A 56,240-nucleotide genomic window follows, 5' to 3' on the forward strand; every position below is an offset into this window, starting at 1 on the left:
TTGCGCGAGGAGCCGGAGCGCGAGGCGGCGCTGATCACCTTCCTGGTGACCGCCTCCGGACTCACTTTGGGCGGGATCGGGGCCTCGTTCTGGGGCTTGCTGGCCGGTGCGATCACCTTGATCGCCTTGCGGCCGCGCCGACCGCAGCACTGAGACAAGGCACAGGCGCAGCACCATGGACGCTGCGCCTGTGCCGCACGTCACTGCCGCCACGGCATGTGGCTGGCGGTGGTCCTGCAGCTTCAAGCCGCCACGCTTGATGCCGCGAAGACTGCGCGCGTATTCGCCACCGCGTTGCCTCGGGGTGCGCCCGCGCACTGCGCACGATGGCTTAGAGCGGCGGATAACACGTAGCGAGCAGCCGTCAGGTGGGTGCGGACGGCGCGGAGGAACCGGAGTCATGCCGATCCCGAGCACCGGCCGCGCCCGCCTGGTGGCTGCGCAGTCGTTTTGATCGCTGCTCTTATTCCGGATCGCGCAGCTGCAACAACCAGTGCGCGGTCACCCCGCTGGGGCTGGGGAGAGGTTCAAGGTGGAACTGGCGATAGACCGGTGCGCCGTCGCTCACCTGCAACGGCAAGGTGACGTAGGCGGCCCGGCCGTTGCGCAGCGCATCCTGCAACAGTTCCACGTTGGCGCGTGGTGCATCGCTGGCGTACAGCGTCTGCAGGTCACGCCCGATGAGCTCGGCGACGTCGCTGCCACAGACATCGGCAAAGGCGGTGTTGACGAACAGCAGGCGGTGCGCGGCGTTGGCCGTGCCGCGCTCGATGATGGCTACGCCATCGCGCAGGCGTGAGAGCGAGGCTTCCAGCAGGGTGAAGTCCTGCTGGAAGCGCTTGCGCTCCATCAGTTCGATCAGCACGCGCAGGCTGCGGGCCGATTCCAGATGCAGCGGCGACCAGCGCCGCGCACGGCCGCGCACCGTTTGCTGCCACAGATCGAAACTCTTGCGTGGCGACAAGCGCGAGTTGGGAATGTCTTCCAGCTTGGCCAGCTGCGGATTGCCGGCCCATTTGATCTGCTGGATCTGCTCGCGGCGGGTCCATAGCAGGGCGCTGCGCGATTGCGGCATCAGCGGCACGAAGATGAAGCCGGCCGCCAATGGCGCCAGGTCGGCGAGCTCGGGGAAGACCTCGCCGATGGCGTCCACATGCAGCGCGCCGACCGCATCTTCGCGCAGGGCCTCGTGGTGTTCGGACTCGATGTGATCGCGGATGCGCCGCAGCGCCGCCACGTCCGGGGTGGTGCCGTGGCGGCTGATGTCGTTGCCGTGGAAGATCGCCACACCGTCGGCGTCCACCACATCCATCAGGTCCGGGGCCATGTCGTCGAGCAGCGCCACGGTCATGTGCTCGGCATCGTTGAAGTCGGTGATGAGTTTTTCGCGCACGGTGAGTAGCACCGATTCCAGGCGCGCACGGGCCACCGCCTGCAGCGCGCCGATCCGCCCGGCCAAGGTGCGCGCCACCGCATCGGTGACATCGCGCATGGCGTGGTTGGTGAAATGCGGGCTGTAGTGATGGCAGGAGATCAACCCCCACAGCGCATCGTTGACCACGATGGAGGCGACCAGCGTGGCGGTGACGCCCATGTTGGCCAGGTACTCCAGGTGCACCGGCGAGACGCTGCGCAGGCTCACATCGCTCAAATCCACCGGCGTGCCCAACTGCGGGTGCACGGTGGGCTGGATCGGCGACGGCTGGTAGCCGACATCGGCGATCTGGCGAACCCGGTTGCGCAGGTACAGCGCGCGCGCCTGCGCCGGAATGTCGCTGGCGGGGTAATGCAGGCCGAGATAGGCCTCCAGCTCCGGCTTGCGCGCCTCGGCGATGATGTCGCCGTTCCACTCCTCATCGAAGCGGTAGATCATCACGCGGTCGAAGCCGATCAGGCTGCGCAGGCCCTTGGCCACGCGCACCGCGGCCTCGGCGATGCCGGGGTCGCGTTCGACACTGCGCAGCAGCGGCATCGCCTCGCGCAGGGTGACATCGAGCAGGCGTGCATCGCGCGGCTCCATTTCCACCAGCCACTGCTGCGGATACAGATGCCAGGCCGCCACCCAGGCGCTGTCTGGCGGCGTGGTGCGTTGCGGGAACCGCACCTCGGCATGCATCAGGTGCTGCGGCTGGTCATCGACGGCGAACGGCTGTGCTTCGGGCAGCGTCAGCACCTGGGTGTAGGGCATGCCAAGCAGCACGGCCATCGGCACGCCGAGCAGATCGGCGGCGGTGGTGCTGGCCTGCACGATGCGGCCGTCGGCGGGGTCGATCACCAGCAACACGCCGTAGGGCTGGATCAGGCCGGGAATATGGATGGGTTCGCGCGCGCAGACGTCCAGGTCCAACGGGTTGGTTGCAGTGCTCAAGGACGTGCCTCCGCTGCCAGGCAGGTGTGGAAATGGGCAAACATGGCCTGCGCGCCGGCGATGGCGTCAGCACGCGCCGCGGCGCTCTGCAGGCGTTGCTCGAGCACCGCCTGAAAGCGCCGCCAGCCGGCCGGGTCTTCGTCGGCCAGTTCGAAATAGTGCAATGCGTGCGCCAGGCCCGGCTGATGTTTGCGCAGCATGCGTGCGATTACCCGGCCGCCCAGCTGAGAGCCTTCGATGACATACAGCATGCCCCAGCGCACCGCCTCGCTGCTGGCCGGCGGCGGCGGCACGGCGGCATCGACGGGTTGGCCGAGCACGCGCAGATCCTCGCGCAAGGCCGGCACCCGGCGGCGGTACTGCCAGCCGCTGCCCACCAGGGTCACCAGCCAGTCGCTCAGCTGTTCTTCGAAGCCGGCCAGCAGCCGGTGATGCCGGCGCAGCACCTGCGCGTAGGTATCGGCATCGATGTGGCCCTGCCCCAGCGCCTGCATCAGCGGCACCGCCTCAACCCGGGTGTGCGCCTCCTGCGTGGCATGCCGCAGCGCGAGCGCAGCCGAAAGCGGGGCAACCGGGGTGTCAGAACGCATGCGTAGGAAGACAGTCAAAAGCCAAGCTGCTCAGCCTAGCAGGGCATGCGAGCCAGGCAAAAAGCGGGCGCGTCCGCTGCATGAACCGGTTGGTTTCAGCCCTGCGCCAGTGCCGGGCTGCGCCCTGCCCGCTTCCAGGCCATGAACCAGCCCGCGGCCAGCAGCAGGCCGGCCAGCAACCAGGGGGCGCCGGGCAGGTGCAGCGGCGCGCCACTGCCGATGAACCAGGCAAAGACATTGGCGAACAACAGCGGGCCGGCGATGCCGCCCAGGCTGACCAGGCTGGTGAGCGCGCCCTGCACGCGGCCCTGGGCGTCGGCACCGACTTCGCGGGTAATCAAGGCTTGCGCAGCCGGGGCGGCAACCGCCCAGAAGGCACTGATCGGCACGCCCAGCAGAAAGGTGCGGCCGCTGTCGGCCAGGCCGTAGATCACAAAGCCGATCACGCCGCAGCCCAGCCCGAGCAACAGCGCGCGCCGCTCACCCAGCCAGCGCACGATGCGGCCGACCAGCACGGCGTTGACGATGATGCTGCACACCCCGACACCGGCCAGCACCCAGCTCACCTCGCGCGGGCCCCAGTGGTACTGGTAGCTGGCAAACAGCACGAAGATGCTGGGGTAGACGTAATGGGCCAGGTTGGCCAGGAACACCACCGAGGCCAGGCCGAACACCTGCGGGTAGCGGCGCAGCAGCTTCAACGCACCGAACGGATTGGCATGCGACCAGTCCAGCCGCGCGGTGCGGCGCTCCGACGGCAGCGACTCGGGCAGCACGAACCAGCCGTACAGCACGTTCAACAGCGCCAGGCCGGCGGCGAACCAGAACGGCCAGCGCAGGCCGATGCTGCCCAGCCAGCCACCGATCAACGGGCCGGCGACAAAGCCAATGCCGAATGCGGCGCCGAGCATGCCGAACGCGCCGGCGCGCTTGTCGGCCGGGGTGACATCGGCGATGTAGGCATTGGCGGTGGAAAAGCTGGCCGAACACACGCCTGAAATCACCCGCGCCAGCAGCAGCATCGGCAGGGTGTGGGCGAGTGCCATCAGGATGAAATCCAGGCCCAGCCCCAGGCACGACAGCAGGATCACCGGGCGGCGGCCGTAGCGGTCGGACAAAGTGCCCTGCAGCGGCGAGCACACGAACTGGATGGCGGCGAACAGGAACCCGAACCAGCCGATCCAGCCGGCTGCGGCCGCGTAGTCGCCGCCGGTGAATTGCCTGACCAGATCGGGCAGCACCGGGATGATGACGCCGAAGGACAGCACGTCGATCAGCACGGTGATGAAGATGAAGATCAGTGCGGCGCGGCGCCGGCCCGGAGCGGGAGCGGATGCGGAATCAGGAGAGATGGACATCGCGCGGCACGCAGGGGCGAAGCGGCGAGTGTAGCGGTGGAGTGGGTAGTGGGGTCATGGGGATGGGCTGCCGCCTGATACGCCCCGTCCCCTCATCCGCCCCTGCGGTGCACCTTCTCCCGAAGGTAGAAAGGAAGCGCCTGGCCTGTGTCTGGCGCAAGATCAGCGTGATGGAGTTAGAGCCCCTCTCCCGCCGGGAAAGGGGTTGGAGTGAGGGTACGGGGCGAAGCCAGACGTGCACTCAAACTTCACCAGGCTTCGCACGTCCCCTCATCCGCCCTTCGCGCACCTTCTCCCGATGGGAGAAGGGAAGCGCCTGGCCTGTGTCTGGCGCAAGATCAGCGTGATGGAGTTAGAGCGCCTCTCCCGCCGGGAGAGGGGTTGGGGTGAGGGTACGGGGCGAAGCCACAGGTGCACTCAACTTCACCAGGCTTCGCACGTCCCCTCATCCGCCCCTGCGGTGCACCTTCTCCCGATGGGAGAAGGGAGTCGTTGCTGCCTCGTTACTGTCTTGGGAAGCAGCGCGGGTTGTGAGAGTGGCTTAGAACCTGTTCACGATCTTTCCTGATCAGTGCAGACTATGCGGATGCGCCAAAAAACCTATCCGAGCGACATGAGCCGGGAGCAGTTCGAACACGTGCTGCCGATCCTTGAACAAGCGCGTAAGCGCACCAAGCCACGCCGTGTGGATGTGTATGAGGTGTGGTGCGCAGTGTTGTACGTGCTGCGAACCGGTTGCCAATGGCGAGCGCTCCCCAGCGACTTTCCGAAGTGGCGGACCGTGCACTCGTACTTTGCCAAGTGGAGCGAGTGCAACGATGAGGGAGTGAGCCTGCTGGAGCAGGCACTTAAAAAATCAGGTTGGCGTGGCCCGCGCCAGACAGGAGCGCAACGCCTGCACCAGGTTCTTGATCGTGGACGCGCAGAGCGTAAAGAACACGGACACAGCAGGGCAAAAGGGATATGACGCGGGCAAGAAGGTGTCGGGCATCAAGCGGCATGTCGCTGTTGATACTCAGGGATTGCCCCATGCAATCGCGGTGACGACGGCGGAGGTGACCGACCGCAAAGGTGCGCTGCAGGCGTTGGAGCGCTGCCAGTCAAACTTGACGCATGTACGAAGCTTACTGTGCGACAGCGGTTACACCGGAGTACGGTTCGCCGACGGCGTGCGAGAGATTTTAGGCGAGCAGCTCACGGTGCAGATTGCCAAGCGCAGCGAACTGCACACCTTCAAGGTCATGCCCAAGCGATGGATCGTCGAACGTAGTTTTGCTTGGCTGGAGAAGAACCGAAGGCTATGGAAGAACTGCGAGCGCAAACTCAACACCAGCCTGCAGTTCATCCATTTGGCCTTCTTGGCCCTATTACTCAGAAGATCGTGAACAGGTTCTTAGGCAATTCTTGCGGTTATTCCACGCTGATGGTCTGGCCCAGCGTGTGGCTGGCGCCGGGCGCCAGTTCGATCACGTCCGGGCCGGCGTTGGCGGCTTCCAGGCAGACGTAGTCGCGCCAGCCGGTGCCGACGTCGGCCATCTTGCTGGCGGCGTCTTCGCCCGGATTCCAGGCCACCAGCGAGCGGCTGCCTTCGGTGCGGATGTCGATGCGGCGGCCCAGCACCGGGTCGGTCAGGGTGTAGTGGCCGCCGGCGTTGGTGTAGATGCGGTCGCTGCGGCCAGGGTCGCGCGGATCGCGCAGGCTCCAGTCGCCCTGCTGGCGGTGCGCGGTGGCGTAGTTCTCGTACTTGTCGAGATAGTCCAGCCCTTCCAGGCCCTGCACGCTCACCTTGAGCGCGTCGCCGACGCGGAAATAGTTGTGCAGGGCCTGGGTGAAGCGCACCGGCGCCTTGCTGACGTTTTCGGTGACCAGGCGTTGTTCGAGCGTGCGGCCGATGCGCAGGGTCATGTGCAGGCGCAGCGCCAGGTCATCGAAGGTCGGCGGCGTGAGCGTGAGCACTAAAGTGCCGTCGTCTTCGCGGCGGCTCTCGGTGAGCTGCCACGGCACCGTGCGGACAAAGCCGTGCGCCGGCACGTCACCAGTCTGATCCTGGCGACCGAAGTACGGCCAGCACACCGGTGCGCCGCCGCGGATGGGCGTGGGCGGCTGCTTGGCGGTGGGCGACAGCCACATCACGTCCTGCCCGCCCTTGGGCACGAACGACAGCAGCTGGCCGCCGAACAGGCTGATCGCCGCGGTGGAATACGGGGTGTCGATCAGCAGCGAGGGAAAACCGTGGAAGTCGCCTGTGCGCAGGCCGGTGACGTCGGACATGGGGGATGCCTTCTGGACGATGGGAGATTGGACGAATGTGGGATAGGCGGCCGGCAGCGTGAACGCGGTGCCGCGAACGGCGGCGCCGGTGACCGGCGGGGCGGTGCGCAAGGCGGTGAGGATGCGTTGGCCGGCGCGGCCATCGGCCGGCTGCAGGCCCAGGCGGGTCTGCTCGACCTGGATGGCGCGGCGGGTGGCGGTGCCGACCATGCCATCGGCTTCGCCGATCTGGTGGCCGCGGGCCAGCAGCAGTTGCTGCAGTTGCCGGCGTTCGGGCCGGCCCAGGCCGGGATCGTCGGTGGGCCAGGCGGCGACCAGGCCGGAGCCACCGCGCAGGCGATCGGCCAGCAGCGCGATCGAGAGCGCGTAGCTTTCGGCGGCGTTGTAGGCGTAGATCGCGTCGTAGTTGCGAAACACCAGGAACGCGGGACCGGTGGGGCCGGCCGGCAACAACAGGGCGGCGGCGGTCTCGGCCGGCAGCCCGGTCGGGGCGAGCGGCTTGCCATCGGTGCCGAGCAGGCCGGCGGCCTGCCAGGCCTGCAGCGGTTGGCGGCGGGTGCGGCCGGCCTTGTTGGCGTCGAAGCCGGCCGGCAGGCGCACTTCCATGCCCCAGGGGCGGGCGCGTTCCCAGCCGGCCTTGACCAGATAGTTGGCGGTGGAGGCCAGCGCGTCGGGAATGCTGGCGACCAGGTTGCGGCGGCCATCACCATCGCCGTCGACGGCGATGCGCGCATAGGTGGACGGCATGAACTGGGTCTGCCCGAACGCACCGGCCCAGGAGCCGGTCAACCCCTCGGGCGCCAGGTCGCCCTGCTGCAACAAGCCGAGCAGGGCCACGAATTCGTCGCGGAAGAACGGCTGGCGGCGGCCGGCGCACGACAGCGTGGCCAGCGACACCAGCAGCGGGCGCTTGCCGGTGATGCGGCCGTAATCGCTCTCCACGCCCCACACCGCCACGATGGTGGCCGGGTCCACGCCGGTTTGTTCGGACAGGCGGGTGAGCAGCTCGCGGTGGGTCACCAACATGGCCTGGCCATCGCTCACGCGCTGGCTATCGACCAGGCTGGCCAGGTAGTCCCAGATCGGGGTGGTGAATTCCGGTTGCGCGTCCAGCAGCGGCAACACGCTGGGGTCGGCGGCCAGACCGGCGGTGAAGCGCTGGAAGCTGGCGGCATCCACACCCTTGGCGGCGGCCTGGGTCTGCAACCCGGCCAGGCAACGGTCGAATGCGGGGTCGGCCCAGGCGGCGAACGGCACCAGGCCCAGCAGCAGCGGCAACGCACGCCGCAGCGGCGTCATGGGCTCAGGGCCGGCAGAAAAACGAACGGCATGCGATGAAGGCTCCTGTGCGGCGGGTCGAGCCGGGGAGCATAGCCAACCTGACGGCCGGGGCGCGTGCAGGGGGCGCAGGAATCAGGCGGGCGTCTGGCGTATTGCTGGGGCCGTGATGCTGGCTGCGCCGCCGTGATGGTGCGACGGCGCTGGTTTAGCTGCCGTCGCCAGTGATGCCCGACAGCAGCGACAGGGCTGGGGTGGCGCTGGTGGCGCCGGTGGCGTCGCCACTGTGGCGGACGCTGCGTGGCAGGCGCGGGGTGTCGTGACGGGGGCCGAACCAGATCATCGCCGCGGCTACCAGCGTCGGCAGCACGATCGCGAACACCACCAGTGCCAGCAGCAGCCAGTGCCAGAGATTGAAGGTTGCCATGATCCCGTCCCGCCCCGCGGCGCAGTCCGCCGGCGCGGCAAGCTTCCGGGATCGGCTGCGAACGTGGCGTCGACAAACCGGGCGGGATGGCGCCGTTCGTCGGGCGGTTGGGGCTGGCTGGCGCGGCACGTGGGCGCGACTGCCAGAATGACCGGCGACCCGGCAGACCGAGTGGCGCGCCGGCCTTGCACCGTGATCGCCGGTGCGGCGTTGGGCGATGACGTCGGTGCGTCAGCGCGACCTTACCGGGCGTCGAGGTAATACCAGTGGCCGTCCTCGCGCACGAACCGGCTGTGTTCGGTCATGCGTACCGCACTGCCACCGCCGATGCGGTAACGGGCCAGGAACACCACCTCGGCGGTGTCCACGCCGGTGGTGATGGCGCGCTGCACGTTCAAGCCCAGCCAGGTGGTGCGGCCGCCTTCGTCCAGCGCCAGCTCGGCCGGCCGCGTGGACGGATGCCAGCTCGCCAGCAGGTAATCGACGTTGCGGCGGACATAAGCGCTGTAGCGCGCGCGCATCAGCGTTTCCGCATCGGGCGCCGCAGCGCCGGCATGGTACTGGCCGCAGCACTGGGCGTAGCCGGCGGCACGGCCGCAGGGACAGGGATCGGTGGGTGTGGACGGTGACATGGTGGGATTGTGGGGGCTGCGGTTGGGAATTGGGAATTGGGACTTGGGGTGGGAATTGGGGATTGGGAATTGGGAATTGGGAATTGGGGATTGGGGATTGGGGATTAGGGATTAGGGATTGGGCATTGGATGCGGGCTTCTACTTGGTAGTTGACGTGTGCGGGAGCGTGAGTGGGCACTGATACGCACGTTGTAGTGATGCTCCTTGCGCGCGCGTCTTCGGTCACTTCGTACGCGCAAGGTTGCGTAGTGGCGTTCTTGGCAGTAGCTCGTAGCTTTGTGCGTGGCAATCAGCGAGGCTGCGCGCATTACTCTCACGCCTACCTCTCTTCCGCAGGCGGGCTTCAGTAAAACCACCGCTTACGTCTTAATCCGGGCCGCGCTTGCTGCACAGCTGCGCAGGCGCGCAACAACAAAGCGCTGGTCGGCGTGCGCCCCTTGTCGACGGCACCGACGGCGCCGATGCCAACAGCAACGCGCGCTTCGAGATCACTCGCGTGAAGGCCGATGGCTAGCCGCAGCAGGCCAAGGGGCTCAAGGCTGCCCTGGTGCGCGAACACCGCGACTACTGGAACTGCATCGACGACCATTGGGATGAAGACGCAGGCTTGTGCCGAGTACGCCTTGGCCGGCTTAGAGCAGCTATCAAAATGACTGCGCAGCCGTCAGGCGGGCGCGGCCGGTGCTCGGAATCGGCATGTACCCACGTACATTCCGGTTCCTCCGCGCCGTCCGCACCCACCTGACGACTGCTCGCTACGTTTTGTTAGCCGCTCTTACAGCGCGCGTGCGCGCCGCCGCATTCTTGCGGTGGACAGCGGCCTGCGCCGTAATCGCTCCGCGGCAACCTCGCACGGCTTTTTGAACCGCGACGGGGAGTCGCCAGCGTAGATCGCCGAGCACGGGCGTACGCAGCTGCGCGCCTTGCTTGTTGCCACGCAGAACAGCGGCGTTGTTGTCCTTGTGATTGCCGCGACCGGTGCGCGGAGAACATCGCGACACGCATGCGAGCAACTCGGCGTGGAGCGCCGTCAGTGCGGCGGCTATGCTGTCGCCCCCGTCGTGCGGAGCGCCGCCTTGCTGGAACTGGTTCCCACCGAGTTGCCGTGGCTGCTGTGCATCGCCTTCGTGGCCGGGCTGGTGGATGCGGCGGTGGGCGGCGGCGGGTTGATCCAGTTACCGGGGCTGTTTGCCACGCTGCCGCAGCAGGCGCCGTCACTGATCCTGGGCACCAACAAATTCAGTGCGATGTTCGGCACCGGTGCATCGGCGTGGCGCTATGCGCGCAATGTGCGGTTTCCGTGGCGGCCGGTGCTCTACGCCACTGCGGCGGCGTTTACGTTTTCGTTTCTGGGTGCGACGGCGGTGAGCCTGCTGCCCAAGCAGGCGGTGCGGCCGCTGATTCTGGTGTTGCTGATCGCAATGCTGGGCTACACGCTGATCAAGAAGGACTTCGGCGCCCTGCACCGCCCGCGCGCCATCGGCCGCCGCGAGTTGGTCACCGCCTTGGCGATGGGCGCGGCGATCGGCTTCTACGATGGCTTCTTCGGCCCGGGCACGGGCAGCTTTCTGATCTTCCTGTTCATCCGCTTCTTCGGGCTGGATTTTTTGCGCGCCTCGGCTGCGGCCAAGGTGGTGAACCTGGCGACCAACCTAGCGGCACTGTCGTTCTTCCTGCCCACCGGCCAGGTGATGCTGGCGATTGGCGTGCCGATGGCCGCGGCCAACGTGGCCGGCGCGGTGGCCGGCACGCGGTTGGCATTGCGGGGCGGCACGCCGTTGATCCGGCAGTTGTTCCTGGTGCTGGTAGTGGTATTGATCGGGAAGATGGGCTGGGACCTGCTGCACTGAGACGCACGCCGCGGCAGCGTGGCGCCGTTCGCCAATGCGATGCCTAGAACTCCATGCTCAGCGTTGCCGACAGCGTGCGGGGCGCGCCGGGGTAGTTGGTGGTTTGCGTCACCGGTTGTTCGATGTAGAAGCGGTTGCCGAGGTTGCGCAGCAGCAGCGCCAGTTGGTAGCGGCCGCCGAAGCGATACGCCGCCGACGCATCGAAGCGCGTGTACCCGGGGATGAGGTAGCTGTTGGCGAGATCGCCTTCGCGCTCGCCCACATGCACGGCGCCCGCGCCTAGCGTCAGCCCGTACAGCGGGCCGCTGGCGACGTGGTAGGTGCTCCACAGGCTGGCACTGACGCGTGGCACGCCACGCAGGCGGTTGCCGGTGGCGATGACGGTGTCGCGGGTGACCTGCGCGTCCAGATAACCGGCGCCCAGGATCAGGCGCCAGTTCGGGGTGAGTTCGCCGGTGACATCCAGCTCCAGTCCGCGCACGCGCTGCTGGCCGGTGACGAGCACGAAGCCATCGTTGTTCGGGTCGGCGGTGGCGACATTGTCCTTGGTGATCTGGAACGCGGCGACGGTGGCGAGCACGCGGTTGTCGAGCAGCGCACTCTTCATGCCGAGCTCGTACTGGCGGCCGGTTTCCGGCGGCGCGCTGCCACCGGCAAACACGCTGGCGCTGCGTGGGCGAAACGAGGTGGAAGTATTGGCATACAGCGACAACTGCGGTGCGGCCTTCCACACCACGCCCAGGCGCGGCGAGGCGCGCCGGCCGTCTTCGCGCGTACGCGCACCGTTGTCGACAGTGGTCTGTTGCACATCGTCCCAGCGCACGCCGGCCAGCACAGCCCAGCGCTCGCCCAGGCTGATCTGGTCCTGCACGTACAGCGCAGCGTAGCGCGCATCGACGGCGATCTCGCGCGCCGGCACATAGGTGCCCGGCAAGGCGCCCTGCACCGGAGCGCGCACGCTGATGCGCGCCAGTGGCGCACGGGCCTCGTCGGTGTGGCGATGCGCATCGACATATTCGGCACCGGCCAGGACCTGATGGCGCAACGGGCCGGTGTCGAAACGCGCCAGCGCTTCGGTCTGCGAGGTGGTGGCGCGCACCTGCTGGTCCTGGCGCACGGCGCGGCGCTGCAGGAACGCGCGGTCGGCACTGAAGCCGGTGAAGTCGGCCACGTCGCGGCCGCTGTCGCCGTCCTGGTGATTGACGATCTGGCGCAGCGTGAGCCAATCGGTGGCGTCGACTTCGATACGCCCGCGGGCCGTGCGCGAGGTGCCGCGATTGCGCGACCACGGCTCGCCGAAGCTGCGCTGCGACGGGCCACGCACCACTCCGTCGATGGCCACCAGACCACGGTCGCCCGGGCTGGTCTGGCGGGTGTATTCGATATCCAGATCCGCGCGCATGCGCTCATTCGGCCGCCACGCCAGCGACGGCGACACAAATACGCGGTCGCCATCGGCCTGGGCGTCACGGAAACTGCCGGTCTGCTGCGCCGCCGCGCTCAGACGCGCCGACAGCGTGGGGCTCAGCGGCCCGGTGATGCTGGACTGCACGCGGCGCAGGCCGTGCTCGGCCACCTGCACCGAGGCGTTGCCGCCGAACGTATCGTCCGGCCGCAGCGTGACCAGGTTGATCACCCCGCCCGGTTCGCCACGCCCATACAGCACTGCCGCCGGGCCTTTGAGCACTTCCACCTGCGCGACATTGGCCAGATCGCGCACGGTTTCGGTGAAGTTCTGCGCCGGATTGAGCAGGATGCCGTCGACCGCGTACGAAGACGCTTCGAAGCCACGGATCACGAAGGTCTCCGAGCGATTGCCCTGCGTGCCGCCGGGCTGCACGTTGGAGACATTGGCCACCACATCGACCAGCCGGGTGAGCTGCTGCTCGTCGATCACTGAACGCGGTACCACCTGGATGGCCTGCGGAATGCGCTCCACCGGCGTCTGGGTACGGGTGGCGCCAGCGGCTTTTTCGGGCCGATACAGGCCGCGCTTTTCGCTGACCACGATGGCGTCGAGCAGGCTGGCCTCCTGGGCGGCGGCCGGGAATGCGGCCACCAGGGACACGAACAACAGGTGGCGACGCGTAGGGAGTGGGGTCATCGGGCTCTTCTGCTGGGGCGATACGCCGCAGAGCGGACACATCCAGCCATCAATGATAACGATTCTTATCCGCGCGTGTCGGGATGTAGGTGCGCCTGCCGGTGGCGGTTGGCTTGATGGGTACGCTGAGGTCTTCCGCGTGAGGCCTGACGTGCGTGCGTGTCTGCAGCCTTCAGGACAGCCTGCAGGTGTCGCTGCGGGCGTGGCCTGCCTGGAGCGGCGGCGTATCCGTGGGCCGGCTCTCGCTTGAAGCCGGGGCGGCACACGACGTGCGACACAGGCGTGCCATCCAGTCAGCGGGCGTCATTGGCAACGCTGCAACGCCCGCGTGCGCGCGTCCATCCCTGTCGCCGTTGCAGGCGCGGCGCGACTGCAGGTGTGCGGCCGCATCGCGTAGACACCGCGCCCCCGCGACCGCCCCGGTGGCGCGTCGCGGGGCCCGCGCTCAGCGTTTGCTGCGCGCCTTGGGAGCAGAGCCGCGTGTGGACGCAGCGCGGCTCGTGGCGGAAGCCGCCGTCGCGGGCTTGGCCGTGGGCTTGGATTTCGATACCGGTTTGGCCACCTTCTGAGCTGATGCTGGCTTGCTCACGCGTTTCGGCGCCTTGCCCGTGCGCTTGGCCGCAACGGCCGGCGTGGCGTTGGAGGCCTTCGGCACGGCCGCGGCTTTCGCGGTGGTTGTGCGCTTGGCAGCGGGCTTGCCGGAGGACCCAGACCGCGTGCTCGCCGGCTTGGTTGGCTTCGGCGGCGTGACAGGCGTTGCAGCCTGTTTGCGCTGCCCGTTCGACGCGTCCGCCGTGCGCGTGGCTGGCGCGGCCGGCGCTGGTGTTGCAGCTGCAGCCGTGCTGCGCTTGCCAGCGGGCGCAGGCACTGGCGCCGCCATCGATGCGGTGGCCGCCGCGCGTGTGCGCGTGTTGCCGCGCGAGTGTCCGTCCGTGGCTGCATCGCCCTGCGCAGACTCTGCCGTGCTCTCCGCTACGTGCACGCTTGCCGCGTCGCCAGACTCCACAGCGATCACCGGAGCACGTTCTGCGCGCTCGCCTGGTGCCACAGCGCCACCCTGTTCGGCCGGCACCGCCGCTTCTTCCCCACGCGAGCGCTCTGGCAGTTTCAAGCGCTGCGCCTGTTCGTCGTACTCGATCAACAACACGCCGGAATTGTGGCGGCCGCTGATTTCCACGAAGCACGCACCGCCGATGAAGGGCTCCAGCGTCATCACCGACTTCAGCGGCGTGGCCACCACCATCTGGAAGCCGAAATTCTCGAAGATGTTCATCGCCAGCGCGGTGAATTCGTTGTCGGCCTTGTCGAAGGCTTCGTCCAGCACCACGGCGCAATAGCGCGGCAATTCGCCGTCTTCGCCGCCCAGCTGATACCGCAGCGCGGCCGCCAGGCAGGTGGTGGCCAGCTTCTGGCGCTGGCCGCCGGACTTGCCGGCGCCGCTGCGGTAGATCTCCACCTGCGCGCGGCTCTGTGCATCCAGTTCCACGCCGATGAATTCCACATGCAGGCGCACATCCAGTACCTGCTCGCGCCAGCGCCGCGCCTCCGGCTCCTGCGCGCCAAGCCGCGCCACCAGCGTGCGCAAGGTGGCGAACTGCGCTTCGGCCAACGCGCGATCTTCGGTCTGCTGATGCGACAACACGGCGCGTAGCTGCTGCTGGAATTCCTGCACCTCGGCCAGGCGACGGTCGCTCACCTCGATGGTCAGGATGGTGTCGCGATTGAACGGCACCTGCTCCAGGCTGGCGTTGACCTCGTCCATGCGCTGCTTGATGCCCTTGTGGGCTTCGGCGGTGTGGCGCTGCAAGGCAAGCAGATTGTTCTTGCTCTGGGTCTGCAGCAGGTCGAAGAAGCGGTGCTCGTGACGCGGCAAGCCATCGCTTTCCAGCCGGTCCAGCCGCGCGAGGAAATCGTCGGCGCTGGCCAGGCTCACGGTGAAGTCGCCGCTGTCTTCCGGCCACTGCTGGCAATACCGGCGGAAGCATTCGAGCAGCTGCGCGCTGAGCCGGCTGTCGCGGCCCTGGCTTTCGGCCAGTTGCTCGGCCAGCCCACGTTCGACCACACGGAAATGCGCTTCCAGATTGTCCAGCGACAGCGGGGCCAACGCAGCCAGGCGCTCCTGCAAGCCCTGCAACTGCGTGGGTGTAAGCGCAGCGGTGCCGGCACGGCCGGCGCAGGCGGCCTGCTGCTGTTCCAGCCGCACGCGCTCGCGTGCCAGCTGCGCGCGCTCAAGCCGTACGTCTTCATACGTGCGCTTGGCCTGATCGCGCAGCGTGCGCGCGGTGTCGATCGCCTGGCCCAGTGCACGCAGGCCGCTATCGCCTTCGCGCAGCTGTTGCAGTTGTTCGTCGATATCGCTCAGGCGTTGCAGCTTGGGGCCGACGTCGATCTCGTCCCAGTCGCGCTCCACCAGGGTGTGCGCGGCCAGCTGTTTTTCCTGGTCCTGCTCGCGTTGCTTGCGCAGCGCGGCCACGTCGGCGTCGCAACTGGCAATGCGCTGGGCCAGGGCCTGCGCTTCGCGCTCGAAGACCTTGAGCTTGTCGCGGTTGTCGTGACCGAGCAGCCAGCGCTTGCGGTCGTTGACGGCGTGGCGGTCGTCCTTTTCGTAGCGGTCGCCGGGATGCTTGACCTGCCCTTCGCGGGTGATGGCGCGGTCGGCATTGCGCAGCGCTGCGGCGTTGTCCACGCAGGCGTAATCGAAGCGACGGGTGAGCTCGTTGCGCAGCCACTCGGTGAAGGCATGCTCGCGCAGTTGCAGCTTGCCGGGCAGTGCGTTGGGATCGACACGGCGCGAATGCAGCTCGTCATTGCGGCGCACGCGGAAGTACACCAGCCGCGTGCCGATGTGGGTGCGGTTGACCCATTCGCTGACCTGCGCGTAATGCCGCTCGTCCACCAGCAGCGACTGCGCAAAGCCGTGCAGCACGCGCTCGATCGCGCCACGCCAGGCCACCTGGTCCTCGCGCACTTGCAACAGCTCGCCGACAAAAGGCAGCGCCGATTCGGCAATGCCGGTGTCGTCGCACAGCCGCGCGCGCAGCGCCTGCATCGGTGCGGGCATGCTCGACGGCGCTTTCTTCAACACGTCCAGCTCGGCGCGGATCTCGGCAAAGCGGCGCTCGTCGTCGCGGCGTTCGCCCATGCGCTCGGCGATGGCCTCGTCCAGTGCGCTGGCGTGCTGCTTGCCGCCATCGAGCACGCCCTGCGCATGCGCCACCTGGGCGGCGAACCCACTGGCGCCGGCGGCCAAGGCGGTGCCGAGCTGGCGGCAGGCCTGCTCGATCTGCGCACGGCGACGCAGGCGCTCATCGCGCTCGCGTTCCACCCGCACGCGCTCGCGTTCGAGTTCTTCGATCTGCTCACCGCCGGCGGCGCGCTGTTCGCGCTCCAGCCCGGCCAGTTTCTGTTCGTGGTTGTCCAACGACTCACGGCGCTGGCCTTCTTCGCCGGCCAGGCCGCGGTCCTGGCTGTCGACCTCCTGCAGGCGCGCCTCCAGCAAGGCCAGCCGTTGTTGCTCGCGGTAGCTGTCCACGCCCAGCTGCAATTCACGCAAATCGCCAACGCTGCGGCGCAAGGCCATCAGCGCGGCATGGTGCTCGCGCGCCGGGCTGAGCGTCTCCACCTGCCGTCGCGCGGTGACCACTGCATGGTGCGCACCATCGAGCTCGGCGAAGTCTTCGACCAGCCGGTCTGCCGCTTCGAAGGTGCGCGGCTCATCGAGCATGAAGCCACGCAGGAAGGCGTTGAGATCGCCGAGGTTCTTCGCTGACTGGGTCTTGTGCAGCAGCCGCAGTGCCATGTCGTTGCCGATGCCCAACGCATGCCGGAAGCGCTCGGCATAGCCGGCGAACCCGTCGAAATGCGCCACGTCCTCGCCCAGCCGCGCCTTGAGCTTGCGCAGATCCAGATCGAAACCCTCCAGTTCGCTGGCCACATCGAACGCGCGCGGCACCACCATGTAATGCCGGCGCACATCCGCCGCGGCATTGCCGCTGCCGGCGATCCAGAACAGCCGCACCAGGCTCACCGCCTCGCCTTGCGCGTTGCGATACTCCAATACCAACGCCGTCCAGGTCGCGCCCTTGCGCAGGTACTGCGTGGCGATCTCACCGGACGCGCTGTCCTGCTGATCAGCCCAGGCACCGCGCACATACGACACCAGGCTACGGTCGCGCCCACTGCGCTCGGCCTCGCGCGCGGCGGCGTTGAAGTCCACGATGCTCGGCGGCGTCAACAATGCCGACATCGCATCCAGCAACGTCGACTTGCCAGACCCGGACCGCCCCACGAACAGGAAGCCCTTCTCCGCGATCGGCACCTCGGTCAACCCGTTGAACGTCCCCCAGTTGTGCACCTGCAACCGCCGCATACGAAACTGCTGCGCACGCTGCTCAGCCAGCGTCTCGGCAAACAAGGAAGCACCCGGCGACGCCGGCGACAGGTTGGACTGGGAATTCATTGCTCACTCACCAAAAACGGAACGACAGAGACACCAGGGACAGGTCAATACGAACGGTGACGCATTTCTTGTGGTGCGGTGTTGCGTGTTGCGTGTTGCGTGTTGCGTGTTGCGGGACGAGCGTGGCAGAACGACGGATGGGGTGCGTGGACGGCTTCGCGACCAAGGTCGCTCCTACAAGAGCGGGTGCCCTGGGCCGTTGAGGCGACGGCCGTAAGACACGCGGCAGCAGGTTTGTTCTTCGAACGTCTGCACCATCAACACGCTTGGCATGAACCGACCACCACTGCTCCTTCTCGCCCACTGCACCGTCTTTCGTTACTACATCGCTATTTTTCGTTACTACATCGCTCTTTGCGACTGCATCGACGTCTGCTGCGAACGCCACTGCGTTTCTTACAAAACCTCACGTGTTCTTTTTCTCGCCGCTGTTGCTGTTGTTGGTGTCCTTGCCGCTACTGCTACTGCCGTTGCCGTTGTTTTTGCCATGCCATTGCCATGCCATTGCCATCGCTTTTGCTGCCGCTGTTGCTGTTGCTGTTGCTGTTGCTGTTGCCTTGCCGTTGCCGTTGCCGTTGCCGTTGCCGTTGCCGTTGCTTGCGCAGTTTGCTTTCCGGGCCCCCATACCGCAGCGGCAAGGCCGGCAGATACAACCCGCAGGGCGGCGCGCAGGGATGCGCGACGTTTTTGTAAGGGACAGGGATGTCCCTTACAAAAATTTCTGCCGGCCTTGCGCACCTGGAGCGCGCAGCGCGGAAGGCGCGAGGACGGGGTGTGTTTCTTTGGTTACTTTATTTGCACAAGCAAAGAAAGTGACTCGCGCCCGCAAGGGCGTGAAAGCCTTGCTTCGCTCTACTCCACCCAACCTCAAGCAAACCCACAACCCACAGCCCACAACAAACCAACCATCGCCCAACGCCGTACCCTCATCCGCCCTACGGGCACCTTCTCCCGATGGGAAAAGGGAGATGCCGTCCCAGGCACAGACGACATCACTCCGCCGCAACCTCCCCCTCGCGCAACTCCCGATACGCCTCCACCAACGCCTGCACATCCTCGGCCGAGAACAACAACTTCAACACCGGCGACACCTCGTAACGCTCCTCGCTGCCGCGCAACCGCGACAGCAACTGGTTCTCGCGCATCTTGCCGATGGCCGTCATCACCCGCCGCGTAAACCCGGCCCTGTCGGTGGACACGTTCTTTTCGTACACCGACAACGCCTCCACCAACTGCGCCTCGTCCACCACCGCGCGCTCGCCGCGCGTATCGGCCTCGGCCAGTTGCTGACGCAGGAACAGCAGCAGCACCGACTCGATGAAGGTCAGCGGCGCGCTGCGCAGCAAGGTGGGCGATTCCAGCTCGGCGGTGTCGGCCTGGCGGGTGAACGCCACTCCGCCTTCGCGGTCCAGCACCAGCTCCAGAAACAGTTCGCACAGCACCTGGCGCACTGCCACCTCGTTGCGTAGCAGCGCAGGCCACAAACCGCCGTGCCGCTGCGCGTCGATGCTGGGGCCGGCCAACAGCTGGCACAGCGCGCGGCGCGCATCGAAGGGCAGCGTACCGGTGTCGCCGAGGAACAACGCGCCACCCTGCGCGGCGCTGGCGGCATCGCTGGCCGGCAGCCTCAGCGCGTTGGCGTGTGCGTCGGCGTCATCGTCGTTGTGCGTGTCCAGCGCTGCCTGCTCAGACCAGTTCATTGCGTTTCTCCCGGGTAAACCACACCAAGGGAATGCGCGCGCGCCGCAACGTGCCGTCGCCGCCTTCCCATTGCACCGTTTCCATGTGGCCATCGATCACCAGGCCGTGGCGCGTGCCCAGCGACAGATAGCCGATCACACTGCCCAGCCCCTGCACCGCCGGCCGCTGCTGCAGCGCATCGCCGATGGTGAGCCGCGGGCGCTCGCCCAGCAGCGCGTGCAGATCGCGGCGCAGGCTGCGCACGTCGATCTCCGATTGCGCGACCAAATCGCCCACGCTGTCCAGCGAGATCTCTGCCGCGTCGGCCGCGTACACGCGGCCATCGACCTGGGTGAGGCGCGGGTCGTGCAGGCGCCACTGCGACAACGAGCGCAGGCGGCTGCCGCTCAATGCCTGCGTGTAGCCGGTGGCGGTGGTGGCGTGCAGGCTCTCGCGCAGGTGCAAGGCTTCGCCCTGTGCCTGCTTGAGCAATTGGTTGAGCCGGCGCTGTTCCAGATACCCGCGGCTCTGCACGAACCCGCGCAGGCTGCGCGCGAAGTGCTGCATCACCGTGTGCACCTCGCCGCCGCGCTCCAGCAAGGTACCGGTGAGCCCGCGCAGGAAGGCGCGTTCGCGGCGGTCAAGCTTGCGTGCGAAGCCGCGTGCCAGCAATACGTCCAGCGCCTGGTCCAGCTGGCTGCTCTGCTGGGTGTCGTTGAGCAGGCTCCAGAACGCCTCGAACGTGCGTCCGGCCTCGCTGTCGGCAATCACGTCCACGCCGTTGAACAACTGCTCCAGCACATCGCCGCGCGCGCCTTCGTCGTCGATGATGCGTTCGCGAAATTGCCGGTTGAGTTGTTCGAAGTCATCGCGCACGCGATGGAAATCTTCGGCCAGTTCATCGGAGAGATGGATCAGGTCGCGCGTGCGTTCCAGCGCGCGCTTGCCGTCCAGCGCGCCGACGCGGCCGGCGGCCACCCGCTCGATCTCGGCATCGATGCGCTCGCGCTCTGCGCGTAGCGCGGCCAGGCGCGCGTCCGGGTCGGCTTCGGTCTGGCCGGCCAGTTGCACCAGCTGCTGGATCACCAGCGACAGCCGGCTTTCGGTGGCGCTGCTGCCGCTCTCGCGCAGGCCGGCGATGAAACGGATGGCCTGGGTGGCGGCACGCGAGAGTTCGTATTCTTCTTCGGCCGCGCCTTCGGGCAGGCGGCGTTCCAGCCAGCCCTGCGCCAGCCAGTGCGCCAGGTAGGCCTGCGCCGTGCGCGGCAGCTCGCGGGAAAGTTCGTCGCCGCGCAAGGCATCCAGCTGGCGCTGCAGGCGCGCATGCAGCACCGCCGATGGCAGCCGGCGTTCGCCGTCCATCAACAGGGTCTGCAGCAGGCCGATCAGCTCTGGTGCGTGATCGGCGGCGAGCAATTTCCACGCCGGCTGGTCGCGCAAGTGGCGGTAGCCGGCAATCCGTGCCTGATGCTTCATGACGCCTGCCGGAGCTGCCTCAACGCTTGCCGCCCACTTCGATGAACTGCAGGAATTCGGCGCGGGTGCGCGCGTCCTCGCGGAAGCTGCCGAGCATCTTGGAGGTCACCATGCTGACGCCGCGCTTGTGGATGCCGCGGGTGGTCATGCATTCGTGCGCGCCTTCCACCACAACGCCCACGCCGCGCGGTTGCAGCACGTCCTGGATGCACTGGGCGATCTGTGCGGTCATCTTTTCCTGCACCTGGAAGCGGCGCGCGTAGCTTTCCACCACGCGGGCCAGCTTGCTGATGCCCACCACCTTGCCGCGCGGCAGGTAGCCCACGTGCACCTTGCCGATGATCGGCGCCATGTGGTGCTCGCAATGGCTTTCGTAGGAGATGTCGCGCAGCACGATCAATTCGTCGTAGCCGGCCACTTCTTCGAAGGTGCGTTCCAGGTATTCGCGCGGTTCTTCGCGGTAGCCGCTGAACCAGTCGCCATAGGCTTCGGCCACCCGGCGCGGGGTGTCCAGCAGGCCTTCGCGGGCAGGATCCTCACCGGCCCAGCGCAGCAGGGTGCGCACGGCCTCTTCGGCCTGGGCCTGGGTAACGGATGAATCGGGCTGGTCGGACTGGCTCATGCGCATGCACCCAAAGGGGGCGTGCATGGTACCCGAGGACGGGGCGGCGGCCCCAGCAGTGGCCCGCGCTGCCTGCAGGAGGTTTAGTTGACAGTTGATTCATTGTTGAATTGATAGCATCCTATCTATTGTGATGACTACCTATCTTCCTCCCCGCGCCCAGCTCAGTGCCGGCCTGCTGGTTGCCAGCCGCCAATGGCAGCGCCTGGCCGACCAGGCATTTGGCGAGTTCGGCCTGTCCAGCGCCTGCACCGGGCCGTTGCTGATGATTGGCCGCTCCGGTGGCGGCATCCGCCAGGTGGCCCTGGCCCAGCAGCTGGGCATGGAAGGCCCTTCGCTGGTACGGCTGCTGGACAAGCTGTGCGCGCAGGCGCTGGTGCGCCGCGAAGCCGACAGCAGCGACCGCCGTGCCAACCAGTTGTGGCTGACCGAGGCCGGCCAGGCGTTGGTCGGGCATATCGAGGCGCGCCTGGTGGCGCTGCGGGCCGAGGTGTTCGGCGCGCTCAGCGATGCCGAGGTGGAAGTGGTGTTGAAGCTGTGGGGCCTGATCGCCGAGGCGAACGCGCGCCTGCCCTAGTTGTGCCGACGACCCGCCGTGGTTGCCGCGTGGCCTGGCCGCGCCGGGCGTCGTTGTTCCCCTTCCCCAGGATATGTGGCCGATGTACGGAGAATTCAGTCTCTACGGTGTGTTCGTTCCCACCTTGCTGGCGTTGATGACGCTGGCCTACCTGCTCAACAGCGCGGTTGGCGCGCTGCTGACGCGGGCCGGGGCGTATCGCCACATCTGGCACCCGGCCCTGTTCAACCTGGCGCTGTATATCGCCCTGCTGGGCGGCCTGTTTTCCCTCATGCGTTGGATGCAATCGTGAAGAAGCTGATCAAGACGGCCGGGCCGGCGCTGCTGACCCTGGCAATGGTGGTGGTGGCTGCAGTGGTGCTGCAGCACCTGTGGCGGTACTACATGGATGCACCGTGGACGCGCGATGCGCATGTGGGCGCCGATGTGGTGCAGGTGGCGCCGGATGTGTCCGGGCTGGTGGAGCAGGTGGCGGTGGCCGACAACCAGGCGGTCACGCGCGGGCAGTTGCTGTTCGTGGTGGACCGCGCGCGTTATGCGATTGCGCTGGAACAGGCCCGCGCCGCGCTGGCCGAACGCCAGGCCACACTGACCCAGCTCCGCCGCGAGATCGCACGCGACCGCAGCCTGCAGGACCTGGTGGCCGCCGAAGACGCCGAAGTGCGCCGCTCCAACGTGCAGAAGGCGCAGGCCGCCGTGGCCACCGCGCAATCGGCGGTGGATTTGGCCCAGCTCAACCTGGACCGTACCGAAGTGCGCAGCCCGGCCGACGGCCATATCAGCGACCGCACCGTGCGCGTGGGCGACTACGTCAGCGCCGGGCGCCCGGTGGTGGCGGTGCTGGACACCGGCTCGTTCCGCGTCGATGGCTATTTCGAGGAAACCCGCCTGCAGGGCGTGCATCCGGGCCAGCGCGTGGACGTGCACCTGATGGGCGAGCCGGTGACGCTGCACGGCCACGTGCAGAGCATCGCCGCCGGCATCGAAGACCGCTACCGCACCGGCAGCGCCGGCGCCCTGCCCAACGTCACTCCCGCCTTCGACTGGGTGCGGCTGGCGCAGCGCATCCCGGTGCGCATTGCGCTGGATGCAGTACCGGCGCAGGTGCAATTGATCGCCGGGCGCACCGCCACCGTCACCATCCTGCCGGATGCCGCGCGCCCCGCAGCGGCCAGTGCGCCTGCCCGCGTGCAGGCGAAGGCCGCGCCATGAGCCGCGCCGCGTTGCGTCACCTGGGTTTGGCAGCCGCGTTGACCGCGCTGAGTGCCTGCAGCACCGTCGGCCCCGACTACGCGCTGCCGCGCGAGGCGATCTACAACCGGCCGGCCGCCAATGCACCATTCCTGGACACCGGCAACGCGCAGGTGCGCCCCGGGGCGCCACTCCCGGCACGCTGGTGGGCGCTGTATCAGGACCCTATGCTCGATGGCCTGGTCGAACAGGCGCTGCGCGACAACGTCGAGCTCAAGGTGGCCAGCGCCAACCTGCGCCGCGCCGCGGCCGTGTACGAACAGGCGCTGGACGCTGGCGGGTTCGATTATGAAGTGGAAGCCGGCGTCAGCCGCGCGCAGGTGTCGGCCGAGGCCTTCCTGCAGGAAGAAAAACTGCCCGTGTTCAACCTGGCCGACGGCAAGTTCGGCGTGTCCTACCAGTTCGATCTGTTCGGCAAGCTGCAACGCGGCGCCGAAGCCGCGCACGCCGACACCCAGGCCGCGCAGGCGGCGATCGACCTGGCCCGCGTCAGCGTGGCCGCGCAGGTGGCCGGCAGCTATGTGGAGATCTGCAACGCCAACCACGAGCTGCATGTGGCCGAGCACTCGCTGCAGCTGCAACAGCGCAGCCGCACGGTGACCCAGCGCCTGATCAGCGCCGGCCGTGGCACGCCGCCGGATCTGGCCCGCGCCACCGCGCAGGTGGCGATGCTGGAAGCCGCGTTACCGCCGCTGCGTGCACGCCGCCAGGCCGCCGGCTACGCGTTGGCCGCGTTGCTGGGCAAGACCCCCGGCGAACTGCCGGCCGGGGTGGACAGCTGCGCGCACGCACCGGCGCTGCAACGGCCGATCCCGATCGGCGACGGCCGCACCCTGCTGGCCCGTCGCCCGGACATCCGCCAGGCCGAACGCCGGCTGGCCGCGGCCACTGCGCGCATCGGCGTGGCCACTGCTGAGCTGTATCCGGATATCCGCCTGGGCGGCTCGATCGGCGCCACCGGCCTGCTGGCCGACTTCGGCGAGCCGGCCACACATGCCTGGTCGTTTGGCCCGCTGATTTCGTGGACGCTGCCGTCCAGCGGCGCGCGTGCCCGCATCCGCGCCACCGAAGCCGGCGCGGACGTGGCGCTGGCGCAGTTCGACCACACCGTGCTGCAGGCGCTGCGCGAGGTGCAGACCACGCTGTCGCGCTACGCGCAGGATCTTGACCGCCTGCATCTGCTCGAACAGGCGCAGCAACAGGCCGAACTGGCCTCGTCGCAGAACCGGCGCTTGTATCAGGGCGGACGCACCCCGTATCTGTCCAGCCTGGATGCCGAGCGCACGCTGGCCACCGCCGACATGACGCTGGCCAATGCCCAGGCGCAGGTCTCGCAGGATCAACTGCAGCTGTTCCTAGCGCTGGGCGGCGGTTGGGAAACCACCGCCGGCCACACCGATACGACGGCCGCGCGATGAGTGCGCTGCTGCGCGATCGCCAGGCCTGGCTGTTTTCGGCCAAGACCTTCGCCGCATCGATCGCGGCGTTGTATGTGGGGCTGGCCGGCAATCTCTCGCGGCCGTACTGGGCGATGGCCACGGTCTACATCGTCTCCCAACCGCTGCTCGGCCCCACCCGCGCCAAGGGCGTGTACCGCGTGCTCGGCACCTTGCTGGCCGGCGCAGCGACCCTGGTGATGTTGCCGAATCTGGTGGAGACGCCATTGCTGCTCAGTGCGGCGATGGCGTTGTGGCTATCGGCCTGCCTGTTCCTGGCGCTGCTCAATCGCGGCCCGCGCGGCTATGCGTTCCTGCTGGCCGGCTACACCACCGCGTTCATCGGCTTCCCTGCGGTGACCTCGCCGGAAGGCATCTTCGACACCGTGGTGGCACGCAGCGAAGAGATCATCCTGGGTACGGTGATGGCGGTGCTGTTCGCGTCGCTGGTGTTTCCCGCCTCGGTGCGACCGATGCTCACCGCGCGCATCGGCAACTGGATGCAGGACGCCGCGCAATGGTGCCGGCAGGTGCTGCAGCGCGGCCCGGCACAGGCGCCACGCAACCGGCTGGCCGCCGACCTGGTGCAGTTCGAGGCCTTGATCGCCTTCGTGCGGCATGACGACCCGCGCCACGCCGGGGCCGCCCCCGCGCTGGAACAATTGCGCGCGCGCATGTTGCTGCTGCTGCCGGTGCTGTCCTCGATCGCCGACCGGCTGGATGCCTTGCACGCGGCCTCGCGCGCGCTGCCGGGCGAGCTGATCACGTTGCTGGAGGACATCGGCGCCTGGGTGGAGCGCGCCGGGCCCGGTGCCGCGCAGGTCGCTGCACCGCAGCCCGAAATGATCGCTGCAAATGCCGCCGATGCCGACGCGGCGGTGGCCGGCCTGCGTGCCCGCATCGCTGCACTGCGCCCCGCCGTAGATGACGACCTGCAGCATCTGCTGCTGGCCAGCCTGCTGCTGCGCCTGGAGGAACTGCTGGATCTGTGGCAGGACTGCCGCGCGCTGGAATCCGCCTTGCTGCAGGGCACTGCGTTACCTGCGTTGCCGGCTGCAGCACGTGATCGCGCTGTGCCGGAAGCCGAAGCCGGTAGCGAAGTGCGCCTGCGATCGACCGTGCCGCAACGTATGGGCGAGTCGGGAGGCGAGACATCGCCCGGTGCTCCCGCACACGCGGACACCGCGCCCAGCGCCGCGCCCAGCCAGCCCGCATCCCTGCTACAACGCCTCACCCGCTCTTCCAGCCGCCTTTCCACCGATGCACCGGCCACGGCAGGAGACGCACGGCATATCGACTACGGCATGGCGGCGTTTTCTGCGTTGAGCGCCGGCTTCGCACTGATGGCGTACTGCGTGCTGTGGATCGGCATCGGCTGGGAAGGCGGCGGCAATGGCGCGATGATGGCGGCGGTCACGGCCGCCTTCTTTGCCGCGCAGGACGACCCCGCGCCCAGCATGCTGTCTTTCCTTACCTGGGCGGTGGTCGCCAGCGTGGTGGCAGGCATCTACCTGTTCGGCATCTTCCCGGCCATCCATGATTTCCCGATGCTGGTGCTGGTACTGGCCGCGGTGTTTTTGCCGCTGGGCGCGTTGCTGCATCGGCCCAAGACCATGTTGATCGCGCTGCCGCTGGTGGTGAATCTCACCGCGCTGCTGAGCCTGCAGAACACCTACAACGCCAACATCCAGAGCTTCGTCAACGCTGCGGTGGCGATGGTGCTAGGCATTGGATTTGCCGTGGTGCTGACGCGGCTGTTCCGCTCGGTGGGTGCCGAATGGAGCGCACGCCGGCTGGTGCGGCAGGGCTGGCGCACGCTGGCCGCTGCCGCCGATGGCCGTGGTGCGCAGGATCGCCACCAGTTCGCCGCACGCATGCTCGATTTGCTCGGCCTGCTCGCGCCACGCCTGGCGGTGGCACCGCCCGGTAGCGACCTGGCATCGGTGGACATGCTCACCGAAATCCGCGTGGGCTTGAACATCCTGCAGCTACGCCGCGCCCGGCATGGCTTGCCGCCAGCGAGCATCGCCGCGGTGGACGCGATCCTGGCCGATGTCGCTGCGCATTACCGGCAGCAGGTGGCGCACAAGCGCCCGCTGCCCGGCCCCGACACCTTGCGCACACGCCTGGACGCCTCGCTGGCGCGCGTTGGCCAGGTGCCGGCCGGCACGCACCGCGATGAAGCCCTGCTCGGCTTGATCGGCCTGCGTTCCAGCCTGTTCGTTGACGCAACCGTGCCGGACCACGCGACAGGGCATCCGCAGTTGGCGTGACGCTAGCTTCTTTCAGAGCGATCAAGCAGTGCTTGCATGCCACTGGCGCGCGTTGCCTTGTGTGCCGGTGTTGCGACACGGAGCCGCGTGTGGCGAGTCATGAGTACGCAAGAGACAGCACCGACACGTGCGGTGCAGATCGTCATCAACCACCGCGCGGCTCGTGGCCCAAGACAGCGCGCTCACCACTATCTCAAGACGCCATCTGACGCAGCAGGTGCCTCATCTTCAAAGACGTGTGGCGGCAAGGTAGTCCTCGCCGCCACCTGGCAGTGCGCTGAGCCGCGCCCTCATCCGCCCTTCGGGCACCTTCTCCCGATGGGAGAAGGATCCCAAAGCACGCCAGCGCCTCAGCGCTTGCGCGTGTGCATCGCGTCTTCGTGGTCCAGCCAATTGCTGCCCTTGTTGGTCAGGAAGAAGATGTAGACCACCAACGACACCGCGATCACCGCCGTGGCGTAGATCACGAACTCGCTCACGTGGCCGGTCTTCAACGAGGCCTGGTACAGCAGCGGCGCGGTACCGCCGAAGGCCGAGTTGGCCAACGCATAGCCCAGGCCGACGCCCAGCGCGCGCACATGGGTGGGGAACAGCTCGGCCTTCACCACCGCGTTGATCGAGGTGTAGCCGGTCAGGATCACAAAGCCCACGGTGAGGATCGCAAACGCGGTCAGCCAGTCGGTCTGCTTGGGCAGCTCCATCACCAGGAACCAGGTGTAGAGCACGCCGCCGATGCCGAAGAACACCAACAGGCTCTTGCGGCCCACGATGTCCGACAACCAGCCACCCACCGGCTGCATCAGCATCAGCACCGTCAGCGCAACCAGGTTGATGATGGTGCCGGCCATCACGTCGCCACCGGCGAACGCGGTCTGGATCATCTTCGGGCCGGTCACCGAGTAGGTGTAGAACGCGATCGTGCCGCCGGCGGTGATCAAGAAGCACAACAGCAGCGGGCGCCACTGGTTGACGAACAACTCGCGCATCGAGCCGGACGCCTTGGCCTTGCCGGTGCGCGAATCGGCAATCGATTCGGAGCTCAGCGACTCGTCCATGGTCTGGCGCAGCCAGAACACCACCAACGCGCCGATACCGCCCAGGCCGAACGCCACGCGCCAGCCCCACTCCGACACCTGCGGTGCATCGAAGAAATGCAGCATCACCAACAACGTGGTCTGCGCCAGCACGTGGCCGCCTACCAGGGTGACGTAATGGAACGATGACAAGAATCCGCGCCGGCCGGGAATGGCCGCTTCGGACATGTAGGTGGCGCTGGTGCCGTATTCGCCACCGGTCGCAAAGCCCTGCAACAGGCGCGCCAGCAACAGGATGATCGGTGCGGCAATGCCAATGGTGGACACCGTCGGCGTGATCGCGATGACGAACGAGCACAGCGCCATCATCGACACCGAAATGGTCAGCGCCAACCGGCGGCCATAGCGGTCGGCAAAGCGGCCGAAGTACCACGCGCCGATCGGCCGCATCAGGAAGGTCATCGCGAAGATCGCCCACACGAACATGGTGGCGTTCTTGTCTTCCTTGGAGAAGAACTGCGATTCGAAATAGGTCGCGAACACCGAGTAGACGTAGACGTCATACCACTCGACGAGATTGCCGGCCGATCCCTTGAGCGTGTTGGACACCGAGCGGCGAAGGCTGCCGGGCGCTGCGCCAGAACCGGCGGCAATCGGAGACGAGGGGGGTGCGCTCATGCGGTCAGAACCTCTTGGTGGGACAGCCCCGGAGTATAGGTGCGCGCTTGTGTGACGCATGTAAGCATTTCGGCGCATAGGCAGGCGCCGCGCAAGCGGCTAGTCCGCCGGTGCGTGCGGCTGGAAACCACTACGTTGCAAGCGCGCTGCGTGTGTTCCATCGCCAAATGCAGCTGCGTGAGGCGTGACGCTTCAGCTCGCTTTCGGCGTCGGCGCGCTCAGCGATTTGCTGTACATGCCCGAGCGATCGAAGCAACACGCGCGCCGCTTGCCGGAGCCCAGCATGTCGCAGGCGGTGGCAATGCGCTTGCTCCGCGTCTCGGCCTTTTTCCCCGAGGTGACCCAGAAAATCCAGTCGCGCCGCGCCACCGCAGTGGTGTCGTTCCAGGTCGCCTGCGCGGCGGGATGCGCGGCAAGTGCGGCGTGCAGATCGTCGGGCACCACCGGCTCGGGCTCCACTTCCACCGGTGCGATCTCCAGCGTCACCGTGTCGCCGGCGGCCACCCCGGCGCCGCGCTGCAGCGCGGCGTCCAGCTTCAGCCAATGCCCGCCCTGCCCGTCCGGTTGCAGCGTGGCCTGCAATGGATGCCCGGCCAGGCGGCCGCGCACGCTGACCATGCTGCGCGTCGGCAATGCGCCGCTTGCGTTGGCAGGCAGCACTAGAAACACCCACGCGGCATCGGCCGGCATTGCCGGTTGCAGCAAGGTGGCGGTGCAGCGGATGGCGGCGGTGCCCATGGCGCGGACGATAGCACCGCAAATGGCTGGCATCTGCTGCCTCCGCGGTGCGGTGCTGACGCGTGCGCAGGCATGCAAACAGCCACACGCTCGAGGCCGTATGCGCGCGCTCACGCCTCCTGCGGCAGCAGTTCCTTGAGCGTATCGATCAACGCGCGCAAGCCCGGCGGCACTTGGCGTCGCCCCGGGTAATACAGCACCAGGCCCGGAAACGCCGGGCACCACGCCTCCAACACCTGCACCAGCGTGCCGCGCTGCAGCGCTGCGCGCACCGCGTATTCGGGCACATAGGCAATGCCCAGCCCGCCTTCGGCGGCTTCGCACATCAGCGGGATCTGGTCCAGGGTGAGCCGCCCGGGCACATCGATCACCATGTCCTCGCCACGCCGTTCGAACTCCCAGCGGTACAGCTTGCCGCTGGGCATGCGGTGGCGGATGCAGGCGTGCCGCTGCAGGGCGTCGGGCGTGTCGGGCGTCCCGGCGCGTGCGAGATAGTCCGGTGCGGCAACCGCCACGAAACGCGCCGGCCCACCGAACGGCACCGCCACCATGTCCTGCGGCACCGACTCGCTGAAGCGGATGCCGGCATCGAACCCGGCCGCCACGATATCCACCAGCCGGCCTTCGCTCACCAGATCCACCGACAGCGCCGGGTAGCGCGCCAGCACGTGCGGCACCACCTGCTGCAGCAGCAACTGCACCACCACTTCCGGCGCGTTGATCCGCACGGTGCCGGTGGGCCCGCCGCGGAAATCGTCCAGCTCCAGCAACGCCTGGTCCACGTCCTGCAGCGCCGGGACCAGCTTTGCGTACAGGCGCGCGCCGGCTTCGGTGAGCGACACGCTGCGCGTGGTCCGGTGCAGCAGGCGCACGCCGAGGTTGCGCTCCAGCGCGCTGATCACATGGCTGAGCGACGACGGTGCCAACCCGACCTCGCTGGCCGCACGCCGGAAGCTGCGGTGCGTGGCCACGGCGGTGAACGCGGCAAGGTCGTTGAACGAGGGCTTGGGCATTGGTGGCAAAACCGCATCAACTCATTCGAATTCTATGCCATAGACCCAGCAATCCGCGGTTTCTAGAGTGGGGCTCCTCTCCGAACCACAGGCCACTCCCATGTCCAAGACCTGGCTCATCACTGGCGCCTCTTCCGGCTTCGGCCGCGGTCTGACCCAGACCCTGCTGGCGCGCGGCGATCGCGTCGCCGCCACCGTGCGGCGGCGCGACGCCCTGGCCGATTTACAGGCAGCGCACGGCAACGCATTGACCGTACTGCAGCTGGACGTGCGCGACAGCGCCGCGGTGCAGGCGGTCGTGGCACAGGCATTCGCGGCGCTGGGCCGCATCGATGTGGTGATCAGCAACGCCGGCTACGGCACGCTGGGCGCGGCCGAGGCCGCCACCGAGACGCAAGTGCGCGCGTTGATCGACACCAACCTCATCGGCTCCATCAGCGTGATCCAGGCGGCGCTGCCGCACCTGCGCCGGCAAGGTGGCGGGCACGTGGTGCAAGTGTCCTCCGAGGGCGGGCAGATCGCCTACCCCGGCTTCAGCCTGTACCACGCCAGCAAGTGGGGGATCGAAGGCTATGTCGAAGCGGTGCGCCAGGAAGTGGCCGGCTTCGGCATCCAGTTCACCCTGGCCGAACCCGGCCCGGCGCGCACCAACTTCGGCGCCGCACTGGAGCGCACCGCACTCCCGGCCGACTACGCCAACACCCCGGTCGACGCACTGCTCCGCGCGCTGGACGACGGCAGCTGGGTCATCACCGGCGACCCGCAGCGCATGGTGGACGCCATGATCGCCTGCACCGAACAGACCCCACCGCCGCTGCGCCTGGTCATGGGCACCGCGGCGTATCACGCCATCCACGCCGCCCTCAGCAGCCGCCTGGCCGCGCTCGAAGCCCAACGCGCGATCGCGTTTTCCACCGACAATCCGGCCGCCGCCGCATGATGGCAATGACAGTGCTGCCGCGAAGTCACTGCGGAGCATGGGTGCACGTTGGCCACGTGAATGCATCAAAATGCTGTCATCACTGGCCGCAACAAGGACGCTTCGGCGACGCAGCATGACCAAGCAGCACACCGACATCAGCAAGTTCCTGAGTTTCGTGCTGCGCCACGAACCGCAGGCGATCGGAGTCACGCTCGACCCGGACGGCTGGGCCGAGATCGACGCGGTAATCGCTGGCGCCCAGGCCCACGGCACCGTGCTTGATCTGGAGCTGATTCAGGCCGTGGTCGCCGGCAGCGACAAAAAGCGTTTTGCGCTGTCTGCCGATGGGCGGCAGATCCGCGCGGTGCAGGGGCATTCCACGCCAACTGTGGCCTTGCAGTTTGAAGCCAAGGTGCCGCCTGAGGTGCTGTATCACGGCACCGCTACGCGCTTTCTCAAGGCGATCCTGGCCGAGGGCCTGCGTGCCGGCCAGCGCCACCATGTGCATCTGTCCGACAACACGCAGACCGCCGCATCGGTGGGGCAGCGCTACGGCGAACCGGTGGTGTTGCAGATCGACGCCGGGCGCATGCATCGCGACGGCATGTCGTTTTTTCAGGCAGATAACGGCGTATGGCTCACCGCACACGTTCCGGCGGCGTACGTGGCCAGTCCGCGATGACCTGACGGACGCTGCAAGCCTGCAACTGCGTGTGGGTGGCCCCTGGGCCGGCACGGCGTATGGCCGAACGTCGGACGAATCTCCCCTTCACAACCTCCACCGCACCGACTTGCCAGAATGCCGGCCGCTTGAGGCCGCGACGGCGCGGGAAACGGGAGTGGATGCATGACATGGATCATCGTGGCTTCGGTCATTGCCACGCTGGTGGGTGGGTTGCTGGCGCTGAACTTCGCCACGCCGGAAAAGAAGCTCCAGCACATTCCCAAGCATCTGTACGACGTGGCCGACCCGCAGTTCAAGCGTGAGATGTCGGTGTTGCTGGGCCCGGCGATCCTGCCCGGCAACAAGGTCGACGTGCTGCAGAACGGCCAGGAGATTTTCCCGGCGATGCTGGCCGCCATTCGCGCAGCAAAGCGCACCATCACCTTTGAAACCTACATTTATTGGTCGGGCGAGATCGGCCGCGAGTTCAGCGAAGCACTGTCCGAGCGCGCGCGTGCCGGGGTGGAGGTGCGCGTCACCATCGACTGGGGCGGCAGCCTGAAGATGGATCACGCGCTGGTGGACACCATGACCGAGGCCGGCGTGGAAGTGCACCGCTACCGCCCGCTGGCCTGGTACAACCTGCACCGCATCAACAACCGCACCCATCGCAAGTTGCTGGTGATCGATGGCCGCATCGGCTTCACCGGCGGCGTGGGCGTGGCCGATCAGTGGATGGGCGATGCGCAGGACCCGGAGCACTGGCGCGATACGCATTACCGCATCGAAGGGCCGGTGGTGGCGCAGGTGCAGACCGCCTTCAACGACAACTGGATCAAGAGCACCGGCCGCGTGGTCAACGGCGCGGACTATTACCCGGCGCTCACACCTGCCGGTGACAGCGACGCGCAGCTGTTCGTCGCCTCGCCCTCAGGTGGCAGCGAGAGCATGCATCTGATGTACCTGGTGGCCATTGCCGCGGCGTCCACCTCCATCGACCTGGCGGCGGCGTACTTCGTGCCCGATGCCTTGATCACCCGCGCGCTGCTGGAAGCGCGCACGCGCGGGGTGCGCATCCGTGTGCTGCTGCCCGGCCCGCACATCGATGCGATTTCGGTGCGGCTGGCCTCCAAGGCCAGTTGGGAACCGCTGCTGCAGGCCGGCATTGAGATCCACGAATATCAGACCACCATGCTGCACACCAAGTTGCTGATCGTGGACGGGCTGCTGGTGTCGGTGGGCTCGACCAACTTCGACATCCGCTCGTTCCGGCTCAACGACGAAGCCAGCCTCAACGTGTACGACCGCACGCTGGCCGCGCGCATGACCACGGTGTTCGAACGCGACCTGCAGCAGGCGCAGGCCTACAGCCTGGAACGCTGGCGCGCGCGCCCGCTGCGCGAGAAGCTGGCCGAGAAACTGGTGATTCCGATCCGCTCGCAGGTGTGAGCTAGCAGCGCGCCAACCAACACCAGCTCCCTCAGTACGCCGAGGCCTGCAGCCGCAGCTGACGCAAGCGCCACCGCACCCCGCCCACGTGCACCAGCGAGTACAGCACCAGCGCCGCGGCGATGCCGAGCGTCAGCGGGCTGGCCTGTGACCCGGCCACCGCCGCGCCGCCGCTGAAGGCGCCATCGGCCCAGCGCCAGGCCAGGCGGCCAAGCAACACCAGCATCAGCGCGCCGCCAATCCATGGATTGGGCGTGTACCAACCGCGGCCGTCCACCCATTCGGCATGCGTGTAACGCAACGACACCGCACCCAGCCCCGCGCCGACCACCGCGCCCAGCGCCACACCCGGCGCCACCCCAGGCAACCCGTAGGCGGCGTAGCCCAACGCTGCAGTGGCCACCAGCAACAGGGCGGTGCGCAAGGTCGCGGCCACCGGCTTCCAGGGTTGGCGCCCGAAGCTGCGGCGGATGCGGCGGTAGTAGAAAAAGGCAACCGCAGCCATCGACAGATAGGGCGTCAGCGGGGCAATGGCGTAGGCGGGCATGCAACATCCTTTGCAGGTGAGGTGGTGAAGCGACAGCTGCAGGATGAAACCCGGCCCCGGCACGAACAAGGTGCCAAGTGTCACTTTTTGCAGCCATCCGCGCCGCCGTACCCCCAGCTACCCGGCAACCCGCGGGGCGGCTTCGCACACGCCGCGGCCGGCCGGTGAACGCAACGCCCGCCTGCGGCAGCCGTTGCCACACGCGGATCCAGGCGGCGGCGGTAGACTTGCCGCCAGTGTTCCCCCACCGCAGTGCCATGTCCCCCATCAAGCAACACGCGCACCAGCTGATCGACGCGCTGCCCGAGGCCGCCGGGTGGGACGACCTTGCGCGCGCGGTGGACGGCGCCCGCTTCGAGGCAGCGGTGCATGCAGGCATGGCTGCTGCCGACCAGGGCCAGATCGCCAGCCCGGCACAGGTGACGGCGATGTTCGCCAGATGGGGTGTTGATGTTGCGGCGTGACTGGACCGTCCCGGCCGCCACGCAGCTTGCCCACGCCCAGGATCACTACCACGCGCTCAACCCCACCGCGGCCGCGGCGATGGCCCGGCAGGTGCGCGAAGCCACCCGCACCCTGGCCGAGCAACCCGGCCGTGGCCGTGCCGGCCGGGTTGCAGGTACCCGCGAATGGACGGTGAAGCACACCCCGTACGTGCTGGTGTACCGCGTGCGCGACGACGCCCTGCAGCTGCTGCATGTGCGGCTGGAGACCCAGGACTGGCTGCCGCGCACCGAACCGGTGATCGAGCGCATCGAACCGTGGATTGCCGCACTGATCAGCGCGCTGCTGCATGTGCTGATGCTGCTGATCCTGCTGTCGGCCTCCACGCCCAGCATGACCCCGCCACAGGGCTCGGCCAGCGGTGGCCGCACCAAGGTGGACTTCGTCGGCGACACCTCCCAGCCCGATCAACCGGTGCCCTCGCCTACCCCGGTGCCGCCATCGCCCACACCCACGCCCGTGCAACCGCCGCCGGCCGCCTCGCCGGTGCAGTCCACGCTGGTGCAGCAAGCCAAGAACCCGGTGCCACCGCAGGGCGACACCGCGCCCGGCAGCCTGGCCGAACGCCGCCGCCAGACCCGGCGCCAGACCCGTCCCACCCCGCCGCAACCGCCTGCGCCGCCAGCCGCCTCTACCCAACGCCGCCCCGAGACCTGGACCGGCCGCCCGCCCGGCATGCTGGAGGAAGAGGCCGACGGCGCCGAAGACGGCACCGCCAACACCTCCACCATCAGCCAGGGCCGCCGCAACGACCGCAACAACGCCCAGCCCAGCATGGATGTGGGCGGCTTCCAGGTGTATTACGAAGTGCGCAGCGAAACCCAGCTGCGCGCCTGGAAGGAGCAAGGCATGCAGGAGATCGCCATCATCCTGCCCGGCACCCAGCAACGCATGGTCTGCCCGCTGGACGTCGCGCTCAAACGCGGCTCCAGCAAATGCCGCCTGCTGCCGCCGGATTCGCCCGAGCTCAAGAACATTGGCGACGCCCGCGAAGTCATCAACATGATGGAGGTCTACCGCCAGGGCGAACCGGTATGGCGCGGGCCTGGACCGTATCGGTAAGCGGTGGGACTGGTGGGCCCGGATTCCCCTTACCTGCACGTGCTGGAATGGCTCCACCGATACCGGGCAGGGTGACGTCGCCACAGTGCTTGCGCTTTTCTAAAGTGCAAGCAACCTGATTTCACCGGGAGGGCGACATGCCTTCTTTCACCGTCCGCAACATCCCGGAGGATGTGCATCGCGCCATCTGGGCACGTGCTGCCCAACACGGACGCAGCACCGACGGAGATCCGCGCGATCCTTGAATCAGCAGCCAGGCCAGCCGACCAGGTCAAACTTGGTGCGTTGCTGGTGGACATGGGCCGCGACGCTGGCCTGACAGCAAAAGAGGCCGACGCCTTCGCCAAGTTACGCGACAAGGCCGCGATCAAGCCGATCGGTTTGAAGTGACCCTGCTCGATACCAGTGTCATCTCCGAGCTCTGGCGGCCTCAGCCCAACCCGCAGGTTGTCGCCTGGATCGATGCGCAGGCGGTTGAGACACTGTTCCTGTCGGTCGTGACCGTGGCCGAATTACGCTTCGGCATTGCCGTCATGCCCGAGGGCCGCAAGCGGTCCACATTGCATTCGCGGTTGGAACAGGTCCGCACAAACAGCAAGCGCACCGAGCGACGTCCTCTCGCCCCTAGAGCACGTAAGCGGCGGGAAACTGGCTACAGTCTGCCCAGGGCGGTGTCGCCCACGCCATCCACCCGCTACCAAAGGATCTCCATGCTCCTGCATCGTCTTGCCCCGCGTGTGGGCTTGGTCATTGGCTTGTTGTGTGCCTGTTGCGCACACGCCGCTACGCCGGTGGCGGCCCATCGCTTGCTGCGCGTCACCCTGGGCGGCGCCAGCGACCAGGCCGCGTCTGGCCGCTTGCTGGTGTTCGCCACCCTGGCCAAGGACGCGCAGGCGGCGGCCAAGGAGCGCAGCAAGGACGGCAAGGTGGAGCAGGTGGACGCAAGCCCGTTCCGGCCCAGTGCGGTGGCAGTGGCGGCGCAGGAAGTCACCGGCCTGGCTCCCGGCGGCAGTGTGCAGATCGACCTGGATAACCTCGCCTTCCCCAGCGCGTTTTCCGCGCTGCCGGCTGGCGAGTACCTGCTGCAGGCGGTGCTGGATGCGGACCACAACTACGGCTACAGCGGCCGCAGTGGCGGTGACCTGCTGAGCGCGGTCACGCCGGCCACGCTGGGCAAGAACGCCGCGCTGCCCACGCTGACCCTGAGCACGCAGGTGCCGGTTTCCGACGACCCGTGGCAGGTATCGCCACGGGCGCCGCAGGCAGTGCGCGATGCCGTGCCCGAGGCCAAGTTGCACAGTGCCGATGCATCGATGGTGAGCCCGGCGCTGAGTGCGTTCTGGGGCCGGCCCACGTCCATCCGTGCGCGCGTGCTGACACCGCCCGGCTACGACGCCAAGGCCGCCACGCGCTATCCCACCGTGTATGTCACCCACGGCTTCGGCGGCGGCTACAACAGTTTTGCCGGCAGCATCGCCTATACCTGGAGCGCGATGGCGGCCAAGCAGATGCCGCCGATGATCTGGGTGTTCCTGGACCAGGCCACGCCCACCGGCACCCACGAGTTCGCCGATTCGGTCAACAACGGGCCCTGGGGCACCGCGCTCACCGAGGAACTGATTCCGGCGTTGGAAAAGCAGTACAAGATGGACGGCAAGGCCAGCGGCCGGTTCTTGAACGGGCATTCGTCCGGCGGCTGGGCCACGCTGTGGTTGCAGACGCGCTACCCCAAGCTATTTGGCGGCACCTGGTCCACCTCGCCGGATTCCAGCGACTTCCACGACTTCACCGGCCCGGATCTGTACGCACCCAATGCCAACGTCTACCGGCGCGCCGATGGCAGCCAGTTCCCGCTGGTGCGCGACCAGGGCAAGGTGGTGGCCGACCTGGAAACCTTCGCCAAGCTCGAACGCGTACTCGGCCCCTACGGCGGCCAGCTCACCTCGTTCGAGTGGGTGTTCTCCCCGCGCGGCGCCGACGGGCGCCCGGTGCCGATGTTCGACCGCGACAGCGGCAAGGTGGACCCGGCCGTGGTGGCCTACTGGCGCGCGCATTACGACATTTCGGCACGTGTAGCCGCGCAGTGGCCCACGCTCAAGCCCGACCTGGACGGCAAGGTCCACCTGATCGTGGGCACCGCCGATACGTTCTACCTGGACGGCGCGGCGCGTAAATTCCAGGCGGTGCTGGACGGCCTGGGCGCCAAGAGCGACTTCCGCTATCTGGAAGGCCGCACCCACTTCGATCTGTACAAGGAAGGCGAGGACAGCAACGCCTTGATGAAGAAGATCGCCTGGGAAATGTACGCGGTGGCGCGACCGAAGCGCTGAGCGTGCCGCTGCATGGATGCCTGAGCGGTTGGGTGTGCCGGCCGAGCGTGCGACGTGCGGCCAGCGTGTAGGACATGGCGATCGCGGTGGCAGCGCACGTAGCAGATCGCCCGATCGCTGCGTGCACTGGCATCGCGAATAGCAGCACGTAGCGCAGCCACACGCGCAACGAACGCGGCATTGCAGCTTGCTGCGCTGCGTACACCAAGCATCAGCAGCACTCACGGTGCTGCGCAGTTCTTCGTTAGCCCCACACTCACTCGCGTGCAGGGGTGACAACGCGCAACACGCATCAACCCAGCAATAACAGCACGCTGCGCAGCCACACGCGCAACGAACGCGGCATTGCGGCTTGCTGCACTGCGTACGGCCAAGCATCAGCACCACCACGGTGCAGCGCAGTCTTCGTTAGCCAACCCTCACTCGCGTGCAGAGGTAACAACGCGCCACGCGCATCAACCCAGCACCGAGTGACATCCGCCGCCCGCAGCGGCGCGTCGTGACGCGCACCATCCAGGCGCCGGCCCTGCAGCGGCGCTGTTACACGTCAGCGACTCACGCCGAGCGCCTCGGCAACTCCCACTGCGCCTGTTGCCGTAGCACCAGCAGCAAGACCTGCAGCCGCCCGGCGCGCACCATGGAGGCGGGTGTCTGGCCATCCAGCGCGTTCATCGGCTCACGGAACCAGCGGATCAGCGCCTCGTTATTGCCGCCGTTCAAAGCCCAGGCGTGGCAGACGATCTCGCCCAGGGCCTCGATGCCGGCGCTGCCCAGCAGCTTGAGGTGGTCGGGCGTGAACGCGAACAGCGACAGCACCAGCTCGGCATCGGCGGCCTTGCCGTGGTCGTGTTCCATCTGCTCGCTGTGCGCGGTGCGGTACGACGCCGCCTGCGCGCGAAAATCTTCGGCACGCCGCATGCCGGTGAGCAGTGCTGCAATGAGGTCGGCGCGTTCCATGGGGCAGTCCACCAGTGTGATAGGGCGCACGCTATCTGCCGCACCGCCGCCGCTCAATCAGGAGTCTCCCGACAGCCGGTGAAGGCGTCAGCTTGCGTTGTCATTCGCGCCGGCCGGCAACAGCCATGGGCACCACCCGGTGGCGGCGCTGCCCAGGCGCGGCGTGCGCTGCGTGGCTGCCACTGCATCGCTGGCGCGGCGCCCCGCGTTCCCGGTGCTTAACGAACGGATTGCTAGGATCCGGGCGCGTCACTGGCAGCAGCCCGCGCTTGCAGGGCTGCAGGATTGGAGTGTCACCTCATGAGGAGTTGTCAGATGCCCTGGAAGCCCGCGCTCACCGCACTTGCCCTGTCCGCCGCCGCCCTGCCGGCGCTTGCCCAGCCCGACCGCCAGGTGGTCGAAGACATGCTCACCCGCTCGGCCAACGTCTGCCCCGGCCACAGCACCGACCGCACCGCGCCCACCGTCAAGGCCGTGCCCGTCGGCGCGCTGCGCGTGATGCTCGAACGCGGCCTGGTGATGTGCCCGGACCGCCGCCTGGATGCCGCAGCCCCGGCCGTGTTCTACGGCCGCCTGGGCGTGTTCGCCTGGAACCCGGACGTGGCCGCCAGCTCGGCGGTCATCGTCAAGCAGATCGGCAGCATGACCCGCAGCGAGGACTACCCCGTCGAGACGCTGGTGTGGGACGCCAAGGGCACCGCGCTCACCCAGCAGACCGTGCCGATGTTCGAGCCCAGGCCGGGTGCGACGGTGTTGTACAAGGTGCGTTGAGGCTTACCCGACTGCACGCGGCGCCCAGTCAGACCCTGGCGCCGCGCTGCCGGCTTGCTTCCTCCGCATCGGCCGGGCCATCGCCGCCTAGCCGCTGCTCGTAGATCTCGTCGACCACGCCGCGTACCGCGCGGGCGGCATTGAAGATGCTCTCGCCCAGAACCGACAGACTGGTGGCATCCAGCGGCTTGCCGCTGCACACCGCCACCATGTCGCTTTGCGCGGTGATCGTGCGCAGCAGCGTGTGGAACCGGTCGATCTGCTCGACGGTGACGCCGAAGGTGAAGTGTTGTTCGTGCATTTGCAGCTTGGCCGCTGGCGTAGTGCTTCGCCGAGCGTTGGTCGAAAGGGTTTTCGAAGCAGTCATGGCGTCTGTCCTCGACGTTAGCGGACGGGATGTCAGCAATGCCACCGTAACGCGCTCTTTCGGATATCTGAAAACCAGATAGTTCGTCTGATTTCTTATCGAATCGGAGGCTAGCGTCTCAAGCTGGCTTCATGGGTTCGACCGTCGACGTGAAGTGTCGGGACTCACCAGTGATCGGGTCATCGAACGCCAACGTATGCGCGAACAATTGCAGCGGCCGCTCCGGGTCATCGGGCCGCTGATCTTCCAGCTCTGGATAAAAGCGGTCATGCAGGATCGGCGCGCCCAGAGCGGCCATATGCACGCGCAACTGGTGCTTGCGCCCGGTGACCGGCTCTAGCCGGTACGTCCATGTGTCTGCGCCGCGTGCGACCACATCGATCACCGTCTCGCTGTTCGGCTCGCCCACGCCCTCGCGCATGCGGAAGAACGGCTCGCCCGGCTCCAGCCGGCTGCGATGCACATACGGAAACGTTAGCCCCGGTAGTGGCGGCGCCACCGCCAGGTAGTGCTTGTGGATGCGTCGCTCACGGAACAGCGCCTGGTAGATTCCGCGTGTGGCCGGGTTGGCTGAGAACAGCACCAGCCCGGCGGTATCGCGGTCGATGCGGTGCAGCGGCACCAACGCGGGATTATCGAAACGCCGCACCAGCCGCGTGAGCAACGTCTCGCGCACATACACGCCTGCGGGCACTACCGGCAGAAAGTGCGGCTTGCACGCCACCAACACGTGCGCGTCGGCATGCACCACGGTTTCCGCCGCCGCGACGACGGGCTCATCTGCCACTTCGCGGAAGTAATAGATTTCCGCACCCAATCGATACGGCGCCGACACATCCAGCACCTGCGCATTCGCGTCCAGCACACGCCCACGCGCGAAGCGGTCACGCCACGTGGCCGCATCCACACTCGGGAAACATGCGCATAGCGCCTCCAACACCGTGGCCCAGCTTCCCATTGGTAGCTGGAACTGGCTGGCGGCCGTGCCATCGAGGATCGGGCGTGTTGAAACCATGGCGACAGCGATGCGCGCTCAAACAGATGGGGTTGGATCGTACCGCGCGCGCGCTTGACTGTTGCACAATCTGCGCAGCGACATGCGCACCTCATCGGCGAAGAATGACTTTCGGGCGATACGCGCGCAGCCCCATTAGGTAATGCTGCGGATCTTTGCCGAGAGATGGAACTCGATGCGTCGTCCTACGATCTACGCGGCCGTTGCCTGCCTTGCTGCATTCCTTGCACCGGTTGCCGCCGCGGTGCAGACGCCACCGCCGTCATTCACCGCATGCGCCGACGCTGCGGCGCACACACCATTGGTCGGTAGCGAATGCCTGATCACCGACGTGCCGCTGCGTCATGAAGCCGCGGATGCTGGCACGATCGAGCTGTTCGTTCGCCGTTTTCCTACGCCGGACCAGAGCAAGCGACGCGGCGAAGTCTGGCTGATTGCGGGCGGGCCGGGCGAAGCCGGCGCATCGCTGTACCCGATGATCAGCACTTACCGGCGCGCCTTTCCCGGCTATGACCTGATCATTCCGGACCATCGCGGCACTGGGCGCTCGTCCCGCCTGTGCCCCGCGCAGGAAGCGCCGCAAAGCGCAGACGGCGTGGGCCTGGCCGGCGCCGAATGGGGCCCGTGCATCGGCGCGCTGTATGCAGATGCGCAAAGAACCAAGGCCTTCACCATCACCGAAGCGGCGCAAGATCTTGCACTGCTGATCCGCCAGCAACGACGCAAGGGCAAGGTGCTGCTGTACGGCGTGTCCTATGGCACGCAGTTGGCACTGCGCACCCTGCAAGTGGCGCCCATCTCGTTGGATGGGCTGGTGCTGGATGGCCTGGTGCCACCGGAGACTGCCGCGCAATGGGACTTGAGCCACCGCACCGCGGTGGTCGATGCGGTAGGCCGCGCGCTGTTGGACGACGCACACATCGCTACCTATCGCAGCGTGCTCGATCGCAGCGATAGCGCCGCATGGCGCACGCAAATCTCCGGCAAAGACCTCAAGCGCTTTCTCGGCATGCTGCTCAACTTCCCCAGGCTGCGCGACCGCATTCCCGCCATCATCGACGGCTTGGCCCGCGACGATGCCAGCTTGCTCACCGCCGCCATCGCCGACCTGCAGACATCACTTGCAGCCATGGGCCAAGGCGGCGATAACCAGCCCGCATTGCCGCTGGTCATGCTGATCGCCGCGTCCGAAAACAATGCACGGCCAACCCTCACCCGCGAAACGGTCGCAGCCGAAGCCAAGGACGCCCTGTTCGTCAGCCCCATCCCCGGCCTGCTGGTGGACGCCGGCCTGCCCACCTACCCACGCGACGCCTGGTTCGGCCGCAGCCCCACCACCCTGCCACGCACCCTTGTCATCCACGGCACGCTAGACCCCAACACCCCCTACGCCGGCGCGCAGGCGCATGCCGCACTGCTGAAAACGGCAGGCCCGATGACCCTCAGCACCGTTGAGCGTGGCGCGCATCTGCTCGCGTTTGCAGCCCCTGCGTGTTTTGCGAGTGCGGTTGCTAAGTTTGTGGCGGACCGGAAAGTTGCTGAGCGCTGTCGTGAGCCTGGGGAATGATGATGGGCTATAGAACTGCCATTTTATTGCTCAGTATTTAAAGCGCTCCCCGTCTGCGGCCTACGAAGATGCGCTGATGGCGACACAAGCAAACTCAAGCATTGGCACAATGGCGAGCTCTACCGCAACGAAGCACTTAGAGCGGCTAACAAAACGTAGCGAGCAGCCGTCAGGTGGGTGCGGACGGCGCGGAGGAACCGGAATGTACGTGGGTACATGAGGATTCCGAGCACCGGCCGCGCCCGCCCGGCGGCTGCGCAGTAGTTTTGATAGCTGCTCTTAATGCAGCGCAGTTAATGGGAGATAGATCGCAACGCCGGTTGGTTTGCTGACAAACCTTGTTCCAGCGGTTATGTTCGAACCTGGAACGGGGGTTCTTGCATGGGACGCAGAAAGAAGCAGAGCGGGTTCGAAGCATTGGCCGCATTGCCGTGGCCGGTTGGCTTCGTGATGGGAATCGCTGCATATCTGGTGGTGCGCTATGGCATCGCCTGGTGGTTCTCTCACCAGGGCGGAATGCTGTCGCAAGGCTTCGCACAGCAATCGAGTGGAATGTTCGCACCATTGGCGTGGACGCTGCTCGGCGTCTGCTGGCTTGCTGCGCTGTTCTCCTATCTGCGCACACGCAGCCGGCGACGCTTTCTGGAAACACGCACAAGCCTGGAGAGCCTGGCCGCCGGTGGCTGGCGCCAGTTCGAACAATTGGTGGGTGAAGCATTTCGCCGCCGGGGCTACAGCGTCGAAGAAACCGGCCTGGGCGGCGCGGACGGCGGCATCGACCTGATCCTGCGCAAGGACGTTCGCCGCACGCTGGTGCAATGCAAGCAATGGAAGCGCCAGCAGGTTGGCGTCAGCGTTGTGCGGGAGATGTTCGGCCTGCTCGCTCACCACCAAGCCCACTCGGTCAAGATCGCCTGCATCGGCACCTACACGAAGGACGCGGAGCGCTTCGCTGAAGGCAAGCCGATTGAATTGATTGGCGGCGAACAGTTGTTGGACATGATCCGAGCGGTGCAACAGCAAGCCGCAGCGCAGCCGATGGCGACAGCCGTGCGTATCGAGCCTGTCTTTGCTTCACCTGATTCCACTGCCTCCGCGACCGTTGCCATCCCAAGCTGCCCGCGCTGCGGTAGCGCGCTCGTGCAGAGAAGAAATCGGCGCACTAGCGAGAACTTTCTAGGCTGTAGTCAGTTCCCGAAGTGCAAAGGAACCGCATAAGTGAACCTGACCCCGTATTCAGAATGTTTGCGCCATTCGCGTGGATGCTGCCAGGCATCTGTTGGCTCGCCGCGCTGTTCTCTTATTTGGGCGCACGCAGCCGTCGACGCTTTCTGGAGACACGCACAAGCCTGGAGAGCCTGGCCGCCGGTGGCTGGCGCCAGTTCGAACGACTGGTGGGCGAAGCCTTTCGCCGCCAGGGCTACAGCGTCGAAGAAACCGGCCTGGGTGGCGCCGACGGCGGCATCGACCTGATCCTGCGCAAGGACGGCCGCCGCACGCTAGTGCAATGCAAGCAGTGGAAGCGCCAGCAGGTCGGCGTCAGCGTCGTGCGCGAAATATTCGGCCTGCTCGCTCATCACCAGGCCCACTCGGTCAAGATCGCCTGCATCGGCACCTACACGAAGGACGCGGAGCGCTTCGCTGAAGGCAAGCCGATTGAATTGGTCAGCGGTGAGCAGTTGTTGGAAATGATTCGAGCGGTGCAGCTACACATAGCACGCATCGAAGCCGCCTTTGCTTCCACAGAGCCCACTGTCTCTTCAACGATCGCCACCCCAAGCTGCCCGCGCTGCGGCAGCGTGCTTATGCAGAGAAGAAACGACGCACGGGCGAGCACTTCTTAGGCTGCATCCAGTTCCCGAAGTGCAGAGGAACTTCGTAAGCGAGCCTGGCCCTGAGGTTTCCCCACATTTCCTCCTGTCAGATCAATCACTTGCGACATGATCGCCTGGAAGAAAGTGCGCGCATGGCGCAATCTTCAAGGTGACTAAGCCAGAGAAGGTTGACGACCATGCGCGCCAGCGAAGTATTGCAGAAGTGCCTGCCGAACTCACTGTACGGGATGCATGCGTTGCGCGAACGCGCGTTGCTGCATGCGGTCGAGGCGTTGTTGCACGGACGCAGGCTGACACTGATGGACATCGCACGTTCGTGGCCGAGCGCACTGCGGGTGCGCGCGCCGCTCAAGGCAGTTGATCGCCTGTTGAGTAATCGCAATTTGCAGGTCGAGCGATCAGTGATCGACCACGAGATGGCACACTGGCTGCTGCGCGGCGCGCAGCCGGTAATCGTCATCGACTGGAGCGATCTGAAGCCAGACAAATCGTGGTGTCTGCTGCGCGCAGCGGTGCCGGTGGGCGGCCGCACGCTTACCTTGCTGGACATGGTAGTGCCAGGAAAGCAGCAGGGATCGCCTGGTGCAGAAAGACGCTTCTTGCAACAACTGAGGACACTGGTTCCGGACGATGTTCGCCCGATCCTGGTCACTGACGCCGGCTTCCGGACACCGTGGTTCCGCGCTGTATCGGCCATGGGCTGGTGTTGGGTTGGGCGACTGCGCGGGCGCACGCAAGTCAAGCCGCAGGACGTGCGGGATGGAGCAGATCAGTGGATCGATAGCCGGAAACTGCATGTGTTGGCGTCCAATCGTGCATGCGAGTTACCGCCGATGCAGGCCAATCGCAGCGATCCACTCGATTGCAGGTTGGTGGTTTACGCCAAGGCACGGCAAGGGCGCAAACGGTGCAATCGCCGCTCACCCGCCAAAGTCTCGCGTGCGTCATCGAGTCTGAAGGCCGCAGCGCGCGAGCGCGAGCCTTGGCTCATCGTTGCATCCCCGCAGCTGCAGGCGCCCAGCGCAAAGCAGTTGGTTAATGTGTACGCACGACGGATGCAGATCGAACTGGCATTTCGCGATCTGAAATCACATCGCTACGGCCAGGCGCTGGAAGACAGTTTGACCCGACGCGGCGAGCGACTGCAGATCCTGCTGCTGATCAATACGTTGGCTGCATTCGCCAGCTGGTTGGCAGGGCTGGGATGCGAAGCGACCGGTATCGCCCAGTGGCTGTCTCCACGCAACAGCACACGCAAGCTCTACTCCACGCTACGCATCGGCCGAGAAGCCTTGGTCCGACACTGGCCGATGGAGCCCGTCTCACGGTGGATAGGGCGCTTGCGCGCACTGCCTGCGGCAGTGCGCGAACAGATGATGCTTACGGTGTAAAACGTGGGGATACCTTAGAGCCTGACCCGTTTTTTCCCAGCAGGATAGCTCGCCGTCGCGGAGGCTAAGCCCAGACTACTTCGGATACACTTGTGCAGGAGCAGGGCTCCCACACTCCAGACTAGCTACACGGCATTTATGAACGAAGAGAATGTAAAAATCCATAAGCTGCTTCCGCTCCTAGAGTCGAAAGGCTACAAGCGGAACTGCATGGATTTCGAGGTGGCGGTCGAAGTTCATGAAGGAAGGAAAAAGAAGACTATTTTTGCAGATGTGCTGGTCTACTCTTCAGCGCGAAAGACCTCGCCCCTTCTGCTTTGCGAAACAAAAGCCTCTACGGAGGTTCTGGACCGCAACGCCCGGGAGCAAGCGATATCGTACGCGCGCCTACTTCCGAAGATCGCCCCCCTCGTCCTTGTTACAAACGGGGATCAAAGTCGCGTCTACTTGACGCTGGAAAAGACTCAGCTGCCAGAACTGCCGTCTCGGAATGAACTGCGAGATGATCTGATCAAGTTCGTAATTAGCAGCGATACCCAAGATGCTCTTCGCCAAGAGGCAAAGCACGAGCTCTTTATAATCGATGATGTCCAGGCATTCAAACACATATTGAAGGCTTGCCATAACGAGATTCGAAATAATGAAGGCATGGATCCGACCGCAGCATTCGACGAGATGTCGAAGCTTATGTTTTGCAAGCTCTATGAAGAGAAGTCTAACCCAAAATCCAATCGGTTTCGCCTCAGCGTATTCGATGATTGCATTGAGCGCCTTCATTTTAACGTAGTTCACAAAATTCTCGAAGAGGCAAAATCCGCTCTCAATTACAAGGACGTCCTATCCAACGATACCAAGATCCTCTTGAAGGATCGCACCATCCGCAAGATTGTCGAGCTTTTCGAAAACTACGATCTGGGTCTTACCGCGTTTGATGTTAAGGGAGAGGCATTCGAGTACTTCCTTGGCGATACCTTTACTGGCGGCCTTGGGGAATATTTTACGCCCCGGAATGTTGTTGAATTCATGGTCGATGCCGTCGCACCTCGCATCGGCGAGAAAATCATAGATCCTTTCTGTGGAACTGGCGGCTTCCTGATCTTTGCGTTCGACACAGTCAGCGAGAAAATTCGCCTTAACGATTTCGCCGAAGAAGAGCGAAATAGGTGGAGGTTGGAACTTTCCGAAAAATGCCTATTTGGCATTGACTGGAAGGAGCGTATCGCACAGGCCTGCAAGATGAACATGACAGTTCATGGCGACGGAAGCTCGGGCATTTTCCGCGCTGATGGGCTACAAGATGTCCCCGGGGCAGTTGAACCCGGAATGTTTGATGTCTGCCTGACAAACCCGCCCTTTGGATCGATCGAGAACGATCCCGTCGTTTTGGCAAACTATGAGCTTGCCAGTGGACGAAAGTCCCAAGACCGCCTTATCTTGGGCATTGAGCGATGCATAAAACTCTTGAAACCTGGCGGCAGGATGGGCATCGTTGTTATCGACGGGATTCTGAACAATCGAAGTACGCAAAGCGTGCGTTCCTTCATTCGTACGCATTCGATTGTTGAAGGCGTGGTCAGCCTTGGTCGCAATACGTTTCTCTCTTACGGTGCAGCCGCCAAGACGAGCATCGTATTTCTTCGCAAGAAAAAAGCTTGCGGGGAAATGCAAGGACCAAGTTTCTTTGCTATTGCGGGCAACACCGGACTCGCCGGCAACGGGCAATCCATACCTGGAAATGAGCTTCCAGATGTCCTCATCGACTTCAAGGAATTTGTAAAAAATGGATCGCTCACAAACCCCAGATCGCGTTCCTGGATTTCGACTCCGACTGACCGAATGGATGCCGAGGCGTATGCCCCCAGTTCGCTCGGAGCATCAGTGCTTGGAGAATCGAGGGAGGAACTGCGCGATGCAAACGAGAAGGCCAAGAGCGCCTATGAGGCAACACTAGACATCGAGCAGGTAGTAGCTTCTGCAGAATATGACGATGTCTTGCTTGATAGCATTCTTGAGGAGGTTAAAGATCGCGTAAAGGTAAGCGCGGAAGAAAGCTATGCACTACTGGGGGTAAAGTGGTGGGGCGAAGGCGCTTTCGTACGCGAGCAGAAAATTGGAAAGGCTCTCAAGGGGCACATATATCGGGTCAAGCAAGGCATGCTTATCTACAATCGCCTGTTTGCATTCCGCGGCTCCTTTGCCCTGACAGAGAAAGAGCACGATAGCGCTTGCGCATCTATCGAGTTCCCGACGTTTATTGCAAAGCCTGGCGTTAAGGATGCCGCAATGAAGTTGCGCTATATCGTTCAGGTCCTCAACAGTCCTGGGACCTTGGAGATTGTCGACCGCCTGTCCACAGGATCGACGAAGCAAAGCCGAAATCGATTTGGTCAAGCTCAATTGCTGTCTCTCACCGTCCGCATTCCCTCGCGATCAGAAGAACTTGAGCAGATTACTGAGGCTATGGAATCCGCAACTGCAGTCCGTCGCGCTCAGGCTGAAGCGCTTGAAGCGGCAAAGTCGTTCAAAAATCAACTTTCTGCGGGACTTCCGTCCGCTCAGCTAAAGCAACCCGTTCCCTTCTCATAAGCTTCATGGCTTAACGACTTCTGCTTTCTTTAAGCTTAAGCAGAGCGAGGCGCCGACCTTGCTCTGCTTTTTCCCTAGTCAGCGGAAAACAGGGGCAGGTTAAATTTCCAGTTTACGAGGCTACGCGCATACTCGGACCGCTATTTCAATGGGCTTTTTCATCCCATGAGTCCCCAACAGCCATATGTAACCAGGCCATAGTTATAAAGCGCACGATGGCGAAGTGGATAGGAACCACGCTGACCGATGCGTTGCTGTTGACCGGGTGAGCCGTGATGGAGGGAGAAAAGCTCGTCGGCCACTGATTGGAAGCTGCCAAAGAGAATCTTCAGCTGCTCAGACCATTCGATGTTGGGGCGACGTCCCCCCAATTTTGAGTAGCGCCTCAGTTTGGAGTCCAATTCCCTACCCCAAGGAGATTGGACGTGAAGAAGCGTTTTTCCGAAGAGCAGATCATCGGCTTCCTGCGCGAAGCCGAAGCGGGCATAGCGATCAAGGACTTATGCCGGCGGCATGGCTTCAGTGAGGCCTCGTACTATCTGTGGCGCAGCAAGTTCGGCGGCATGAGCGTGCCCGACGCCAAGCGGCTCAAGGACCTTGAGGCCGACAACGCGCGGCTAAAGAAGTTGCTGGCCGAGCAGTTGTTCGAGAATGACCTGATCAAGGATGCGTTGCGAAAAAAGTGGTGAGCGCACCGGCGCGTCGTGCGCTGGTGCGCGAGTGGATCGGGCGTGGTGCTAGCGAGCGTCGTGCCTTGGCGGCGATTGGCATGAGCGCCAGCGCGCTGCGTTATTGCCCACGCCAAGACCGCAATGGCGAACTGCGCGAGCGCATTCTTGCGTTGGCTCATCGCCATCGCCGCTACGGCGTGGGGATGATCTATCTCAAGCTGCGACAGGAAGGACGCCTGGTGAACTACAAGCGCGTGGAGCGGTTGTATCGCGAGCAGCAGCTACAAGTGCGGCACCGCAAGCGCAAGAAGGTCCCAATAGGCGAGCGTCAACCGCTGCTGCGGCCAGCGCAGGCCAACCAGGTATGGTCGATGGACTTCGTGTTCGACCGCACCGCCGAAGGCCGGGTGATCAAGTGTCTGGTGATCGTGGACGACGCAACGCACGAAGCGGTCGCCATCGAGGTGGAACGCGCGATCTCCGGGCACGGCGTTGCGCGCGTGCTGGATCGGTTGGCACACAGTCGCGGCCTGCCGCAGGTGATCCGCACCGACAACGGCAAGGAGTTTTGCGGCAAAGCGATGGTTGCCTGGGCGCATGACCGGGGTGTGCAGCTACGGCTCATCCAGCCGGGCAAACCAAACCAGAACGCCTACGTCGAATCGTTCAACGGCCGGCTGCGCGACGAATGCCTCAACGAACACTGGTTCCCAACGCTGCTGCATGCACGCACCGAGATCGAACGCTGGCGACGCGAATACAACGAGGACCGCCCCAAGAAAGCAATTGGCGGCATGACGCCGGCTGCTTATGCCCAACATCTGGCAAACACCGATATCATCAACCCCGGACTCTAAACCAGGCCGCTACTCAGGGCGGGGGGACGTCGGGGGCGCACTCAGTTGTTGTTGATCCTGCTGCTGGCTTTGCTGCTGGGCCTGTTGCTGCCGCTGCGTTTCGCTCAGCGTCTGCAGCTGCGAAAGAGATTGCTCCACCGGCTGTGCGATAGCGTCGCTGGTCTTCATGTGCGCCATCTGATGCGCGGGGTTATCCAATGCGCCCTGGACCACAAACACGTTCTCGCCGCGTCCGACGGACGCTGTCTGATTGCTCAACACGACATGGTCGATCTGCGTCAGTCCGTTTGCTTTGGCCAGGTGGGCGCTGCTGGCCGCCAGCCGCGCGCTGTTGTCGTCATAGTCGCGGCCAAGGCTCTGCTCCAAACGGCGCACGGCCTCCTCGGCCTGACGATGTAGCGGGTCTTGCGAGGGCACGGCACCCTGGATATTTCGGTAGGTTGGCGCGGCATTGTGATCTTCCCGATTCAACTCGGGCGGGAAGGTACGCGGAGCAATCTGCTGCAATGTCGCAGGGTCGATGTCCCCCGTTTGGGAGAGGCCGTGCGCCTGCTGGTAGTTGATCACTGCTGCCTGCATCGAAAGACGGTAGACACCATCTTCTTGAAGTGGCTGATTGTCTGCGCCGCGATAGCCTTCGGCATTCAATGTTTGCTGCACCTTCTGAACCATCTCGGACGATTCACCGATGCGGATTGTTCCGTCATCCACGAACGGCCTAGGTTCAATGCCCCGATCCCGCCTTTCTGTATCGATCGACAGGCGACCGCTGACCAAATCGCCTACATAGTTCTCGTAGTGTTGGTAGTAGCGACTATCGACCTCCATGTGCACATGAATTGCTCCTGTTGCCTGCTTACCCTGCACGCCTAACGCCTGGCCATACTCGACCTGATCGCCAGCTTTTACATGGAGTGGCGACATGTGCCGGACACGCAGGATGACGTCGCCGCCTTCCCGATCCAGCACATCGACCAAGCCCTGTGACGGATTGACCGTACCAACAACTCCAGTAACAGGCGACGGAACATCGAGCGACCTGGAAGCAGGCCCAGAAGGCAACCTGGAATCCTCAAGCATGAAGTCCTTCTTCAGCAATACCTGATCAGGACGAAGGCCATAGTCCTTACCTGCCTTGGAGACTTCGATCTCCTGGATTTCGCCACCAACCACTCCCAGCGTCCGACCTGCTTGACCGCCCACGACTTTGCCGTTGACCAGATGAGCATCACTGTTGCTTTTGGGATGGTGCGTAACCAACTCGTCGAAGTTTCCGACAGCCTCGTTGCGCTCACCTTTTTCCGCATCCCACTCAAGTTGAATGACACGATAGGGTGTCTGCTGTTTAGCATCCTGTGTTGCCATCTCCCAACTCCTTGTTAGTCCCTGAGATTAATCGCGCGCGTTAGGTGCCAACAGCCTTCACGCTTCTCGAACACGTAAGTATCTACTTCGTATTCCATGCCGAAATTTACCCTGCGACCCTCATTAGCAGTTAGTTCTACAGAGAGCTTGGAGCCAACCTTACTCATTGGCTCAGGCGCGCCTTCTCCTGCGGCTATTTGATCAAATATTTTTGCATCCTTGAAATACCGGTAAGAGAATAATTCAAGACGAGATGGGCCAGTGTGCTTTGAGATATGCGTGATTGGCGATGACGCAGTTGCTTCTTCAACGGTATGCGTAGGAACCTCATACTCCAGCGGATCATCAGTGAAGCGGAGACGCACTTCATCGTTTGCGACATCCGCATAGCGTTGAAGAAAGGTAGTGAAATCCTTGGAAGGACACGCGACCGGCGCTTGCTCGTTGTGCTGGCTCGGATGCTCGCGCTGCGACGCAACTGCCTGCGCAGGCGAAGTACATCCCGCCGTCGAGATACAAATCACTGCAGCAAAGGCGAGATATGGATTCAGGTGATAGGCGCCCATACTCATTATTTCTCCTTACTTCATGGCGGAGGCATCTGAAAGCCCCCCTTGGCGGGGCTGCAAGACGACCTCAGCTTACCCATAGCTCAAGCTGTTTGGTGATCTTCCAGCCTTTTTCTGTGCGCGCAAGGAAGTAGCGGGTAACGCGGTGAGGTTGTGTTTTTTCAGGGTATGAGGGGCGCTCATATTCGGCCTGCCATTGTGCGGCCTTGACCTCCCATACATCCCCCACCCGCCATCCTCGCCTCCAGACTAAACGGGAGAACACACGATGATGAAGTGGATGGGCACCGCGCTGGCCGCGGCACTGCTGGTGAGCGGTTGCGCCAAGGTGGAGGGCGAGAAGTTCGTCGGCCACTGGGTCAACGTGCAGACGCAGGAAGAGACGATGGACATCGAGCGCAATGGCGAGACCTTCATGGTCCGCAGCACCACGCCGAAGTTCTTCAGCCGCAAGCCCAAGACCGAGAGCTACCCGGCGGTGTACAAGGACGGCGCGCTGCAGGTCAGCAGCGATGGCGAAACGGTGAACTTCGCCATCGACGAGGCCAACGGCCACCTCAACACCGGCGGCGAGCAGTACCAGCGCGTGCCGGCCAAGTAAGGCCGCAGCGCTCGCCAGCGCCCGCGTGCAGACCCTGGCGGTCGCATGCGGGCGTTTTGCGTTTTGGGGCCTTGCCGACCGCGTCGATGGGCGGCCGGGCCTGCCACCAAACGCCACGCCTGAGGCCGCCCTCGCCCAGCCTTGCGATCCCCCTGCCCTCCGCCACGCGCACGTCGTACAGTGCGCAGGCACGCCAGGCCATGGCGCTGCCCACCGATCAATCCAACAACTACGAGGGTGTCATGAGCAAGGGGATGGACCAGAAAAAGAGCCAGAAGAAAGAGCCGGCCAAGACGCTGAAGGAAAAGCGCGCGGCCAAGCAGGAAAAGAAGGGCAAGTAAGCCGCCCGGCCTGCTACTCGGCAGACGAGGTCAGGTGGATCGCCTGACCTCGCGTTTAGGGTGACACCAGGCATCAGTGTGCGCGTTCCTGCCTGTGCACGCTCACGCTGCGCTGCTCCGCGATCGACAGGCCTTACAGGTCACTGGGCGTGCTCCGTTGTCAGCGTGACGTGCGAGACACCCTTCCCCTCAAGCCGCCAGCCGCTTGATCCGTGACGGCAGGTCGCCCAGCGCGCGGTGCGCCTGTTCCAGCTCGTAGTCGGCCTGCAGGCCCAGCCAGAAGCGCTCGGTCGTGCCCAACGCTGCGGCCAGACGCATGGCGGTGTCGGCGGTGATGCCACGCTTGCCCAGCACGATCTCGTTGATGCGGCGCGGCGGTACGTCGGTGGCCCGCGCCAGTGCGTTCTGGCTGATGCCCATCGGCTCGAGGAACTCCTCAAGCAGGATTTCGCCGGAGTGGATGTTGGGTAGGACTGTCATGGACAGATGCCTCGTGCTCATTGGCGATGATCGCCGCGATTTTGATGCTTGGTGTCGCAGCTATTGCTGTCGGCGGCATTTATTCGAAAGTTTCGAATAACTGTCTTTTGCTAGAGCTCTTTGCCTGAGAACACTTTTCCCTGCTGCCATTGCGCCGGCTCGCGTCCATCAGAACAACGACCCCTGCACGGGCAACGCAGTGGATGGTTCTGTTGCTGGCTTGGCGGGTGCCGCCTGCTGCTCCCCACCCAGCCGCCACGCCAGGCCCGAGATCCGCGCGGCGTGCCGTGCGAGCGCTGCGCGCAGCACTGCCTCGCTGCCGGCCAGGTGCAGGGCACGGCGGGCGCGGGTGATGCCGGTGTAGAGCAGTTCGCGGCTGAGCACGCGGGCGTCGCGGGTGGGCAGTTGCAGCCAGACGGTGTCGAATTCGCTGCCCTGGGCTTTATGCACGGTCATGGCGAAAGCGCTTTCGTGGGCGGGCAAGGCGGCGGGGTGGAAGCCGCGCACCTGGCCGTCACCGTCGCCTTCGAACCAGGCGACCAACGGGCCTTGGGCACGGCTGTCGGTGGGTGGGTCGTGGCGGTGCGCGGTGGCGCCGGGCTGGCTTGGCCCTGACGACGGCGGTGCGTCGCTGCGCCCCGAGAAGGGACTTGCTTCGCTGCGCAGGCAGATGCCGACGTCGCCGTTGAACAGGCCGTGGCGGTAGCTGTTTTCGGTGATCAGCAGCAGGCGGCCCTGGAACCAGGGTGAGGCGCTGCCGAGGCGGCGGGCGCCGGAGCCGGATTCGGCCAGCAGTTGTTCGATGCGGGCGTTGAGGCCGCGGGCGCCCTGCGGGCCGGCGCGCACGGCGGTGAGCAGGCGCAGGCGGCCAGCCTCACGCAAGGCGGCGGCGGGGTCGTGTGCGTCGGCCAGGGCGCGCCAGTGGGCAAGCAGTGCGTCGCGGCCGAGTGCAAGCGGGTCTTCGCCGTCTTCGTGGAAATGCACGCCGTCCAGGGTCCCGCTACGCAGCAGGGCCAGGGCGGTGTCGGCGTCGCCGGCGCGCACGGCGTCGGCCAGCGGGGCGAGGGCGAAGTCCTCTGCCTGCCGGTAACCGCGCAGCAGGTGCACGCGGTGGCCGGCAAGACCGCCGCTGTGGGTGGTGGCCGGCGTGGCCGCTTTGGGTGTGACGTCACCAGGCGGGTTGCCGAGCAGTGGCTGCAGCGCCTGGGCATCGTCGGGCTGCAGGCCATCGCCGGGGCCGGCGGCCTGCAGGATGGCGGCGAGCACATCGCCGGCCTCCACCGAGGGCAGCTGGTCGGCGTCGCCGAGCAGGATGAGCTGGGTGCCATCGGCCACGGCGTCGACCAGCTTGCACATCAGCGGCAGGTCGACCATGGAGGCCTCGTCGACCACGATCAGGTCGAACGGCAGCGGGTTGTCGGCGTCGTGGCGGAAGTGCGGCGAATCCGGGATGACGCCGAGCAGGCGATGCAGGGTGCTGGCACCAGTGGGCAGGGCGTCGGCCAGGGTGGGGTCGACGCCGCTGGCGATGGCACGCGCCACGGCGCCGCGCAGGCTCTCGGCCATGCGCTCGGCGGCGCGTCCGGTGGGCGCGGCCAGCGCGATGCGCAAGGGTGCGGCGGCGTGGGTGGCAGGTGCGCTTGGTGGTGGTGCGCCGGCACCCGTTGGGGCGGGCTGCTGCGTGGCTTCACCGGCAGATGTGTTGCCGACGCCGGCCGCAGTAGCCACGCCGGAGTGCCCGGCGTGCAGCGCCTGGGCGATTCGCAGCAACAACAGCCGGGCGATGGTGGTGGTCTTGCCGGTGCCGGGCCCGCCGGTGACCAGCAGCAGCGCGCGGCGCAGTGCGAGCGCGGCGGCCTGGGCCTGGCGGTCGGTGGAGGGCGCAGGCGGCTGCGCGCTCTCCTGGTCGAACGATGGCGCGGGCAGGCCCGTGCCCTCACCCGCGCGTCGGGCACCCTCTTCCGAAGAGAGCGGGGACGCTTGGGGGAACAATTGCGCGAACAGCGGCGCCAGCGCGGCCGCGTCGAAGGCCGGCTGCGGGTGGGCGGCGATGCGGCGCAGGCCCTGGGCCAGGCGGCGTTCGTACTCGCGGTAGCGGCGCAGGTAGAGCAGGCCGTGTTCGAGCACCAGCGGGCAGTCTGCCGCGGCTGGCTCGTCCGGCGTGGGCTCGGCCACCCAGCGTGAGGCGGCCAGGGTGCGTTGCCAGTCGGCCGGGGTGGGCAGCGTGGGCGGCGGGCCGTCGCGGGGGTCGAGCAGCACGCTGGCGCGCGCCGGGTCCAGGCCGGCATGGCCGCTGGCCACCGCGAGCGAGGCCAGCGCGGCGGCGCCCAACACGTCGCCGTGGGTGTCGGGTTCCAGCCGCTGCAGGCTTTGCGCCAGCGCCAGGTCGATGGTACGCAGGCTGCCGGCGCGTTGCAGGGCGTCGAGCAGGGAGGTGGGTTGGGTCATGGTGCAGTGCCTCCCGAGGTCGACGTGCGCTCGCCGTTTTCCTCACTCGGCACCTGCGCACGCGCGTGACCGCGTAGCCGCTCCCATGCAAGCACGTCGTGGGGTGCACGCGGGGCCTGCTCGCCACGGTCAAAGAGGAAATCCGGCGCAGCACGGGAGAGGAATGACGCCTGGTCGGTCATGGTGCTGTCCATTCCAAAAGCAGACGTGCCTTCTGCCCAGCGCTCGTTCCGCTCCGCTGCACGCGCTACCACGTGGCGGTAACAGGCAAGCCCACCGTGGCGCTTACGCGCTGCCTGCTCGCCCCGAGGGGAGAGGAGATCCGGCGCCGCGCTGTAGAGGAACGAAGCCTGGTTGATCATGGTGCGGTCCTTCCCGGCGCGGACGTGCCCTCATCCCGATAAGTCGCCCGGTTGGCCGAAGGCGCTGATGCGTCCGAAGCCTCTGGCGTGCCGGCGAACAGGGCATCCAGGGCGGTGACCAGGGCGGGGTCGAAGCGCCAGGCATGGATGCCGGGCGCGGGCAGGCCGTCGGCCGCCGGGCGGGCGGCGTCCAGGCCGCGGCAGAACAGGTAGCGCACGCCGCCGAAGTCACGGGCGTAGTCGTAGCCGGCGCCCAGGCGGAAGCGCAGCCAGCGGTGCAAGGCAATGGTGTAGATCAGCGCCTGCAGCTCGTACTCGCTGTGCGCCATGGCCCGCGCCAGGGCGTCGGGGTCGTAGGCCGGCAGGCGGTTGGATTTGTAGTCGAGCACGTACCAGCGCCCGTCCGCGCAGTAGGTGAGGTCGATCAGGCCGGTCATCAGGCCTTCCAGGCGCTGGCGCGCGC

General features: G+C 65.9%; 48 protein-coding genes, 3 other RNA genes and 3 pseudogenes (2 of these 54 cut by a window edge). 28 read left to right on the plus strand and 26 right to left on the minus strand.

Annotated elements, in window-relative coordinates:
* On the plus strand, window positions 1-153 hold the 3' portion of the coding sequence (locus ACCQ01_RS22230; protein WP_228434306.1) for a benzoate/H(+) symporter BenE family transporter. It extends 1,032 nt beyond the left edge of the window; the window shows 153 of its 1,185 coding nt (coding positions 1,033-1,185); its start codon lies beyond the left edge, outside the window; it ends in the stop codon at window positions 151-153.
* A 185-nt stretch (window positions 154-338) separates the two neighbouring features.
* Here ACCQ01_RS22230 and ACCQ01_RS22235 read toward each other — a convergent pair.
* The 4 genes from ACCQ01_RS22235 to ACCQ01_RS22250 form a co-directional block, all read right to left on the minus strand.
* Window positions 339-408, minus strand: a non-coding RNA gene (locus ACCQ01_RS22235) — sX9 sRNA.
* Between the two features lie 55 nt (window positions 409-463).
* Complete coding sequence (gene bphP, locus ACCQ01_RS22240; RefSeq protein WP_228434305.1) at window positions 464-2,368, minus strand: bacteriophytochrome BphP; 1,905 nt, start codon at window positions 2,366-2,368, stop codon at window positions 464-466.
* Complete coding sequence (locus ACCQ01_RS22245) at window positions 2,365-2,958, minus strand: biliverdin-producing heme oxygenase (protein ID WP_228434304.1); 594 nt, start codon at window positions 2,956-2,958, stop codon at window positions 2,365-2,367. Before ACCQ01_RS22245 ends, bphP begins: the two co-directional genes overlap by 4 nt.
* Window positions 2,959-3,053: 95 nt before the next feature.
* A complete protein-coding gene (locus ACCQ01_RS22250) occupies window positions 3,054-4,316 on the minus strand; it encodes a TCR/Tet family MFS transporter (protein WP_228434303.1) in 1,263 nt (420 codons plus the stop codon).
* Window positions 4,317-4,902: 586 nt separating this feature from the next.
* On the opposite strand from ACCQ01_RS22250, the gene ACCQ01_RS22255 reads away from it, so the two are divergent.
* Window positions 4,903-5,701, plus strand: a protein-coding gene (locus ACCQ01_RS22255; RefSeq protein ID WP_372358808.1) for an IS5 family transposase whose coding sequence is annotated in 2 segments (ribosomal slippage) — window positions 4,903-5,174 and window positions 5,173-5,701 — 801 coding nt in all. Because the reading frame shifts where the segments join, the coding sequence is not laid out codon by codon here.
* A 25-nt stretch (window positions 5,702-5,726) separates the two neighbouring features.
* Here ACCQ01_RS22255 and ACCQ01_RS22260 read toward each other — a convergent pair.
* From ACCQ01_RS22260 to ACCQ01_RS22270, 3 genes are all read right to left on the minus strand, one after another.
* Window positions 5,727-7,886 carry a lytic murein transglycosylase gene (locus ACCQ01_RS22260; protein WP_228434209.1) on the minus strand — a complete coding sequence of 720 codons (2,160 nt, stop codon included), beginning with the start codon at window positions 7,884-7,886 and terminating at the stop codon, window positions 5,727-5,729.
* Window positions 7,887-8,073: 187 nt separating this feature from the next.
* On the minus strand, window positions 8,074-8,292 hold the full coding sequence (locus ACCQ01_RS22265; RefSeq protein ID WP_228434208.1) for a hypothetical protein: 219 nt from the start codon (window positions 8,290-8,292) through the stop codon (window positions 8,074-8,076).
* A gap of 242 nt (window positions 8,293-8,534) precedes the next feature.
* The gene (locus tag ACCQ01_RS22270) at window positions 8,535-8,924 is read right to left on the minus strand and encodes a YchJ family protein (protein ID WP_228434207.1); all 390 of its coding nucleotides are present in this window, start codon (window positions 8,922-8,924) and stop codon (window positions 8,535-8,537) included.
* 414 nt (window positions 8,925-9,338) lie between these two features.
* On the opposite strand from ACCQ01_RS22270, the pseudogene ACCQ01_RS22275 reads away from it, so the two are divergent.
* From ACCQ01_RS22275 to ACCQ01_RS22285, 3 genes and pseudogenes are all read left to right on the plus strand, one after another.
* A pseudogene (locus ACCQ01_RS22275) lies at window positions 9,339-9,526 on the plus strand (hypothetical protein); the annotation flags it as partial.
* A 95-nt stretch (window positions 9,527-9,621) separates the two neighbouring features.
* A non-coding RNA gene (locus tag ACCQ01_RS22280) (sX9 sRNA) lies at window positions 9,622-9,696 on the plus strand.
* Between the two features lie 305 nt (window positions 9,697-10,001).
* Window positions 10,002-10,775, plus strand: a complete 774-nt coding sequence (locus ACCQ01_RS22285; RefSeq protein WP_228434206.1) for a sulfite exporter TauE/SafE family protein — start codon at window positions 10,002-10,004, stop codon at window positions 10,773-10,775.
* 43 nt (window positions 10,776-10,818) lie between these two features.
* On the opposite strand, the gene ACCQ01_RS22290 is transcribed toward ACCQ01_RS22285, so the two are convergent.
* Together ACCQ01_RS22290 and ACCQ01_RS22295 are read right to left on the minus strand one after the other, a co-directional pair.
* The gene (locus tag ACCQ01_RS22290) at window positions 10,819-12,879 is read right to left on the minus strand and encodes a TonB-dependent siderophore receptor (RefSeq protein ID WP_228434205.1); all 2,061 of its coding nucleotides are present in this window, start codon (window positions 12,877-12,879) and stop codon (window positions 10,819-10,821) included.
* Between the two features lie 445 nt (window positions 12,880-13,324).
* On the minus strand, window positions 13,325-17,338 hold the full coding sequence (locus tag ACCQ01_RS22295; RefSeq protein WP_228434204.1) for an SbcC/MukB-like Walker B domain-containing protein: 4,014 nt from the start codon (window positions 17,336-17,338) through the stop codon (window positions 13,325-13,327).
* A gap of 498 nt (window positions 17,339-17,836) precedes the next feature.
* Between ACCQ01_RS22295 and ACCQ01_RS22300 the strand changes: the two genes are divergently transcribed.
* Window positions 17,837-18,031, plus strand: coding sequence for a hypothetical protein (locus ACCQ01_RS22300; protein ID WP_372358839.1), 195 nt, complete (start codon window positions 17,837-17,839; stop codon window positions 18,029-18,031).
* A gap of 299 nt (window positions 18,032-18,330) precedes the next feature.
* Here ACCQ01_RS22300 and ACCQ01_RS22305 read toward each other — a convergent pair whose 3' ends face one another.
* The 3 genes from ACCQ01_RS22305 to folE are packed head-to-tail and all read right to left on the minus strand — an operon-like array spanning window position 18,331 to window position 21,116.
* Window positions 18,331-19,038: a DUF4194 domain-containing protein gene (locus ACCQ01_RS22305; protein WP_228434202.1), complete on the minus strand. Its 708-nt coding sequence runs from the start codon at window positions 19,036-19,038 to the stop codon at window positions 18,331-18,333.
* Entirely contained in the window at window positions 19,025-20,494 is a 1,470-nt protein-coding gene (locus ACCQ01_RS22310) for a DUF3375 domain-containing protein (RefSeq protein ID WP_228434201.1), read from the minus strand. Before ACCQ01_RS22310 ends, ACCQ01_RS22305 begins: the two co-directional genes overlap by 14 nt.
* A gap of 19 nt (window positions 20,495-20,513) precedes the next feature.
* On the minus strand, window positions 20,514-21,116 hold the full coding sequence (folE, locus tag ACCQ01_RS22315; protein ID WP_043922256.1) for a GTP cyclohydrolase I FolE: 603 nt from the start codon (window positions 21,114-21,116) through the stop codon (window positions 20,514-20,516).
* Between the two features lie 133 nt (window positions 21,117-21,249).
* Between folE and ACCQ01_RS22320 the strand changes: the two genes are divergently transcribed.
* The 5 genes from ACCQ01_RS22320 (at window position 21,250) to ACCQ01_RS22340 (ending at window position 26,653) form a co-directional block, all read left to right on the plus strand.
* Window positions 21,250-21,693: a MarR family winged helix-turn-helix transcriptional regulator gene (locus ACCQ01_RS22320; RefSeq protein WP_228434200.1), complete on the plus strand. Its 444-nt coding sequence runs from the start codon at window positions 21,250-21,252 to the stop codon at window positions 21,691-21,693.
* A gap of 73 nt (window positions 21,694-21,766) precedes the next feature.
* Window positions 21,767-21,985 carry a DUF1656 domain-containing protein gene (locus ACCQ01_RS22325; protein ID WP_011039232.1) on the plus strand — a complete coding sequence of 73 codons (219 nt, stop codon included), beginning with the start codon at window positions 21,767-21,769 and terminating at the stop codon, window positions 21,983-21,985.
* A complete protein-coding gene (locus tag ACCQ01_RS22330; protein WP_223647210.1) occupies window positions 21,982-22,905 on the plus strand; it encodes an efflux RND transporter periplasmic adaptor subunit in 924 nt (307 codons plus the stop codon). Before ACCQ01_RS22325 ends, ACCQ01_RS22330 begins: the two co-directional genes overlap by 4 nt.
* The gene (locus ACCQ01_RS22335; protein ID WP_228434199.1) at window positions 22,902-24,362 is read left to right on the plus strand and encodes an efflux transporter outer membrane subunit; all 1,461 of its coding nucleotides are present in this window, start codon (window positions 22,902-22,904) and stop codon (window positions 24,360-24,362) included. Before ACCQ01_RS22330 ends, ACCQ01_RS22335 begins: the two co-directional genes overlap by 4 nt.
* Complete coding sequence (locus ACCQ01_RS22340; RefSeq protein WP_228434198.1) at window positions 24,359-26,653, plus strand: FUSC family protein; 2,295 nt, start codon at window positions 24,359-24,361, stop codon at window positions 26,651-26,653. The genes ACCQ01_RS22335 and ACCQ01_RS22340 overlap by 4 nt, the downstream gene beginning before the upstream one ends.
* 350 nt (window positions 26,654-27,003) lie before the next feature.
* Here the strand turns inward: ACCQ01_RS22340 and ACCQ01_RS22345 are convergent, their stop codons facing one another.
* From ACCQ01_RS22345 to ACCQ01_RS22355, 3 genes are all read right to left on the minus strand, one after another.
* Complete coding sequence (locus ACCQ01_RS22345; protein WP_115572301.1) at window positions 27,004-28,365, minus strand: MFS transporter; 1,362 nt, start codon at window positions 28,363-28,365, stop codon at window positions 27,004-27,006.
* A 192-nt stretch (window positions 28,366-28,557) separates the two neighbouring features.
* Window positions 28,558-29,136 carry a YdeI/OmpD-associated family protein gene (locus ACCQ01_RS22350; RefSeq protein WP_228434197.1) on the minus strand — a complete coding sequence of 193 codons (579 nt, stop codon included), beginning with the start codon at window positions 29,134-29,136 and terminating at the stop codon, window positions 28,558-28,560.
* A gap of 77 nt (window positions 29,137-29,213) precedes the next feature.
* Window positions 29,214-30,116, minus strand: a complete 903-nt coding sequence (locus ACCQ01_RS22355) for a LysR family transcriptional regulator (protein WP_228434196.1) — start codon at window positions 30,114-30,116, stop codon at window positions 29,214-29,216.
* A gap of 100 nt (window positions 30,117-30,216) precedes the next feature.
* On the opposite strand from ACCQ01_RS22355, the gene ACCQ01_RS22360 reads away from it, so the two are divergent.
* The 3 genes from ACCQ01_RS22360 to ACCQ01_RS22370 all read left to right on the plus strand — a co-directional run bounded on the left by ACCQ01_RS22360 (window position 30,217) and on the right by ACCQ01_RS22370 (window position 33,151).
* Window positions 30,217-31,056 (plus strand): SDR family oxidoreductase, encoded by an 840-nt coding sequence (locus tag ACCQ01_RS22360; protein WP_228434195.1) that lies wholly within the window; start codon window positions 30,217-30,219, stop codon window positions 31,054-31,056.
* Window positions 31,057-31,171: 115 nt separating this feature from the next.
* A complete protein-coding gene (locus ACCQ01_RS22365) occupies window positions 31,172-31,720 on the plus strand; it encodes an RNA 2'-phosphotransferase (RefSeq protein WP_042595370.1) in 549 nt (182 codons plus the stop codon).
* Between the two features lie 165 nt (window positions 31,721-31,885).
* Entirely contained in the window at window positions 31,886-33,151 is a 1,266-nt protein-coding gene (locus ACCQ01_RS22370; protein WP_043877851.1) for a phospholipase D-like domain-containing protein, read from the plus strand.
* A gap of 31 nt (window positions 33,152-33,182) precedes the next feature.
* Here the strand turns inward: ACCQ01_RS22370 and ACCQ01_RS22375 are convergent, their stop codons facing one another.
* The gene (locus ACCQ01_RS22375; protein ID WP_228434194.1) at window positions 33,183-33,698 is read right to left on the minus strand and encodes a CcdC protein domain-containing protein; all 516 of its coding nucleotides are present in this window, start codon (window positions 33,696-33,698) and stop codon (window positions 33,183-33,185) included.
* Window positions 33,699-33,955: 257 nt separating this feature from the next.
* Here ACCQ01_RS22375 and ACCQ01_RS22380 point away from each other — a divergent pair, with 257 nt between their 5' ends.
* The 5 genes and pseudogenes from ACCQ01_RS22380 (at window position 33,956) to ACCQ01_RS22400 (ending at window position 37,594) form a co-directional block, all read left to right on the plus strand.
* Window positions 33,956-34,162, plus strand: a complete 207-nt coding sequence (locus ACCQ01_RS22380; RefSeq protein WP_014509615.1) for a hypothetical protein — start codon at window positions 33,956-33,958, stop codon at window positions 34,160-34,162.
* Entirely contained in the window at window positions 34,149-35,264 is a 1,116-nt protein-coding gene (locus ACCQ01_RS22385) for a type II toxin-antitoxin system RelE/ParE family toxin (protein ID WP_228434193.1), read from the plus strand. The genes ACCQ01_RS22380 and ACCQ01_RS22385 overlap by 14 nt, the downstream gene beginning before the upstream one ends.
* A 137-nt stretch (window positions 35,265-35,401) precedes the next feature.
* Window positions 35,402-35,509, plus strand: coding sequence for a FitA-like ribbon-helix-helix domain-containing protein (locus tag ACCQ01_RS22390; protein ID WP_372358840.1), 108 nt, complete (start codon window positions 35,402-35,404; stop codon window positions 35,507-35,509).
* A 141-nt stretch (window positions 35,510-35,650) separates the two neighbouring features.
* A pseudogene (locus tag ACCQ01_RS22395) lies at window positions 35,651-35,782 on the plus strand (PIN domain-containing protein); the annotation flags it as partial.
* A gap of 192 nt (window positions 35,783-35,974) precedes the next feature.
* Window positions 35,975-37,594 (plus strand): alpha/beta hydrolase-fold protein, encoded by a 1,620-nt coding sequence (locus tag ACCQ01_RS22400; protein WP_228434210.1) that lies wholly within the window; start codon window positions 35,975-35,977, stop codon window positions 37,592-37,594.
* 555 nt (window positions 37,595-38,149) lie between these two features.
* Here the strand turns inward: ACCQ01_RS22400 and ACCQ01_RS22405 are convergent.
* On the minus strand, window positions 38,150-38,551 hold the full coding sequence (locus tag ACCQ01_RS22405; protein WP_161962890.1) for an antitoxin Xre/MbcA/ParS toxin-binding domain-containing protein: 402 nt from the start codon (window positions 38,549-38,551) through the stop codon (window positions 38,150-38,152).
* A gap of 315 nt (window positions 38,552-38,866) precedes the next feature.
* Between ACCQ01_RS22405 and ACCQ01_RS22410 the strand changes: the two genes are divergently transcribed.
* A complete protein-coding gene (locus tag ACCQ01_RS22410; RefSeq protein ID WP_228434191.1) occupies window positions 38,867-39,322 on the plus strand; it encodes a hypothetical protein in 456 nt (151 codons plus the stop codon).
* A gap of 28 nt (window positions 39,323-39,350) precedes the next feature.
* On the opposite strand, the gene ACCQ01_RS22415 is transcribed toward ACCQ01_RS22410, so the two are convergent.
* Window positions 39,351-39,689, minus strand: coding sequence for a hypothetical protein (locus tag ACCQ01_RS22415; protein ID WP_228434190.1), 339 nt, complete (start codon window positions 39,687-39,689; stop codon window positions 39,351-39,353).
* Between the two features lie 118 nt (window positions 39,690-39,807).
* Window positions 39,808-40,704 carry an RluA family pseudouridine synthase gene (locus tag ACCQ01_RS22420; RefSeq protein ID WP_228434189.1) on the minus strand — a complete coding sequence of 299 codons (897 nt, stop codon included), beginning with the start codon at window positions 40,702-40,704 and terminating at the stop codon, window positions 39,808-39,810.
* Window positions 40,705-40,879: 175 nt separating this feature from the next.
* Between ACCQ01_RS22420 and ACCQ01_RS22425 the strand changes: the two genes are divergently transcribed.
* Entirely contained in the window at window positions 40,880-42,271 is a 1,392-nt protein-coding gene (locus ACCQ01_RS22425; protein ID WP_228434188.1) for an alpha/beta fold hydrolase, read from the plus strand.
* A 143-nt stretch (window positions 42,272-42,414) separates the two neighbouring features.
* Here ACCQ01_RS22425 and ACCQ01_RS22430 read toward each other — a convergent pair.
* A non-coding RNA gene (locus ACCQ01_RS22430) (sX9 sRNA) lies at window positions 42,415-42,489 on the minus strand.
* Window positions 42,490-42,652: 163 nt separating this feature from the next.
* On the opposite strand from ACCQ01_RS22430, the gene ACCQ01_RS22435 reads away from it, so the two are divergent.
* The 5 genes and pseudogenes from ACCQ01_RS22435 to ACCQ01_RS22455 all read left to right on the plus strand — a co-directional run bounded on the left by ACCQ01_RS22435 (window position 42,653) and on the right by ACCQ01_RS22455 (window position 49,611).
* On the plus strand, window positions 42,653-43,489 hold the full coding sequence (locus ACCQ01_RS22435; RefSeq protein WP_228434187.1) for a restriction endonuclease: 837 nt from the start codon (window positions 42,653-42,655) through the stop codon (window positions 43,487-43,489).
* Between the two features lie 26 nt (window positions 43,490-43,515).
* Window positions 43,516-44,153, plus strand: a pseudogene (locus ACCQ01_RS22440) (restriction endonuclease); the annotation flags it as partial.
* Window positions 44,154-44,282: 129 nt separating this feature from the next.
* Window positions 44,283-45,497, plus strand: coding sequence for an IS4-like element IS1481A family transposase (locus tag ACCQ01_RS22445; protein ID WP_503257252.1), 1,215 nt, complete (start codon window positions 44,283-44,285; stop codon window positions 45,495-45,497).
* Between the two features lie 138 nt (window positions 45,498-45,635).
* Window positions 45,636-48,083 carry an N-6 DNA methylase gene (locus tag ACCQ01_RS22450; RefSeq protein ID WP_147309405.1) on the plus strand — a complete coding sequence of 816 codons (2,448 nt, stop codon included), beginning with the start codon at window positions 45,636-45,638 and terminating at the stop codon, window positions 48,081-48,083.
* Window positions 48,084-48,508: 425 nt separating this feature from the next.
* Window positions 48,509-49,611, plus strand: a protein-coding gene (locus ACCQ01_RS22455; RefSeq protein WP_228434125.1) for an IS3 family transposase whose coding sequence is annotated in 2 segments (ribosomal slippage) — window positions 48,509-48,767 and window positions 48,767-49,611 — 1,104 coding nt in all. Because the reading frame shifts where the segments join, the coding sequence is not laid out codon by codon here.
* Between the two features lie 9 nt (window positions 49,612-49,620).
* On the opposite strand, the gene ACCQ01_RS22460 is transcribed toward ACCQ01_RS22455, so the two are convergent.
* The gene (locus ACCQ01_RS22460) at window positions 49,621-50,439 is read right to left on the minus strand and encodes an XVIPCD domain-containing protein (RefSeq protein WP_323370345.1); all 819 of its coding nucleotides are present in this window, start codon (window positions 50,437-50,439) and stop codon (window positions 49,621-49,623) included.
* A gap of 551 nt (window positions 50,440-50,990) precedes the next feature.
* Window positions 50,991-51,548 (minus strand): hypothetical protein, encoded by a 558-nt coding sequence (locus ACCQ01_RS22465; RefSeq protein ID WP_115572290.1) that lies wholly within the window; start codon window positions 51,546-51,548, stop codon window positions 50,991-50,993.
* A 265-nt stretch (window positions 51,549-51,813) separates the two neighbouring features.
* On the opposite strand from ACCQ01_RS22465, the gene ACCQ01_RS22470 reads away from it, so the two are divergent.
* Entirely contained in the window at window positions 51,814-52,146 is a 333-nt protein-coding gene (locus tag ACCQ01_RS22470) for a hypothetical protein (RefSeq protein ID WP_076037610.1), read from the plus strand.
* 200 nt (window positions 52,147-52,346) lie between these two features.
* Complete coding sequence (locus ACCQ01_RS22475) at window positions 52,347-52,487, plus strand: hypothetical protein (RefSeq protein WP_228434127.1); 141 nt, start codon at window positions 52,347-52,349, stop codon at window positions 52,485-52,487.
* A 189-nt stretch (window positions 52,488-52,676) separates the two neighbouring features.
* Here the strand turns inward: ACCQ01_RS22475 and ACCQ01_RS22480 are convergent, their stop codons facing one another.
* The 4 genes from ACCQ01_RS22480 to recB form a co-directional block, all read right to left on the minus strand.
* Window positions 52,677-52,967, minus strand: a complete 291-nt coding sequence (locus ACCQ01_RS22480; protein ID WP_115573549.1) for a HigA family addiction module antitoxin — start codon at window positions 52,965-52,967, stop codon at window positions 52,677-52,679.
* 168 nt (window positions 52,968-53,135) lie between these two features.
* Complete coding sequence (gene recD / locus ACCQ01_RS22485; protein ID WP_228434128.1) at window positions 53,136-55,415, minus strand: exodeoxyribonuclease V subunit alpha; 2,280 nt, start codon at window positions 55,413-55,415, stop codon at window positions 53,136-53,138.
* Window positions 55,412-55,777, minus strand: coding sequence for a hypothetical protein (locus ACCQ01_RS22490; protein ID WP_228434129.1), 366 nt, complete (start codon window positions 55,775-55,777; stop codon window positions 55,412-55,414). The genes recD and ACCQ01_RS22490 overlap by 4 nt, the downstream gene beginning before the upstream one ends.
* A protein-coding gene (recB, locus tag ACCQ01_RS22495; RefSeq protein WP_228434130.1) for an exodeoxyribonuclease V subunit beta crosses the window boundary here: on the minus strand, window positions 55,774-56,240 show its end. It continues 3,520 nt past the right edge of the window; only the last 467 of its 3,987 coding nucleotides appear in the window; the start codon falls outside the window, past its right edge; its stop codon occupies window positions 55,774-55,776. The genes ACCQ01_RS22490 and recB overlap by 4 nt, the downstream gene beginning before the upstream one ends.

The organism is Xanthomonas sp. NCPPB 4037 (assembly GCF_041475695.2).
GTDB classification, from domain to species: domain Bacteria; phylum Pseudomonadota; class Gammaproteobacteria; order Xanthomonadales; family Xanthomonadaceae; genus Xanthomonas; species Xanthomonas campestris.

Coding starts and splice junctions, on each gene's coding strand:
- ACCQ01_RS22245 (WP_228434304.1), bottom strand. CDS start 2,958: ATGCGTTCTGACACCCCGGTTGCCCCGCTTTCGGCTGCGCTCGCGCTG.
- ACCQ01_RS22250 (WP_228434303.1), bottom strand. CDS start 4,316: ATGTCCATCTCTCCTGATTCCGCATCCGCTCCCGCTCCGGGCCGGCGC.
- ACCQ01_RS22260 (WP_228434209.1), bottom strand. CDS start 7,886: ATGACGCCGCTGCGGCGTGCGTTGCCGCTGCTGCTGGGCCTGGTGCCG.
- ACCQ01_RS22265 (WP_228434208.1), bottom strand. CDS start 8,292: ATGGCAACCTTCAATCTCTGGCACTGGCTGCTGCTGGCACTGGTGGTG.
- ACCQ01_RS22270 (WP_228434207.1), bottom strand. CDS start 8,924: ATGTCACCGTCCACACCCACCGATCCCTGTCCCTGCGGCCGTGCCGCC.
- ACCQ01_RS22290 (WP_228434205.1), bottom strand. CDS start 12,879: ATGACCCCACTCCCTACGCGTCGCCACCTGTTGTTCGTGTCCCTGGTG.
- ACCQ01_RS22295 (WP_228434204.1), bottom strand. CDS start 17,338: ATGAATTCCCAGTCCAACCTGTCGCCGGCGTCGCCGGGTGCTTCCTTG.
- ACCQ01_RS22300 (WP_372358839.1), top strand. CDS start 17,837: ATGCCATTGCCATCGCTTTTGCTGCCGCTGTTGCTGTTGCTGTTGCTG.
- ACCQ01_RS22305 (WP_228434202.1), bottom strand. CDS start 19,038: ATGAACTGGTCTGAGCAGGCAGCGCTGGACACGCACAACGACGATGAC.
- ACCQ01_RS22310 (WP_228434201.1), bottom strand. CDS start 20,494: ATGAAGCATCAGGCACGGATTGCCGGCTACCGCCACTTGCGCGACCAG.
- folE (WP_043922256.1), bottom strand. CDS start 21,116: ATGAGCCAGTCCGACCAGCCCGATTCATCCGTTACCCAGGCCCAGGCC.
- ACCQ01_RS22320 (WP_228434200.1), top strand. CDS start 21,250: ATGACTACCTATCTTCCTCCCCGCGCCCAGCTCAGTGCCGGCCTGCTG.
- ACCQ01_RS22325 (WP_011039232.1), top strand. CDS start 21,767: ATGTGGCCGATGTACGGAGAATTCAGTCTCTACGGTGTGTTCGTTCCC.
- ACCQ01_RS22335 (WP_228434199.1), top strand. CDS start 22,902: ATGAGCCGCGCCGCGTTGCGTCACCTGGGTTTGGCAGCCGCGTTGACC.
- ACCQ01_RS22340 (WP_228434198.1), top strand. CDS start 24,359: ATGAGTGCGCTGCTGCGCGATCGCCAGGCCTGGCTGTTTTCGGCCAAG.
- ACCQ01_RS22345 (WP_115572301.1), bottom strand. CDS start 28,365: ATGAGCGCACCCCCCTCGTCTCCGATTGCCGCCGGTTCTGGCGCAGCG.
- ACCQ01_RS22350 (WP_228434197.1), bottom strand. CDS start 29,136: ATGCCAGCCATTTGCGGTGCTATCGTCCGCGCCATGGGCACCGCCGCC.
- ACCQ01_RS22355 (WP_228434196.1), bottom strand. CDS start 30,116: ATGCCCAAGCCCTCGTTCAACGACCTTGCCGCGTTCACCGCCGTGGCC.
- ACCQ01_RS22360 (WP_228434195.1), top strand. CDS start 30,217: ATGTCCAAGACCTGGCTCATCACTGGCGCCTCTTCCGGCTTCGGCCGC.
- ACCQ01_RS22365 (WP_042595370.1), top strand. CDS start 31,172: ATGACCAAGCAGCACACCGACATCAGCAAGTTCCTGAGTTTCGTGCTG.
- ACCQ01_RS22370 (WP_043877851.1), top strand. CDS start 31,886: ATGACATGGATCATCGTGGCTTCGGTCATTGCCACGCTGGTGGGTGGG.
- ACCQ01_RS22375 (WP_228434194.1), bottom strand. CDS start 33,698: ATGCCCGCCTACGCCATTGCCCCGCTGACGCCCTATCTGTCGATGGCT.
- ACCQ01_RS22380 (WP_014509615.1), top strand. CDS start 33,956: ATGTCCCCCATCAAGCAACACGCGCACCAGCTGATCGACGCGCTGCCC.
- ACCQ01_RS22385 (WP_228434193.1), top strand. CDS start 34,149: ATGTTGCGGCGTGACTGGACCGTCCCGGCCGCCACGCAGCTTGCCCAC.
- ACCQ01_RS22390 (WP_372358840.1), top strand. CDS start 35,402: ATGCCTTCTTTCACCGTCCGCAACATCCCGGAGGATGTGCATCGCGCC.
- ACCQ01_RS22400 (WP_228434210.1), top strand. CDS start 35,975: ATGCTCCTGCATCGTCTTGCCCCGCGTGTGGGCTTGGTCATTGGCTTG.
- ACCQ01_RS22405 (WP_161962890.1), bottom strand. CDS start 38,551: ATGGAACGCGCCGACCTCATTGCAGCACTGCTCACCGGCATGCGGCGT.
- ACCQ01_RS22410 (WP_228434191.1), top strand. CDS start 38,867: ATGCCCTGGAAGCCCGCGCTCACCGCACTTGCCCTGTCCGCCGCCGCC.
- ACCQ01_RS22415 (WP_228434190.1), bottom strand. CDS start 39,689: ATGACTGCTTCGAAAACCCTTTCGACCAACGCTCGGCGAAGCACTACG.
- ACCQ01_RS22420 (WP_228434189.1), bottom strand. CDS start 40,704: ATGGTTTCAACACGCCCGATCCTCGATGGCACGGCCGCCAGCCAGTTC.
- ACCQ01_RS22425 (WP_228434188.1), top strand. CDS start 40,880: ATGCGTCGTCCTACGATCTACGCGGCCGTTGCCTGCCTTGCTGCATTC.
- ACCQ01_RS22435 (WP_228434187.1), top strand. CDS start 42,653: ATGGGACGCAGAAAGAAGCAGAGCGGGTTCGAAGCATTGGCCGCATTG.
- ACCQ01_RS22445 (WP_503257252.1), top strand. CDS start 44,283: ATGCGCGCCAGCGAAGTATTGCAGAAGTGCCTGCCGAACTCACTGTAC.
- ACCQ01_RS22450 (WP_147309405.1), top strand. CDS start 45,636: ATGAACGAAGAGAATGTAAAAATCCATAAGCTGCTTCCGCTCCTAGAG.
- ACCQ01_RS22460 (WP_323370345.1), bottom strand. CDS start 50,439: ATGGAGGTCGATAGTCGCTACTACCAACACTACGAGAACTATGTAGGC.
- ACCQ01_RS22465 (WP_115572290.1), bottom strand. CDS start 51,548: ATGAGTATGGGCGCCTATCACCTGAATCCATATCTCGCCTTTGCTGCA.
- ACCQ01_RS22470 (WP_076037610.1), top strand. CDS start 51,814: ATGATGAAGTGGATGGGCACCGCGCTGGCCGCGGCACTGCTGGTGAGC.
- ACCQ01_RS22475 (WP_228434127.1), top strand. CDS start 52,347: ATGGCGCTGCCCACCGATCAATCCAACAACTACGAGGGTGTCATGAGC.
- ACCQ01_RS22480 (WP_115573549.1), bottom strand. CDS start 52,967: ATGACAGTCCTACCCAACATCCACTCCGGCGAAATCCTGCTTGAGGAG.
- recD (WP_228434128.1), bottom strand. CDS start 55,415: ATGACCCAACCCACCTCCCTGCTCGACGCCCTGCAACGCGCCGGCAGC.
- ACCQ01_RS22490 (WP_228434129.1), bottom strand. CDS start 55,777: ATGATCAACCAGGCTTCGTTCCTCTACAGCGCGGCGCCGGATCTCCTC.